Annotated in this window: 57 protein-coding genes, 1 tRNA gene and 1 pseudogene (2 of these 59 running past the window's edge); 27 read left to right on the plus strand and 32 right to left on the minus strand. The window is 58.9% G+C overall.

Annotated elements, in window-relative coordinates; translation table 11 throughout:
* The 6 genes and pseudogenes from ACM6I0_RS29625 to ACM6I0_RS29650 all read left to right on the plus strand — a co-directional run.
* A protein-coding gene (locus ACM6I0_RS29625) for a pseudouridine synthase (RefSeq protein WP_285430113.1) crosses the window boundary here: on the plus strand, window positions 1-104 show its 3' end. Its footprint begins 589 nt before the window's first position; the window shows 104 of its 693 coding nt (coding positions 590-693); the start codon falls outside the window, past its left edge; it ends in the stop codon at window positions 102-104.
* 311 nt (window positions 105-415) lie between these two features.
* The gene (locus ACM6I0_RS29630) at window positions 416-1300 is read left to right on the plus strand and encodes an alpha/beta fold hydrolase (protein WP_285430114.1); all 885 of its coding nucleotides are present in this window, start codon (window positions 416-418) and stop codon (window positions 1298-1300) included.
* 162 nt (window positions 1301-1462) lie between these two features.
* Window positions 1463-1536, plus strand: a tRNA-Gly gene (locus ACM6I0_RS29635).
* A 217-nt stretch (window positions 1537-1753) separates the two neighbouring features.
* Window positions 1754-1966 (plus strand): annotated as a pseudogene (locus tag ACM6I0_RS29640) (helix-turn-helix domain-containing protein); the annotation flags it as partial.
* 427 nt (window positions 1967-2393) lie between these two features.
* Window positions 2394-2657: a short-chain dehydrogenase gene (locus tag ACM6I0_RS29645; RefSeq protein ID WP_222590127.1), complete on the plus strand. Its 264-nt coding sequence runs from the start codon at window positions 2394-2396 to the stop codon at window positions 2655-2657.
* A gap of 246 nt (window positions 2658-2903) precedes the next feature.
* Window positions 2904-3458, plus strand: a complete 555-nt coding sequence (locus tag ACM6I0_RS29650) for a magnesium transporter (protein ID WP_222590126.1) — start codon at window positions 2904-2906, stop codon at window positions 3456-3458.
* 51 nt (window positions 3459-3509) lie between these two features.
* Here ACM6I0_RS29650 and ACM6I0_RS29655 read toward each other — a convergent pair whose 3' ends face one another.
* The 5 genes from ACM6I0_RS29655 to ACM6I0_RS29675 are packed head-to-tail and all read right to left on the minus strand — an operon-like array spanning window position 3510 to window position 8547.
* Window positions 3510-3827, minus strand: a complete 318-nt coding sequence (locus tag ACM6I0_RS29655; protein WP_414923930.1) for a cytochrome C oxidase subunit IV family protein — start codon at window positions 3825-3827, stop codon at window positions 3510-3512.
* 13 nt (window positions 3828-3840) lie between these two features.
* A complete protein-coding gene (locus ACM6I0_RS29660) occupies window positions 3841-4554 on the minus strand; it encodes a heme-copper oxidase subunit III family protein (protein ID WP_414923931.1) in 714 nt (237 codons plus the stop codon).
* Between the two features lie 6 nt (window positions 4555-4560).
* Window positions 4561-5253 carry a cytochrome c oxidase subunit 3 gene (locus ACM6I0_RS29665; RefSeq protein ID WP_414923932.1) on the minus strand — a complete coding sequence of 231 codons (693 nt, stop codon included), beginning with the start codon at window positions 5251-5253 and terminating at the stop codon, window positions 4561-4563.
* Window positions 5250-7025, minus strand: coding sequence for a cytochrome c oxidase subunit I (gene ctaD / locus ACM6I0_RS29670; RefSeq protein ID WP_414923981.1), 1776 nt, complete (start codon window positions 7023-7025; stop codon window positions 5250-5252). The genes ACM6I0_RS29665 and ctaD overlap by 4 nt, the downstream gene beginning before the upstream one ends.
* A 43-nt stretch (window positions 7026-7068) precedes the next feature.
* Window positions 7069-8547: a c-type cytochrome gene (locus ACM6I0_RS29675; protein ID WP_414923933.1), complete on the minus strand. Its 1479-nt coding sequence runs from the start codon at window positions 8545-8547 to the stop codon at window positions 7069-7071.
* A gap of 466 nt (window positions 8548-9013) precedes the next feature.
* On the opposite strand from ACM6I0_RS29675, the gene ACM6I0_RS29680 reads away from it, so the two are divergent.
* Window positions 9014-9352: a hypothetical protein gene (locus tag ACM6I0_RS29680; protein WP_222590121.1), complete on the plus strand. Its 339-nt coding sequence runs from the start codon at window positions 9014-9016 to the stop codon at window positions 9350-9352.
* Between the two features lie 70 nt (window positions 9353-9422).
* Here ACM6I0_RS29680 and tam read toward each other — a convergent pair whose 3' ends face one another.
* The gene (tam, locus tag ACM6I0_RS29685; protein WP_414923934.1) at window positions 9423-10193 is read right to left on the minus strand and encodes a trans-aconitate 2-methyltransferase; all 771 of its coding nucleotides are present in this window, start codon (window positions 10191-10193) and stop codon (window positions 9423-9425) included.
* Window positions 10194-10297: 104 nt separating this feature from the next.
* The gene (locus ACM6I0_RS29690) at window positions 10298-10627 is read right to left on the minus strand and encodes a YXWGXW repeat-containing protein (RefSeq protein ID WP_414923935.1); all 330 of its coding nucleotides are present in this window, start codon (window positions 10625-10627) and stop codon (window positions 10298-10300) included.
* A 443-nt stretch (window positions 10628-11070) separates the two neighbouring features.
* Between ACM6I0_RS29690 and ACM6I0_RS29695 the strand changes: the two genes are divergently transcribed.
* From ACM6I0_RS29695 to ACM6I0_RS29705, 3 genes are all read left to right on the plus strand, one after another.
* Window positions 11071-11574 carry an inclusion body family protein gene (locus ACM6I0_RS29695; protein WP_090181110.1) on the plus strand — a complete coding sequence of 168 codons (504 nt, stop codon included), beginning with the start codon at window positions 11071-11073 and terminating at the stop codon, window positions 11572-11574.
* 124 nt (window positions 11575-11698) lie between these two features.
* Window positions 11699-12238 carry an AidA/PixA family protein gene (locus tag ACM6I0_RS29700; RefSeq protein ID WP_414923982.1) on the plus strand — a complete coding sequence of 180 codons (540 nt, stop codon included), beginning with the start codon at window positions 11699-11701 and terminating at the stop codon, window positions 12236-12238.
* A gap of 128 nt (window positions 12239-12366) precedes the next feature.
* Window positions 12367-12777 carry a low affinity iron permease family protein gene (locus tag ACM6I0_RS29705; RefSeq protein ID WP_285430126.1) on the plus strand — a complete coding sequence of 137 codons (411 nt, stop codon included), beginning with the start codon at window positions 12367-12369 and terminating at the stop codon, window positions 12775-12777.
* 70 nt (window positions 12778-12847) lie between these two features.
* Here ACM6I0_RS29705 and ACM6I0_RS29710 read toward each other — a convergent pair whose 3' ends face one another.
* From ACM6I0_RS29710 to ACM6I0_RS29735, 6 genes are all read right to left on the minus strand, one after another.
* Window positions 12848-13351 carry a DUF4142 domain-containing protein gene (locus ACM6I0_RS29710; protein WP_285430128.1) on the minus strand — a complete coding sequence of 168 codons (504 nt, stop codon included), beginning with the start codon at window positions 13349-13351 and terminating at the stop codon, window positions 12848-12850.
* A gap of 76 nt (window positions 13352-13427) precedes the next feature.
* Window positions 13428-13586 (minus strand): KGG domain-containing protein, encoded by a 159-nt coding sequence (locus ACM6I0_RS29715; protein ID WP_285430130.1) that lies wholly within the window; start codon window positions 13584-13586, stop codon window positions 13428-13430.
* A 117-nt stretch (window positions 13587-13703) separates the two neighbouring features.
* The gene (locus ACM6I0_RS29720) at window positions 13704-15053 is read right to left on the minus strand and encodes a bifunctional diguanylate cyclase/phosphodiesterase (RefSeq protein WP_285430131.1); all 1350 of its coding nucleotides are present in this window, start codon (window positions 15051-15053) and stop codon (window positions 13704-13706) included.
* An 85-nt stretch (window positions 15054-15138) separates the two neighbouring features.
* The gene (locus tag ACM6I0_RS29725) at window positions 15139-15777 is read right to left on the minus strand and encodes a LysE family translocator (RefSeq protein ID WP_414923936.1); all 639 of its coding nucleotides are present in this window, start codon (window positions 15775-15777) and stop codon (window positions 15139-15141) included.
* A 53-nt stretch (window positions 15778-15830) separates the two neighbouring features.
* A complete protein-coding gene (fos, locus tag ACM6I0_RS29730; protein ID WP_414923937.1) occupies window positions 15831-16259 on the minus strand; it encodes a fosfomycin resistance glutathione transferase in 429 nt (142 codons plus the stop codon).
* A 61-nt stretch (window positions 16260-16320) separates the two neighbouring features.
* Entirely contained in the window at window positions 16321-17241 is a 921-nt protein-coding gene (locus tag ACM6I0_RS29735) for a LysR substrate-binding domain-containing protein (RefSeq protein WP_414923938.1), read from the minus strand.
* A 77-nt stretch (window positions 17242-17318) separates the two neighbouring features.
* On the opposite strand from ACM6I0_RS29735, the gene ACM6I0_RS29740 reads away from it, so the two are divergent.
* Complete coding sequence (locus ACM6I0_RS29740) at window positions 17319-17807, plus strand: DMT family transporter (RefSeq protein WP_414923939.1); 489 nt, start codon at window positions 17319-17321, stop codon at window positions 17805-17807.
* A 119-nt stretch (window positions 17808-17926) separates the two neighbouring features.
* Here the strand turns inward: ACM6I0_RS29740 and ACM6I0_RS29745 are convergent, their stop codons facing one another.
* From ACM6I0_RS29745 to yiaY, 5 genes are all read right to left on the minus strand, one after another.
* Complete coding sequence (locus ACM6I0_RS29745) at window positions 17927-19258, minus strand: MFS transporter (RefSeq protein WP_414923940.1); 1332 nt, start codon at window positions 19256-19258, stop codon at window positions 17927-17929.
* 179 nt (window positions 19259-19437) lie between these two features.
* Window positions 19438-20364 (minus strand): hydroxymethylglutaryl-CoA lyase, encoded by a 927-nt coding sequence (locus tag ACM6I0_RS29750; RefSeq protein WP_414923941.1) that lies wholly within the window; start codon window positions 20362-20364, stop codon window positions 19438-19440.
* Entirely contained in the window at window positions 20361-21554 is a 1194-nt protein-coding gene (locus ACM6I0_RS29755; RefSeq protein ID WP_414923942.1) for a CaiB/BaiF CoA transferase family protein, read from the minus strand. Before ACM6I0_RS29755 ends, ACM6I0_RS29750 begins: the two co-directional genes overlap by 4 nt.
* Window positions 21555-21790: 236 nt before the next feature.
* A complete protein-coding gene (locus ACM6I0_RS29760; RefSeq protein ID WP_285430142.1) occupies window positions 21791-22699 on the minus strand; it encodes a LysR substrate-binding domain-containing protein in 909 nt (302 codons plus the stop codon).
* Window positions 22700-22769: 70 nt separating this feature from the next.
* Window positions 22770-23918 (minus strand): L-threonine dehydrogenase, encoded by a 1149-nt coding sequence (yiaY, locus tag ACM6I0_RS29765; RefSeq protein WP_414923943.1) that lies wholly within the window; start codon window positions 23916-23918, stop codon window positions 22770-22772.
* 155 nt (window positions 23919-24073) lie between these two features.
* Between yiaY and ACM6I0_RS29770 the strand changes: the two genes are divergently transcribed.
* Entirely contained in the window at window positions 24074-25093 is a 1020-nt protein-coding gene (locus ACM6I0_RS29770) for a DUF4917 family protein (RefSeq protein ID WP_285430146.1), read from the plus strand.
* 45 nt (window positions 25094-25138) lie between these two features.
* Here ACM6I0_RS29770 and ACM6I0_RS29775 read toward each other — a convergent pair whose 3' ends face one another.
* The 3 genes from ACM6I0_RS29775 to ACM6I0_RS29785 all read right to left on the minus strand — a co-directional run bounded on the left by ACM6I0_RS29775 (window position 25139) and on the right by ACM6I0_RS29785 (window position 26558).
* Entirely contained in the window at window positions 25139-25483 is a 345-nt protein-coding gene (locus tag ACM6I0_RS29775) for a YegP family protein (protein ID WP_285430147.1), read from the minus strand.
* A gap of 173 nt (window positions 25484-25656) precedes the next feature.
* A complete protein-coding gene (locus ACM6I0_RS29780) occupies window positions 25657-25962 on the minus strand; it encodes a ribbon-helix-helix domain-containing protein (RefSeq protein WP_285430148.1) in 306 nt (101 codons plus the stop codon).
* 14 nt (window positions 25963-25976) lie between these two features.
* Window positions 25977-26558, minus strand: a complete 582-nt coding sequence (locus ACM6I0_RS29785) for a DJ-1/PfpI family protein (RefSeq protein WP_208671650.1) — start codon at window positions 26556-26558, stop codon at window positions 25977-25979.
* A 267-nt stretch (window positions 26559-26825) separates the two neighbouring features.
* Here ACM6I0_RS29785 and ACM6I0_RS29790 point away from each other — a divergent pair, with 267 nt between their 5' ends.
* Window positions 26826-27731, plus strand: a complete 906-nt coding sequence (locus ACM6I0_RS29790) for a DMT family transporter (protein ID WP_285430150.1) — start codon at window positions 26826-26828, stop codon at window positions 27729-27731.
* Between the two features lie 69 nt (window positions 27732-27800).
* Here the strand turns inward: ACM6I0_RS29790 and ACM6I0_RS29795 are convergent, their stop codons facing one another.
* The 4 genes from ACM6I0_RS29795 to ACM6I0_RS29810 form a co-directional block, all read right to left on the minus strand.
* On the minus strand, window positions 27801-29015 hold the full coding sequence (locus tag ACM6I0_RS29795; RefSeq protein ID WP_414923944.1) for a class I SAM-dependent methyltransferase: 1215 nt from the start codon (window positions 29013-29015) through the stop codon (window positions 27801-27803).
* A gap of 213 nt (window positions 29016-29228) precedes the next feature.
* Complete coding sequence (locus ACM6I0_RS29800; RefSeq protein WP_414923945.1) at window positions 29229-29846, minus strand: TPM domain-containing protein; 618 nt, start codon at window positions 29844-29846, stop codon at window positions 29229-29231.
* Window positions 29847-29877: 31 nt separating this feature from the next.
* Complete coding sequence (locus tag ACM6I0_RS29805; RefSeq protein ID WP_285430153.1) at window positions 29878-30633, minus strand: TPM domain-containing protein; 756 nt, start codon at window positions 30631-30633, stop codon at window positions 29878-29880.
* Between the two features lie 40 nt (window positions 30634-30673).
* On the minus strand, window positions 30674-31282 hold the full coding sequence (locus tag ACM6I0_RS29810; RefSeq protein ID WP_285430154.1) for a LemA family protein: 609 nt from the start codon (window positions 31280-31282) through the stop codon (window positions 30674-30676).
* Window positions 31283-31520: 238 nt separating this feature from the next.
* On the opposite strand from ACM6I0_RS29810, the gene bglX reads away from it, so the two are divergent.
* Window positions 31521-33812, plus strand: a complete 2292-nt coding sequence (gene bglX, locus ACM6I0_RS29815; RefSeq protein ID WP_414923946.1) for a beta-glucosidase BglX — start codon at window positions 31521-31523, stop codon at window positions 33810-33812.
* 121 nt (window positions 33813-33933) lie between these two features.
* On the opposite strand, the gene ACM6I0_RS29820 is transcribed toward bglX, so the two are convergent.
* From ACM6I0_RS29820 to ACM6I0_RS29840, 5 genes are all read right to left on the minus strand, one after another.
* The gene (locus tag ACM6I0_RS29820) at window positions 33934-35091 is read right to left on the minus strand and encodes a phospholipase D-like domain-containing protein (RefSeq protein WP_414923947.1); all 1158 of its coding nucleotides are present in this window, start codon (window positions 35089-35091) and stop codon (window positions 33934-33936) included.
* A 1-nt stretch (window position 35092) separates the two neighbouring features.
* Window positions 35093-35683 (minus strand): YceI family protein, encoded by a 591-nt coding sequence (locus ACM6I0_RS29825; protein WP_414923948.1) that lies wholly within the window; start codon window positions 35681-35683, stop codon window positions 35093-35095.
* 171 nt (window positions 35684-35854) lie between these two features.
* Window positions 35855-36178 carry an amidase gene (locus ACM6I0_RS29830; protein ID WP_222590098.1) on the minus strand — a complete coding sequence of 108 codons (324 nt, stop codon included), beginning with the start codon at window positions 36176-36178 and terminating at the stop codon, window positions 35855-35857.
* A complete protein-coding gene (locus tag ACM6I0_RS29835; protein ID WP_414923949.1) occupies window positions 36175-37269 on the minus strand; it encodes a serine hydrolase domain-containing protein in 1095 nt (364 codons plus the stop codon). Before ACM6I0_RS29835 ends, ACM6I0_RS29830 begins: the two co-directional genes overlap by 4 nt.
* Window positions 37270-37425: 156 nt before the next feature.
* Window positions 37426-38304: an acyl-CoA dehydrogenase gene (locus tag ACM6I0_RS29840; RefSeq protein ID WP_414923950.1), complete on the minus strand. Its 879-nt coding sequence runs from the start codon at window positions 38302-38304 to the stop codon at window positions 37426-37428.
* Between the two features lie 154 nt (window positions 38305-38458).
* On the opposite strand from ACM6I0_RS29840, the gene olsB reads away from it, so the two are divergent.
* Together olsB and ACM6I0_RS29850 are read left to right on the plus strand one after the other, a co-directional pair.
* Entirely contained in the window at window positions 38459-39214 is a 756-nt protein-coding gene (olsB, locus tag ACM6I0_RS29845; protein ID WP_414923951.1) for an L-ornithine N(alpha)-acyltransferase, read from the plus strand.
* Complete coding sequence (locus ACM6I0_RS29850; protein WP_285430164.1) at window positions 39214-40005, plus strand: lysophospholipid acyltransferase family protein; 792 nt, start codon at window positions 39214-39216, stop codon at window positions 40003-40005. Before olsB ends, ACM6I0_RS29850 begins: the two co-directional genes overlap by 1 nt.
* 109 nt (window positions 40006-40114) lie before the next feature.
* Here ACM6I0_RS29850 and ACM6I0_RS29855 read toward each other — a convergent pair whose 3' ends face one another.
* Window positions 40115-40693, minus strand: a complete 579-nt coding sequence (locus ACM6I0_RS29855; RefSeq protein WP_414923952.1) for an ACP phosphodiesterase — start codon at window positions 40691-40693, stop codon at window positions 40115-40117.
* A 170-nt stretch (window positions 40694-40863) separates the two neighbouring features.
* Here ACM6I0_RS29855 and ACM6I0_RS29860 point away from each other — a divergent pair, with 170 nt between their 5' ends.
* The 4 genes from ACM6I0_RS29860 (at window position 40864) to ACM6I0_RS29875 (ending at window position 44394) form a co-directional block, all read left to right on the plus strand.
* Entirely contained in the window at window positions 40864-41166 is a 303-nt protein-coding gene (locus ACM6I0_RS29860) for an ArsR/SmtB family transcription factor (RefSeq protein WP_285430166.1), read from the plus strand.
* A gap of 94 nt (window positions 41167-41260) precedes the next feature.
* Window positions 41261-42427, plus strand: a complete 1167-nt coding sequence (locus tag ACM6I0_RS29865) for an MFS transporter (protein ID WP_285430167.1) — start codon at window positions 41261-41263, stop codon at window positions 42425-42427.
* A 30-nt stretch (window positions 42428-42457) separates the two neighbouring features.
* Complete coding sequence (locus tag ACM6I0_RS29870; protein WP_285430168.1) at window positions 42458-43507, plus strand: alkene reductase; 1050 nt, start codon at window positions 42458-42460, stop codon at window positions 43505-43507.
* Window positions 43508-43734: 227 nt separating this feature from the next.
* On the plus strand, window positions 43735-44394 hold the full coding sequence (locus tag ACM6I0_RS29875) for a hypothetical protein (protein ID WP_414923953.1): 660 nt from the start codon (window positions 43735-43737) through the stop codon (window positions 44392-44394).
* Between the two features lie 259 nt (window positions 44395-44653).
* On the opposite strand, the gene emhR is transcribed toward ACM6I0_RS29875, so the two are convergent.
* Window positions 44654-45286, minus strand: a complete 633-nt coding sequence (gene emhR / locus ACM6I0_RS29880) for an efflux system transcriptional repressor EmhR (RefSeq protein ID WP_285430170.1) — start codon at window positions 45284-45286, stop codon at window positions 44654-44656.
* 265 nt (window positions 45287-45551) lie between these two features.
* Between emhR and ACM6I0_RS29885 the strand changes: the two genes are divergently transcribed.
* From ACM6I0_RS29885 to ACM6I0_RS29915, 7 genes are all read left to right on the plus strand, one after another.
* A complete protein-coding gene (locus tag ACM6I0_RS29885) occupies window positions 45552-46709 on the plus strand; it encodes an efflux RND transporter periplasmic adaptor subunit (RefSeq protein ID WP_222590088.1) in 1158 nt (385 codons plus the stop codon).
* A 3-nt stretch (window positions 46710-46712) separates the two neighbouring features.
* Window positions 46713-49877 (plus strand): efflux RND transporter permease subunit EmhB, encoded by a 3165-nt coding sequence (gene emhB / locus ACM6I0_RS29890; RefSeq protein ID WP_285430171.1) that lies wholly within the window; start codon window positions 46713-46715, stop codon window positions 49875-49877.
* Window positions 49874-51334, plus strand: coding sequence for an efflux RND transporter outer membrane subunit EmhC (emhC, locus tag ACM6I0_RS29895; RefSeq protein ID WP_222590086.1), 1461 nt, complete (start codon window positions 49874-49876; stop codon window positions 51332-51334). The genes emhB and emhC overlap by 4 nt, the downstream gene beginning before the upstream one ends.
* Before the next feature lie 434 nt (window positions 51335-51768).
* Window positions 51769-53028: an OprD family porin gene (locus tag ACM6I0_RS29900; RefSeq protein ID WP_414923954.1), complete on the plus strand. Its 1260-nt coding sequence runs from the start codon at window positions 51769-51771 to the stop codon at window positions 53026-53028.
* Between the two features lie 197 nt (window positions 53029-53225).
* Window positions 53226-54416 carry an FAD/NAD(P)-binding oxidoreductase gene (locus ACM6I0_RS29905; protein ID WP_414923955.1) on the plus strand — a complete coding sequence of 397 codons (1191 nt, stop codon included), beginning with the start codon at window positions 53226-53228 and terminating at the stop codon, window positions 54414-54416.
* Window positions 54417-54441: 25 nt separating this feature from the next.
* The gene (locus ACM6I0_RS29910; protein WP_414923983.1) at window positions 54442-54777 is read left to right on the plus strand and encodes a DUF1641 domain-containing protein; all 336 of its coding nucleotides are present in this window, start codon (window positions 54442-54444) and stop codon (window positions 54775-54777) included.
* Window positions 54778-54798: 21 nt separating this feature from the next.
* Window positions 54799-54863, plus strand: partial view of a methyltransferase domain-containing protein gene (locus ACM6I0_RS29915; protein ID WP_414923956.1) — the 5' portion only. It continues 754 nt past the right edge of the window; only the first 65 of its 819 coding nucleotides appear in the window; it begins with the start codon at window positions 54799-54801; its stop codon lies off the right edge, out of view.

Here is a 54863-nt window from a genome sequence, read left to right on the forward strand (position 1 = left end):
TGCTGCGCCTGCACCGTGAAAGCATGGGCCCGCTGGTGCTCGATAACGCGCTAAAACCGGGCGAGTACCGCGCCTTGCGCACCGAAGAGATCCAATTGATCTAAGCAGCCTACCGCTCAGCAGAAGTTGTCGAACAATTTACGAAAGGCACTTGCGTGATGCCGTCTCCCCTGCTTGAATCAGGTCGTCAGCCGAAATGTGACTGACGAGTCACAACATACTTCTAAGAAACTTTTTGCCGGTTAGAGAACCCTCAGGTTCCGCCTCAGACCGGCAGACTGCCCGCCAATAATAATACCCGTCGACCTGCAGTACGGATCGACATGGGCCTCCAAATTCCAGGCGTATGCCTACCTGTCACAAAGCTCGTGCAATCTTATTTGCGCGCATACCCGCTTGCCAGGAGTCTTATGACATGAGGCCAGAAATCGCTGTGCTGGATATACAGGGTCAGTATCGGGTTTACACGGAGTTCTATCGCGCAGACGCCGCAGAGAAGACCATTATCTTGGTCAACGGCTCGATGGCCACGACTGCGTCGTTTGCACAAACCGTGAAAAACCTTCACCCGCAGTTCAATGTGGTCTGCTACGACCAGCCCTACGCGGGCAAGTCAAAAGCCCACAACCTGCATGAAAAATTGCTGACCAAGGAAGTCGAAGGGCAGATCCTCCTGGAGCTGATCGACCACTTCGCCGCCGAACACGTGCTGTCGTTTTCCTGGGGCGGCGCCGCGACCCTGGTCGCCCTCGCCCACCAGCCACGACGCATCGAAAAAGCCGTGATCAGCTCGTTCTCTCCGGAGATCAACGCGCACATGCTCGACTACCTCGAGCGCGGCATCGACTACCTCGGCAGCCGGGACGGCGACCGGGTCGGCAACCTGGTCAACAGCACCATCGGCAAACACCTGCCGACGCTGTTCAAGCGTTTCAACTATCGCCACGTCAGCAGCCTGGCCGAACATGAATACGGGCAGATGCACTTCCACATCAGCGACCTGCTGCAAAGCGATCGCCAGTGCTTTCTCAAGGCTGCCGAGAAAATCAACGTGCCCGTGCTGTTCATGAACGGCGAATGGGACGAATACACCGCCGCCGATGGCGCCCGGTTATTCGCCAACCACGTGCAACACGCCACCTTCAGCACCTTGCAGGCCACCGGGCACTTTCTCGACATGGAACACAAAGCCGCCTGCCGAGACAGCCGCGAGGCACTGCTGGGCTTCCTGAAACCAGCGCAGCACGCCAGCCGACCGCGTTACCACTACGTCCAGGACCAACATGCATTGGCCATCTGAAACAGCGTCATCGCGAGCAAGCTTCGCCCCACAGTGTTCAATGCATTCCTGTAGGCACGAGGCTTGCCCGCGATAGACCGTTTCACCTGCACCAAAACGCATCGCGCGCAAAGAAAAACTTCATTTCCACGCGCACATCTGGTACAAAGTCAGCCGCTCTGAGCGGGTGTCGTATAATGGCATTACTCCAGCTTCCCAAGCTGATAACGAGGGTTCGATTCCCTTCACCCGCTCCAATCGAACTTAGGTCTCACGTTGTTTTTTGACGGGGGATGCAGGTAAAGAAAAAACCGGCCTTGATGGCCGGTTTTTTTGTGTCTGGGGTTTGTGTTTCAAGGCGGAAATTAGCGTTTTTCCACAAAAATGGTGTTTTGTTAGCGTTTTTCTTGCCCTGGTAACGGCTTTCTCTGCACCCTTTGCCCTGTACGAGCAGATCAACGCGGAGATCGTGGAATGAACCTTAAGCTAATTCTCAACCAAGAAGACTTGAACACTGCGTTTGCTCGAGTGGAGCAGCTGTGGGGGGCAGGCATTGGTTCGCCTGAAGGTGATGATCTGGAAACTCTGGCGCTGCTCATCGAAAAGTACGAAGACGAGCATTACCCGATGCCGCCGTCCGATCCGATTGAGGCTCTTAAATTCCGTATGGATCAGCAAGGCCTGACTCGTTGAGAACAGGATTCAGTGAACCGCTGATTTTTCATCCTGGATGATCAATCAATGCCCGTCATTAGCGTTCGAGACCCCACTCGCTAGTGGCACAAAAGTGGCCAATTTTCGAAAAGGCAAGGTCCTACACTACGGTGGGAATTGTCCGTAGACTTGCGCATTGCTGCACTGTTGTCACGAGGCCTATAGTCCGTTCCGCGCCCAAATGGCGTATTGGGTTTGGCGACTCGATGACAACGATTCAGAAGCACTTCGAGCTTTTTCTGACTGCACTTTGCTGCGCTTTTTTTGGTAGCTGTGCGTGGGAGACCTTCGGGTCTGCCGGTTTTACCGTTGTCCGGTTCGCCAACCTGCGTACAGCTGCCACCCCATTGTTTGGCGACGATTGAGTGGTAGGTCTTCCACCTACTAACGGTAATCACTCATGAACGAATACATGGCTTTAACCAGCAACGCCGACGACCTTCCCTCGCTCTACGTCAACACCACCCAACCGCTGCATTCGCTGCTCAGCACCGCCAGCTACAGAATTCGGGCTGTCACGCAGCTTCTTGAAAACCTCGCGATGCGGGGTGACATCACGTCTGACTCGGTGATCCTCAGCGACTTTGCGTTGCTCTGCTGCGTGCCCTTGCGCGACGGTTGCGACGTGCTGGATGTCATTGCTCGACGCATGGATGCGGAATAGTTGAATGGGGCGCCTTTCGGGGCGTCCTTTGCGTTTATAGCGCCAGCAACGGGTCTGGATTGGGCTGCTGTGAACCCGGACCACCTCCCCCCGCCCCCATGCCTGCGCACTATGCGGTGCTATACTTTTTAGGCCTGAATCAAGCGTTTCAACCGTTGCCCACGGGGGCTGATACCGACTGCAAATCTCGGCGGAAAGCTTCAAGACAGAGGGGGTCTTGGGCAAGCACGGGATAGGAGGTGTGGCATGAACCGTCACTATTACATCAGCAACAACCTCGACGATCTTGAAGCCGTTGAAAACGAACTGGAAGCCAGCGGCATCAACTCCGAACAAATCCATGTGCTCAGCGAACACATCGCCGAAGTCGAACAACATCACCTTCACGAGATCAACTCGTTAATGGAGCAGGATGTCGTCCATTCCGGGGAAATTGGTGCGTTGGTTGGAATACCGCTCGCGGCACTGGTTCTTGGCGCGGCCTATTGGTTGGGCTGGACCGAATCCGCTGCCGGCTGGATGCCTTTTGTATTTCTTGCCCTTGTTGTACTTGGCTTCTGCATCTGGGAAGGCGGCTTCTTTGGCATACAAGTGCCGAACGCTCACTTCCGCAGTTTTAAACAGGTCGTGGCCGAGGGAAAACATATCTTCTTCGTGGATGTCGAGCCGAATCAGGAGCCGGTATTGGACGGCGTTATTGAACATCATCCACTGCTGGAGATCGCCGGTACGGGAGCGGCAGCCCCTCACTGGACAGTCGCCTGGCTGCATCGGTGGCATCAGTTCAAGCGAACGATATAGAGGCATCCGTTATCAGTCAGTCCCTGGAGGCTAAAGGCGTCCGGGCGTTTTTTAATGTCCGAAGAAAACCACCCGGCTGAGAAAAACATAATCCGCCTCGGTGGCCATCAGTCCGACAAGCACCAGCAAACACAACGGTGGCACCAGGATCGCGTAGACCATGGCCAATCGTTCCCAGGCCATGTGCATGAAGATGGAGACAATCAAACCGGCCTTTAACAACATGAACGTGATGATCAGGAACCAGCGAAGGTAGCCGTGGAAGTGAAAGTAATCGACAAGATACGACAGGGTGCTGAGGACGAATAACAGCCCCCAGATTTTAAGGTACAAGCTGATTGGATGTTGTTGACCTTGAGCATGCGCCATCACCAGTGCTCCTCTACCATAAATAGAAGAAAGCAAAAATAAACACCCACACCAAGTCCACGAAGTGCCAGTAAAGTCCGGCTATCTCGACGTTCTGATAGTTGCCGGATTGCTCGTAATCGCCGCGCAATACTTTCCTCGCCACAATGCTGAGGTAGAGGGCGCCGATTGACACATGCAGCCCGTGAAACCCGGTAATCATGAAAAAGCAGGCACCAAATTGCGCCGCGCCCATGGGGTTCCCCCAGGGACGGACTCCTTCTCCGATGAGCTTGGTCCATTCAAATGCCTGCATGCTGACGAAGGTCACGCCCAGGGCGGCGGTCGCCAGCATCAGCGCTGTGGTTTTCGCCCGGTCACGGCGATAGGCATAGTTGACGGCCATGGCCATGGTGCCGCTGCTGCTGATCAGCACGAACGTCATGATGGCGATCAGAATCAGCGGGATTTCTCGACCGCCAATGGTTAACGCGAACACTTCACTGGGGTTTGGCCACGGCGTGGTGATGGTCATGCGTACCGACATGTAGCCGGTTAAAAAACAGGTAAAGATAAACGTGTCGCTGAGCAGGAATATCCACATCATTGCCTTGCCCCAGGGCACCTGCTTGAAGGCCTCCTTATCCGAGGCCCAGTCGCTGGCGATGCCTTGCCATCCGGGTGCCAGTGGCGATCCGAGGGGATTGGCTGAACTTGATTCGATGGGAGCTGGTGGGTGCGATGCCATGGCTGATCACCTCAAGCCGCAGAATCTGGCGAGGGCTTCGTAGGTTTGCGGCGTGCTGGTCAGCAGGGCGAATAGCACGAACCAAATCGCCAATAAGTAATGCCAATAAATGGCACAGAGTTCCACGCTGGTACTGAGTTGCGACAACGGCACGCGAGACAGGAATTTACCGACGGTTCTGCCCCAGGCAATCAACCCGCCCAGCAAGTGCAGCCCGTGCACACCGGTCAACAGGTAGAAGAAACTGTTGGCCGGGTTGCCGGCGACAAAATAGCCCCAGGCGACAAACTGTTGCCAGACCCGCAACTGCCCCGTCAAAAAGATAATTGCAAATACGCCTCCCAACAAAAAAGCCATGACAGTCGAGTTCAAGCGGCCTCGACGAGCGGCCATGCGCGCCCACTGCAATGTGATGCAACTCAACACCAGAAATGCCGAGTTCACCCACAGCTGCCATGGGTTGGCCAGCGGCGCCAGGGGATCTGTCAGGGGTAACCAGTCGGTCATCTGTGAACGGGCGATAAAGGCGAGCAAGAATAGAAAAAACAACGAGCTCACCACCGCGAGAAACAAGCGCAGACCTGTTTTGGCGATCTGTTCTCGATCGGCACCCTCACCCGCCTCAGCACCCTGCGGATCGCTATTCCAACTGCCGCCGGGGTCAGCGTCATCGGCGTTTTTTAATAGCAGCCTGCTCATGTTTTAACGTCCGCTATCCGGGTTCCAGCATCCCGTTGCCGCATCTGCTCCAGCTCCTCGGCGGAGACTGTTTGCGGAACGAAATCCTGCTCGATCCCCGGTACGCTGTAGTCATAGGCCCAGCGATGCACGACCGGCAATTTCGCGCCCCAATTGCCGTGTACGGGCGGGGTATTTGGTGTTTGCCATTCCAGACTGGCCGCGCCCCAAGGATTACTGCCTGCGGGTTTGCCTTTAAAGACACTCCAGGCCAGGTTGAACACAAACAGCAACTGGGAAACGCCAACGGTCAACGCGACCACCGTTATAAAGGCATTCAACTCGTGCGCCGATTGTGGGATGAACGCGTAGTTGTCATACGCGTAGTAACGGCGTGGCATGCCCTGGAAACCCAGGTAGTGCATGGGAAAGAAAATGGCGTAAGTGCCCAGGAAGGTAATCCAGAAATGCAACTTGCCCAGGGTGTCATTCAACATGCGCCCGGTGACTTTCGGGAACCAGTGATAAATCCCGCCGAATACCACGAGGACCGGTGCGACACCCATCACCATATGAAAATGGGCCACCACGAAATACGTGTCCGAGAGCGGAATATCCACGATCACATTACCGAGAAATAACCCGGTCAGGCCTCCGACCAGAAAGGTCACGATAAAGGCCAGGGCAAACAGCATCGGCACGGTCAGATGAATGTCGCCGTGCCACAGTGTCAGCACCCAGTTATAAACTTTCAGTGCCGTCGGCACCGCGATAATCAATGTGGTGACGGCGAAGAAAAAGCCAAAGTAAGGGTTCATTCCGCTGACATACATATGGTGCGCCCACACCACAAAACTGAGCACGCCAATCGCAATAATGGCCCACACCATCATCCGATAACCGAAGATATTCTTGCGCGCATGGGTGCTGATCAAATCGGAGACCAGGCCGAACGCCGGAAGCGCAACGATGTAGACCTCCGGGTGGCCGAAGAACCAGAACAGATGCTGGAACAAGATGGGGCTACCACCTTGATGATTGAGCTGCTGCCCCAAGGAGACGATCGCCGGCATAAAAAAGCTGGTGCCCAACAGTTTGTCGAACAGCATCATGATTGCACTGACGAACAACGCCGGAAACGCCAGCAAGGCCATGATCGAGGCCATGAAGATGCCCCAGACAGAGAGTGGCATGCGAAATAATGTCATGCCGTGCGTGCGCGCCTGCAGCACGGTGGTGACGTAGTTCAACCCGCCCATGGTGGCCGCGACGATAAAAATCGCCAATGATACGAGCATCAGGACGATGCCCCACTCGACCCCTGGTGTGCCCTGCGTAATGGACTGTGGCGGATAGAGCGTCCAGCCCGAACCCGTGGGGCCGCCGGGAACAAAGAAACCGGCGAGCAATACCACTACCGCCAACAAGTAGAACCAGTAACTCAGCATGTTGACGTAGGGAAAGACCATGTCGCGGGCGCCCACCATCAACGGGATCAGATAGTTACCGAAGCCCCCCAGAAACAACGCCGTCAGCAAATAAATGACCATGATCATGCCGTGCATGGTCATCGCCTGATAATAAGTACTGGCATCCATGAACGCCAAACTGCCGGGGAAACCTATCTGTATGCGCATCAAGCCGGACAGCACCAGGGCGATAAGCCCCACGAACAGCGCCGTCAGCGAATATTGAATGGCAATGACCTTGTGGTCCTGACTCCAGATATATTTGGTCAGGAAACTTTTAGGCTCGTGCAGTGCTTCTGTTTCGGCTTGCTCCGCATAGGCCATCACATCATCCTCCTGCCGAAGTTTCAGTGAGTGTCTGGCTGCTTTACGGCGACTTCCCTGGCTCAGCCTTGCTCGCATCAGCGTCAGCGTTCGCTTTGGATTTGATGAAAGCGATCAGGGCGCTCAGCTCCTTGTCGCTTGGCGTAAAGGGCGGCATGACGGGGGCATAGCCCTTGACGATTTTGGCACTTGGATTGAGAACCGATTCTTTCAAGTAGTTCTCGTCGACCTTGATGCTCGTACCGTCAGAAAGGGTTTCTGTCTTGCCATACAAACCCTGCCAACTGGGGCCAATGCCCTTGCTGCCATCGACGCTGTGACAGGCCAGACAACCGAGCGATTGCGCCAGCCGCTGGCCCTGTGCCGCGAGGTCCTCACCTGGGCCCGATGCTTCGCCGGAAGAAGGTTCTTCGGCGGGCTGCCCGGCACCCAGCGATTTGATCAGGGCAATGACAGCACCCAGTTCATCGTCATTGAGAGTATAGGCCACCATCACTGGCGGGTAGCCCTGCACCAGGCGGGCCTTTGGATCGAGGATCGACTCTTTCAGGTAGGCTTCATCGACCTGCACACGGGTGCCATCGGCGAGTTGTTCAGTGCGACCGTACAGGCCCTTCCATCCCGGGCCGAGGCTGGCACTGCCATCCTGGCTATGGCAGGCACGGCAGCCATAGTGCTCGACTAGTTGGCGGCCTTTTTCCAGCAGACTGTCTCTACTGGGCTTGGCCGCGGTCGCCAATGTCTGGGCAAACGTCGGCTGGCTGCTCAGCCATTGGTCAAAAGTGGCCTGGTCCTCCACGATCACATTGCCGCGCATATTGTAATGGCCGATACCACAGTACTCGGCGCACAGGATTTCATACTTCCCGATGACCGTCGGCGTAAACCAGAAGTACGACACCATCCCCGGCACCATGTCCATCTTGCTGCGCATTTGCGGTATGTAAAAATCGTGCAGAACATCTTTCGAACGCAATAAAACCTTTACCGGTTGATTGATAGGAAGACGAACTTCACTACTTCTGACGATTACATCGTCCTGGCCGACAGGATCCTTGGGATCAAGACCAAGTGGATTGGCCGAATCAACAAACTTGACGTCCGACTTCCCCAACTTTCCATCCTGACCCGCGAAGCGAAAAAACCATTGCCACTGCTGGGCGACAACCTCAAGTTCATAAGCATTTTTTGGCACACGGATAAAATCGTTATAAACAACCAGACCTGGCGCCAACATTCCCGCAATGCCGATGGACGTCACGACAATCAGCCAGAATTCCAACCGTTTGCTTTCGGGCTGGTAAGCAGCCCTGGAACCTTTTTTATGACGAAAACGTATGATAGCTATCGCCATGAAGACGACGATAGCAATGAAAAATATCCCGCTAATGACCAGGGTGATGAACAGTGTGGTGTCTATGGATGCCCAGTTGGACGCTGGCGGCGCCGCGTGCCAAGGCGCTAACAGGTGGAATAGCACGGAGGCAATAACGATTAGTACAAGAACAATTGCTATTGCCATTTTGCCTTTGTCCTATTCCTGTCACTCATTGCCATGCCTGAGCATCGCCACAGGATCTGACACCAAAACAGGCCAGTAAACGGCCACTTCTCTTAGTGGCAAACTCCGCAGGAAGTATAGTTCACGGACAGAACCAGCGCTTTTCACGAAGCCCTGCCAAAGGTTTGAATATTCCAACTTCCTCATCAACTTGCGCACTTAAAATCCAATCGCTATATATAACTGTAACTCCTGAGTAACACATCTAACTGGGGACTAACTGGTTATCCGGCCAGGTCACTAACGACCGAATATGCACACAGTCCGCTTGGGCAAGCGATGCCCGGCGGCCAGCTATAATTACAGTCTGATAACGGAGGGCAAAGATCAGCTAAAGCGCCCGCAAAGATCCTTGCCTATGCAGTGCGGTCAGACAAGTGACGGCGGAGCGTTATAGAGCCCAGCCGTCCACAACGGAGATTTCGTCATGAGTGCCTTGACGATCGAAGGCCGGTGCAAACTCAACGGTGCTGAAAAGTCGGAACCAATAGGTGAAATTCATTTTTACGTCGATGGCCCCCTCCGTCTGAGACTGGAGGAAGCTGAAGAACGTCTGCAGAAGACCCATGAACCTGAGGCCATGGTCGACGTCGACATGGACACATTGGATTTGATCTTGCCCGAGGGATACGGCCCGTTGTCCGACTGCCAGATGCGCGTCTATATACACTTCGAGCGCGGTCAGTTTCATTTGGTGGGGCATCGAGCAAGCGACGGCAGCTTGATCTACAGCAATGCGGTTTTGATTGATCAACAGATTGATTAGCTACAACGGGAAACTCGCCCACTCGTGCGCAAAAAGGGACAGACGAAACACAGCCTGTCCCCTAAACGCATCAACGCGTGGCAACGATAAACAAACGAGGGAACGGTAGCAGCACTGAACCATCGGCCAAGGCCGGATAAGCCCGCTCGATCGCCGTTTGGTACTGCTTGAGGTAGTGGGCTTTTTCCGCCTCATCGAGTGGATCGAGAAATGGCCGCAATCCGCTGCCCTTGAACCACTCGACCACCCCCGACGCGCCACCCGCGAGCGGGTGATGGTAGGTGGTACGCCACACATCGACTCGCGCACAGTGCGGTCGCAGCATCGAGTAGTAATCGCTGGCGCTCGCCATTTCCGTGCGTTGCCCGGCGGCGTCCGCCAACTTGCTGACCCAAGGGCCATCGGCAGCGACTTCGCGCATCAAACGGTGTGACGGTTCGTTGAGATTGTCGGGCATCTGAATCGCCAGGCTACCGCCCTGGGTCAGTCGGGAGGCCAGCGCAGGCAGTAGCGTGGCGTGATCCGGCAGCCACTGCAGCACCGCGTTGGCGAAAATCACATCGAACGGACCCGGTTCGTTCCAGGTATCGATATCAGCGGTGTCGAAGTGCACTTGAGGCAAGCGCTGGCGGGCGGCTTCGATCATATCGGCCGAACTGTCCAGGCCGCGCACCGTGGCATTGGCGAAGCGCTCGACCAGCAATTGAGTCGAATTGCCGGGGCCGCACCCGATGTCGATGGCCAAGCGCGCGTCCATGGGCGGGATCGCCGCGAGCAAGTCACGGGCCGGGCGTGTGCGTTCATCTTCAAAAGCGACGTATTGTCTGGCGGACCAACTCATTGCGTTCTCCTGTCGGTGTGTAGATGTGGCCGGAAGCGCACAACCGGATCGCTACGATACTCCGGTCCTTGCGCTCCGCCCTATCCAACCTATGGCGCAAGCAATCAGTTTACCCAACCTCCGCGTTGCCAATACCAGCCATCATTACGCCGCTCCCAGTGCGGATGCACATAACGATAGCCCGGTCGTTCCGCAACCCAGTGACCATGAACCGCGGCGTAGCGCCCACCGTCCCAACGCCAGTAACCCCGGGACCAAACGTACCCTGGACGCGCCATCGGCTCGACCTCGATCACGCGCTCGGGCGGTGCCTGCGGCGCAATGACTTCGACGTACTCACGCGGCACTGGACGCCGCTCATGAACAACCCGTTCCTGCACACAGCCGGAAGCCATGAACATCACCGCCATTAACGCCATATAACGTAACCACATGCTGCCTCCTCAGGCTTGACCGCCGCATCGAGTGAACCAGCAAAAAATCGCCCCCTTTTCCTGCCCTGCTCCTGCCTGGCTCACTGCTTTTGTAACAGGTCATATCTGTCTATTGCCTGAACTGGCCTCACTTGGCGCAGGCGGCACAAGGGAGTTTTGAATAAGCGTTTTCTTATCGCCAAATCATCGAAAGCCATCACTTTTTGACCGTTCGTCGAACGACAAGGCCAGCAATTTTGACAGCCTGTATTTCGCACCTATAGTCCTAATCGCGGCCCGTCGGAAGGAACCCGACCCGTTAGTTTTCACGCAAGGAGCCAGGCCAGCTCATGCCCGTGACAGGTGGGTTCCGCCCGTAGTGTTTGCGCAACGGCCGCAAGGCAAGCAAACGTTGTTGTGCCTGGAAAGAAGCCAGGCATTCACTATGAACAAGGAGCTTTACTATGTCTCGAGTCACGGATGTACTGGTTTCCATCGACACCGAAACCATTCTGAAAAACTACCCGAACATCAGCAAAAACCCTGCTTCGCCAACCCTCATCGATGTCAATCATGTGTACATGGTGACCAATCGGGACAACGTCATCAATGGCCAGGCCGGTGGCGAACTCAATTTGAAGGCCCAGGTGGGCGACCTGATTCGCTGGCGTGAAACCAGCCTGTCGCAGAGCTTCGAGACGGCCGTCATCTTCTACAAATTCATCGGCAACGTTGGCAACGAATTGATCTCCACACCCACGCCGCGCAAGGCTACCGCCTGTGTCGCCGTTCCCAACACCAGCAACCCGTCGGTGCCGAGCTGCCAGAAAGTCGATAACCATTACTGGTCCTCGGAAACCCTTTCGTGCGGCAGCGTGACCTACCACTTCCACTTCCTGATCGTGGATCGCGATTGCAAGATCGTCGGCTGCTGTTCGTGGGACCCGTTCATTACCATCCGTAATTGACCTGAGGCTGGCCCCTTGGCGACAAGGGGCTTGTCCAATACGTTGCCGCTTCGACAGGAACAGGATGTCTTGCATGAACCGAAGCGGTTGCCGTTTTACGCCAACATCATGAAAGGAATCCATGATGACTTCCGAACCGATCAAATCCCCCGTATCCAGCCTCGCGCCAGCCAACAATATGTTGCTGATCGTCGATGCCGAATCACTGCTGTCACGCTACCCGCAACCGAGCCTTGAACCGCAAAACCCGACCGTGATCGAGGATGGTTTCATCTTCACCATCAGCGGCACGCAAACTACAAAAAATGCAATAAGTGACAGTAACTTGAATCTCTTCGCCATAAACGGAAAGAACTTCCATCTGCGCGGCAGAACCGTCAGCTTGCTCGCCGAGCACAGCGTGGTGTTTTACGAGATGTCGGTAGACGATGCCGGCGTACTGTCGCCCCCTGAGCTGGTGGTCCACGGCAAGCTGACCGTGCCCGCACCCGACCCGGCAAACCCGACTCAACCGGGCAGCCACACAGCGGATGATCATTATTGGCATTTCACGCAATTGGCCGCAGGGGTTGAGGCGTGCGTACTGAATTTCATGCTGATCGATAAAAACTGCGAGGCGTTGGGGTATTTCAGTTGGGCGGTTGAGGTGAGGCTGACGGACTGAGCGATGGCTGCCTGTGTTCGGTAGGCGCGACAAAAATTGCTTCCCGGCCGAATGTCGAAACGTCAGTAGAATTTTCAATACGCCGTCGCTGTCTGAAAATCAGGCGCATCCCTTTAAGGAACACGGCAATGAAATTCGCAAAAATCTCGCAAAGACTCGCCTTGTGGGCCGGCAGTCCCAAGACCTTTTTGGGCGCGCTGATTCTGATCGCTCTGTGGGGGTTGAGTGGCCCGATTTTTCACTTCAATGACACCTGGCAGCTGATCATCAACACCTCGACCACGATTATCACGTTCCTGATGGTGTTCCTGATCCAGAACACGCAGAACCGCGATACCGACATCCTGCACTTGAAAATCGATGAGTTGCTGCGGGTGAACAAAGAGGCGCAGAACGCGATGCTGGGGTTGGAATCACTGGACCTCAAGCAACTGGAGGCGCTGCGCAGGCACTATCGCGCCATGGGCGAAAAGGATGTGCACGGCCTGGCGGGGTTGGCGACATCGAGCAAGCAAAAGCCCGATTTGAATAAATGTTGAGTGCAAACGAAAACGGCGCGTGATGTAAATCACGCGCCGTTTTATTTAACCTCTGATAACCAAACGCTGGTCAGCGACCCGCTTGCAGTGCCTTGGCCATTTGCAGATGTTTTTGCAGTATGGGCAGGGTTTCTTCAGCGAAGGCTTTGATCGCCGGCACATCGGTGGTCTGTGCCTCCTGCTGAAGTTGGTTGATGGCTTCCTGAGTGGTTTTCACCTGACTGGCGGCATAGGCCTGGTCGAAACTCTCGCCGTCCGGCACTTGCGGCATCAGGCCCTTGGCTTTGTCGACCACGTCCTCCCGAGGGGCCACCGGCAGGTCCAGTTGCTTGGCAATTTTCGCCAGATGCTGGTTGGCGGTGGTGCGATCGTTGATGACGACGATGGTGTAATCCTTGACCTCTTTGGATTCGGTTTTCTGGTGCGCCAGACGACTGGCTTCGATGTCGGCCATGCCTTTGGCCGATGCATCATTGATGAATTCAGCGGGCGACTGGGCGAACGCACAGTGGGTGAACAGGCCTAGCAACGTGGCAAAACCGGCAGTGCATAATCGGGTGGCCATCCGGCTCATGGTCGCGCCCTCCTTCTATAAAAATTAAAACGGGAGCTTTCGCCCCCGCCTCTCAATCAAAACTACTTTTCACCGACTACTTCGACTTCTGATCACTTTTGCGGCCCATTTCGGGTTTCGCAGAGTCTTTGTCGACCGTCGTGGTGGTAGTTTTCCCACCTTTGCGACCGGCTTCAGACGCCTTGGTTCGATCGTTGCCGAAGTTTCCCGAGTTCGAGTTTCTTGAATTAGGCATGATTCTCTACCTCTTGGTGATGATCGCGGCGAGCAGGAGCCCGCATAGAATCTGAATGGCGATCACCGCAAAGGTTTAGGGAAATTGAAATTCGCGCGACGAATGGCGGGGGATTTTTCAGACGCCGAGACGCTGGTGGTGCTGGCGCTTGGCCGTGTACATGGCCTCATCGGCATGCCGGAACAGCTGCTTCTCCTCGGTGCCATGTTCGGGGTAATGCGCAACGCCGATGCTCGGCTGGATGTTGACGTTGTGCCCGTCCAGGCGCAGTGGCTGAGCCAATACCTGACGGATTTTTCCTGCCACGTTGTCGGCATCTTCGGACGCATGGATGCTGTGCAACAACACCACAAACTCATCCCCACCGATGCGCGCCACCGTGTCGGTTTCCCGCACGCAGCCCTTGAGCCGGTTGGCGACTGCTTGCAACAGCATGTCGCCGACCGCATGGCCGTGGGTGTCGTTGACTTCCTTGAAACGGTCGAGGTCGACATACAGCAACGCCATCCGCCCGCAATCGGCCCGGGCCAGCATCAGCGAGGCTTTGAGTCGCTCGCGCAGCAACTCCCGGTTGGGCAGTTGCGTTAATGGGTCGTACTGCGCCATGCGCTGCAGTCGGGCGTGCAATTGTTTGCGCTCAATCGCGGTCGCGACTTGGGCGCAAACGAATTGCAGCAGTTCCTTGTCTTGCTCGGTGTAGCGCTCGCCGCCCGGTATGCTTTTGACGATCAGCGCGCCGATGGTGCCGTTTTGCGAGTTCAACGGCACACCCAGCCAGCACGGCGATTCCTTGCCTGCGACCAGCCATTCAAATCCTTCAAGCGGACTGTCCTGGTCCGGGGTCAGCAGAATCGGCTGGCCACTGCGAATCACTTCATCGCACAAACGCCCGGTCATGGTCCCGGGTTGTTCGGGTTGCAGTTCATGGTCGTCGACGTGATAGGGGAAATTGAGCTGCGCGCAATGTTCGTCATACAACGCGACGGAGAAATTCAAAGCAGGCAGCCATTCGCCGATGATCAAGTGGACCCGTTTGAACAGCGCCAGCAAATCTTCCGCTGCGTGGGCCGCTTCGGAGATCGCGTACAACGCCGCTTGCCGGGACTCGGCCTGCTTGCGCTCGGTGATGTCCCGAGCCACGGCAATGCGCAACTGGTCGACTTCAGACCAGCGCGCCGACCACAGGATATGCACCACACCACCGTCTTTGCGCAGGTAGCGGTTTTCGAAGTTGAGCTTGGGCTCGCCGCCCATGATTTCGCGCGCAGCGTCGAGGGTGCGCTGCCGATCGGCGGGATGCACCATGTCAATCATCTGCTGGCCGATCAGCTCGTCTGGGGTGTAGCCAAAAATACGCTCGCAGGCCGCGCTGACAAATACGAAGCGACCTTGTTTATCCACCGCACAGACGGCATCCAGCAAGAGATCGATGTAGCTCGCCAACGGCGCGGAATTTCTGGTTGCCATGGTGCGATGTGCGAGTCCTGACAATGCAGCAAAAAAGAACCATCCCTGACTAATCAGTAAAACCGGCGCATCCGGGCGGCCAGTTTCAAGCCTTGTTCGACACCAATCCCGGCAGCGCATGAGCGAGGGCATTGATGGCAAAACCGATAAACATCACCCCGCACAACCGAGTGATCGCCAATTCATGGCGTTGATACACGGTGCGAACCTGTCGCGCACCGACGATGCCAATGAGGATAGCGTAGGCCATCAGGCCACCGACGAAGCTCAGAACGATCAACCAGGGCAACATTGACCAATGCAGCAACTCCGCACGGCTGGACAACAGCGCGGTAAAGGTCGCCACCGCCACGGGATAAGCCTTGGGATTGGTCAGCCCGAACAGGATACCGTGCCAAAAAGGCTGGCGAGCCGGGCCTTGAGGGGCCTCGCTATGGCTGCGCTTCGCCCGTACAGCGCGCAAGCCGAGCCAGAACAGGTACAGACCACTGAGCAGCCCCAGCACATCAAATGCGGTGCTGCCGATTTCTCGCGCACCGACAATCGCGATCAGCGCGGTGCTGCACCAGACTACGTCCCCCAACAAATGCCCGCACAAAAAACCCGCCCCTGCCCGCCTGCCATGCGCGGCACCGATGCCAAACACCGCCAACACACCCGGTCCCGGCGTTATGCCGTAGATAAAGCCCGAGGCAAGAACGGCCATGAGCAGCGATGGGGTCATCGGAAATCCTTTTGAACTATTTGGTGAATGGGCGCAAGTCTATATCAGGTCACTCAAATATCGGCTGACTGATCGTCGAAGAACTTCATTCCCGCGTAAGGCCGCTCACGGCAGGCGGCCAGCCGTGACGCCAGGTCGCCGACATGGGCTTCAAGCTTATGGCCGTCCGGGTCGAGGAAATAGAAGGAAGCGCCCTCGCTACGGTTGTCACGCCATTCCTGCACATGAGCGGATCGCAGACGTTCGACGAACACCGCGAAATCAGCGGCGTCAATATTGAACGCGTAGTGGGTGTAGTCGGCGGCAGCTTCGGATTGACGCAGAGGCTCGAGGGAAAGGCACAGCCACAGGCCGGGCAGCGAGAGGTAGGCGCCATTGTCCCACGTGGCTTCTAGGCGGATTTGTAGCAGATGTTGATAGAACGCCACGCTGCGGTTCAGGTCGGTGACGGCAAGGGTCAGGTGGTTGAGGCCGGTGAGCATGAGGATCGATTATCCGGGCAGTTCAAAGACAAGATCAAAAGATCGCAGCCTTCGGCAGCGCCTACAAGTCGTTCCCGGTCGACACGCCCTGTTCAATCCGCCCATTCAGCCAATTCAACGCCTGATCCCCACCCCGCCGCTTGTGCCAAGCCAATACAAACGTGAATGACGGAATATGAAATGGCGGCGCAACAACAGCCAATACCTGTTCATCGATATCGCGCAAGCCACGCGAGGCCACGGTCAGGATCAGGTCCGTGCCGCTGATGAACTGCGGCGCGACACTCCAGTGCGGCAGGCTGATCGCGACGCGACGGCGTTCGCGCAATGTGGTCAGGGCCCGTTCGATTTCCGGGGTGCCGCTGCCGCGCATTTCCAGCAGGACATGCGGGCGGGCCAGGTAAGTCGGCAGGTCGAGGATGCCCTCGACGGGCAAGCTGTTTCGGTCGACCAGGCAGGCGTAGTGCTCTTCGAACAACGGCGTGCAGCGTATTTCATTCGGTAGCTCAGGAAAAACTCCGGCCGCAACGTCGATGTCGCCGTTTAGGATGCCGTCGAGCATGCCTTCGCGGCTGGCGTGGCTGATTTGCAGGTCGATGCCCGGTGCTTCCCGGCGCAAGGTACGAATCAAACCCGGCAGGACAATGGCGGCGCCATAGTCGGACATCGCCAGGCGAAACGTGCGCTTGGCGGTGGCCGGGTCGAAAGCGTTGGGCGCCAGCAGCGATTGCACCTGGGCCAGGGCTTCGCCCAAGGGCGCGATCAATTCCTGGGCACGTGCAGTGGGCACGAGCGTGGCGCCTGCGCGCACCAGCAAAGGATCGCCGAGCAGATCGCGCAGTCGCGCCAAGGCATGGCTGACCGCCGGCTGACTCAAGTGCAAACGCTGCGCCGCACGGGTGACGTGTTGTTCGCTGAGCAAGGCGTCGAGGATCACCAGCAAATTGAGGTCGATACGCCGAAGATCATTCATCTGGTGCATGTTCTGGATAGCAATATGGAATTTAAATCTGCGCGACGAATACTCTAGAGTCCAGCAAAACCTGTTGGAGAATGATCATGAGTACATTGCATTGGGCCGGCCTGTTGCTGCTGGCCTTGGTTGCCGGGGCGGTGGTGCCGTTTCAGAGCGCGATCAATGCCAATCTGGGGCGAGGACTGGGCCATCCGTTGTGGGCGACGCTTGCGTCATTGCTGGTGAGTATTTTGGTGTTGTTGCCGATCCTGTTGGCCCTGCGTTTGCCGTTGCCGCCGCTGCAGTTCGTTAGCAAGGCGCCACTGTGGATGTGGGCCGGTGGGGCGTTTGGGGTGTGTTTTATTTCGTTGGCGCTGGTGTTGCTGCCCAAGCTCGGGGCGTCAGGTTTTTTAGCCTTGGCGCTGGCGGGGCAAGTGCTGGCGTCTCTGGCGCTGGATCACTATGGGCTGTTTGGGTTGGTGGAGCGGCAGATGACCATGTCGCGGGCGTTCGGGGCCTTGTTGCTGATGGCAGGAGTGGCGTTGATTCAGTTCAGTGCTGTGCCGGCTAAGGGTTTGGTGACGCCAGGTTGAGGTTGACTGTCACCCGCCATCGCGAGCAGGCTCGCTCCCACAGTTGATCGGCGGCGTGGTGCAGATCGAGTGTGGGAGCGAGCCTGCTCGCGATGGCGGCCTGAACAGCACCGCTGGTTTCAGAACTTGTCGAGCGTGCGCAGCTTCTGCGGCAACCCCCACAACAGCAACGCAACCGCGATCAATGCGCAGACACCAATGACGTACAACGCCGGCGTGGTGCTGCCCGTCAGGTCCTTTATCCGCCCGACCATGACCGGGCTGACGATGCCGCCGAACTGCCCGAGTGTGTTGATCACCGCAATCCCGCCAGCGGCCCCGGCACCCGCACCGGCCAGCAGTTTGGGTGGCAGAGTCCAGAAGCTTGGGATGGATGCGATGATCCCTGCACCGAGCAAGCCCAGCGCGACAATCAGGAAAGTCGTGTGGTTGGCGAAGATCCCCGCACAGAAGAACCCGACCGCCCCCACCGCAACCAGGCCAGCGACAAATTTGCGGCGTTCACCGGTCGAGTCGGACAACCGCCCGATCACCACCATGCTGATGGCACCACAAATGTAGGGGATGGCCGTCAGCAAGCCGATCATCACCGGGCTCTCGGTGCCAGCGCTGCGGATCAGTTGCGGTGCCCAGAAATTCAAGCCGTAGGACGCCACCTGAATCAGAAAGTAGATCAGCCCCAGCGTCAGGAACCCGGGAATCCGCAGTGCGGCGAGCAACGAACCGCCGCTCTTGTGCGGTTCATGGTTCGCGATACGGCTGGCCAGCAACGTCTTCTCCGACGGCGTCAGCCAATGGGCGTCTTCGATGCGATCCTTGAGCAAGGTCAGCACCAACAGGCCGAGGCCGATGCACGGCACGCCACCGAGCAGAAACAGCCAATGCCAGCCGCGCATGTCGAGGAAGCCGTCGAGGTGCTGCAGCACCAGCCCGGAGAACGGTGCGCCGACCAGTCCGGCAAATGCCGACGACAGAAACAGCATCGAGGTGATGCGTCCACGATAGTGCTGCGGGAACCACAGCGTCAGGTAATACAGGACGCCGGGGGCGAAACCGGCTTCCATAGCGCCGATAACGAAGCGCAAGGCGTAGAACTGCCATTCGCTGTTGACGAAGACCATGGCCGCCGTCGCGAGGCCCCAGGACATCATGATCCGGGCGATCCAGCGCCGGGCGCCGACCTTGTACAGCATCATGTTGCTCGGCACTTCGAAGATCACGTAACCGACCACGAACAGCCCGGCGCCGAGGCCATAGGCGGTGTCGCTCAGGCTCAGGTCGGTTTGCAACTGGAACTTGGCGAAGCTGATGTTGATGCGGTCGAAAAAAGCGAACAGGTAGCAGACCATGATCAGCGGCATCAAGCGCCAGGCGACTTTGCTGACCAGGGCTTTTTCTTCGTCGTGGCTAACGGACGGGCTCGCGCCCGCCTCCAGTACATTGAGGCTCATGATGGATCTCCAGGCGGACTTCCCGTGGGTGTCCGATTGTTTTTGTTGTCTGGTTGAATGGAACGATTTGGATCTGTGGGAGTGAGCCTGCTCGCGATATCGGTGGGTCAGTCGACATCATTTTCGGATGTGACTCAGTCATCGCGAGCAGGCTCACTCCCACAAGGGATTCGGTGTGATCAGGACGGCATTGGATGCAAATCGCAATTGCGCCCGGCCTTGGCCAACTGACCGGGCACTTCATGGCCCAGCAGCGCCGGCAACCCTCGGGACAGTTTCAGCAACAGCGGCAAGTCGATGCCGGTGTGAATGCCGATTTCATCGCACAAGTTGACCAGATCTTCAGTGCAGATATTGCCCGAGGCACCCGGCGCGAACGGACAACCGCCGAGTCCACCAAGGGCCGCATCGAAGCGCCGCGCGCCAGCCTCGTAGGCCGCCAGCACGTTGCACAACCCAAGCCCGCGAGTGTTGTGGAAATGCAGGGTCAGATCCGCCGGTGAAACCCGCTGCAACACCCGCCGCACCAGACGATCAACCTGGCGCGGATTGGCCATGCCGGTGGTGTCGGCCAGGGTGATGCCCTGAATCCCGAGTTCCTGATAGGCCTCGACGATTTGCAAGACGCGATCCTCGTCGATCTTGCCTTCGAACGGGCAACCGAAAGTGGTGGCGATGCTGCCGTTGAGCCGCACTTGCGTGCCGCCCACGTAGTTCACGATTTCGCCGAACGCGGCCAGCGAGTCTTCGCAACGCATGCGCATATTGGCCAGGTTGTGCGTCTGGCTGGCGGACATCACCAGGTTCAGCTCATCGGCGCTACACGCCAGCGCCCGTTGTGCGCCCTTGAGGTTGGGGATCAACGCCACGTAGATCACGCCCGGTTGCCGGGCAATGCCCTGGAACACCAGCTCGCCATCGCGCAACGCTGGAATGGCTTTGGGCGAAACGAACGAACCGGCTTCGATGCGAGTGAAACCAGCCTGTGACAGCTGATCGATCAAGGCAATCTTGTCGACGGTTTCGACCCAGGTCGGCTCGATCTGCAAGCCGTCGCGGGGTGAAACTTCCTGAACGATCAGGGTTTCTGAAAAATCAGTGATCATTGCACCACCCCTGCAGTTTTCAGGCGTTCGATGTCGGATGCCGTCAGGCCTAATTCCGCGAGAATACCGTCGGTGTGTTGGCCCAGACTTGGCCCGGACCAGTTCACGCCACCAGGGGTTTCAGACATTTTCGGCACGATGCCAGGCATTTTCACCGTGGCGCCGCCGGGCAAGTCGGCGCTGAGCAGCATGTCCCGCGCCTGATAGTGCGGATCGGCGACGATATCGGCCACCGAGTAGATGCGCCCGGCCGGCACTTCGGCGGCTTCCAGCGCGGCCAATACTTCATCGATTGGCAAGCTGCTGGTCCAGTGCGTGATCGCCGCATCGAGCACATTGCTCTTCAATGCACGACCGTCGTTATGGGCAAATTCTGCTGCGTCGGCCAGATCACGGCGACCGACCACTGCCATCAGGCGCTTGTAAATCGGGTCGCTGTTGCCGGCGATCACCACGTAGGCGCCATCGGCCGTCAGGTAAGTATTGGACGGCGCGATGCCTGGCAAGGCGCCGCCGCTGCGCTCACGAACATGGCCGAGCATGTCGTATTCCGGCACCAGGCTTTCCATCACGTTGAACACGCTTTCGGCCAGGGACACATCGACCACTTGCCCGCCGCCCTGCCCGGTCTTGACCCGCAGCAACGACATCAACGCACCGATCACCGCGTGCAACGACGCCAGGGAATCGCCGAGGCTGACGCCGACCCGCGCCGGTGGAGAACCGGGGGTGCCGGTGGTGTAGCGAATCCCGCCCATGGCCTCGCCGATGGCGCCGAACCCCGGGCGGTCGCGATACGGGCCGGTCTGGCCGTAACCGGAAATGCGCACCAGCGTCAGGTTGGGATTGAGGGCGTGCAACACGTCCCAGCCCAGACCGAGTTTCTCCAGGGCGCCGGGGCGCAGGTTTTCGATCAACACGTCGGCGCTGGTCGCCAGTTGCTTGACCAGTTCAATGCCTTCGGGGGATTTCAGGTTCAACGCCAGGGACTTCTTGTTTCGCGATTGCAGGTACCACCACAGCGACGTGCCTTCGTGCAGCTTGCGCCATTTGCGCAGCGGGTCGCCCTGGCCCATGGCTTCGATCTTGATCACTTCGGCGCCGAACTCGGCGAGCATGCGCGCGGCGAACGGCGCGGCAATCAGCGTGCCGATCTCGATCACTTTGATTGCACTTAACGGGGCAGTCATCGCGGGTACCTCATGTTGTTCTTGGAATATGCGCCAAGGCTAGAGGACCCGCGGGCGATGAATCCAACCCTCAATCGGCAACCTTCGTTCGCGAAACGCGAACGCTCTGACATTTGCGCGACCTTAGGTCAGTCATCGCGAGCAGGCTCGCTCCCACAAGGAATTTATGAACGTCACAAATCCACTGTGGGAGCGAGCCTGCTCGCGAAGAGCCCGGCCCAGTCAGTAAAGAACCGTCAGACCGGCCCGCGCAAATGCTCAAACAACATCCGGCTCACCGGCGACAACGCCGCTTCATCACGCACGACCAGGATGAGCGCCCGATCCGACCAGTCATCCGTCAGCGGCACCGCATGCAAACCCAGCGCCCGGCCAAACAGTTCATAGGCTTTTTGCGGCAGGATGCCGATACCCATGTTGGCCTGGACCATGCGACACATCGCATCGAACCCCGGCACATGAATCCTCAGGCGCAGCACCTTGCCTGCCTTGCGTGCGGCGGCGTGGGTGCGCATGTTGATCGAACTGGCGGCGTGCAGGCCGACGTAATCGCTGTCCAGCGTGTCGGTGAAGGCCAGGCTGGAACGACTGGCCAACGGATGATCGGACGGCATCAGCACCACCAATTTGTCCTGGCGATAAAGGACGCTGTGCAGACCTTTGACGTCGCTGTCACTGGAGCAGATCCCAAGATCAGCCACGCCATCAAGTACCCCTTGAATCACACCGCTGCTGGGGCGTTCTTCGAGGTCGGTCTTGACCTGGGAATGACGCGCGGAAAAATCGCGCAGGTCTTCGGGCAGAAACTGAATGATCGCCGACAGGTTGGCGAGCATCCGCACATAACCACGAATACCGTGGCTGTGCTCGCCCAGTTCCAGGCCCATTTTTTCGACGTTGAACAACATCTGCCGGGCATGATGCAGCAGGGTTTCACCGGCCGCCGTCAGGGTCATGCCTTTGGCCTGGCGCACGAACAGACTGATCCCGAACGCTTCCTCCAACTCCATCAGCCGCTTGCTGGCCGCCGACACCGCAATCGCTTCGCGCGTCGCGGCACGGGTCAACGTGCCTTCCTCATGGACGGCGACGAACAGCTGGAGAGTGATCAGGTCGAGGCGGCGGATCAGGCTTTTTTGCAGCATCAGGGACTCGGCAATGTCGGCTCGGGCGAGGTCGCAGCATAGCGTCCTTTACGCCCGAACCGTGCCGCCGTTAAAACGCGCTGCGGAAAATCTCCTCGATCTGGCGCTGATCCGCCGCTCGAGGATTGGTCAGGCCGCAGGCGTCTTTTAGTGCATTGGTGGCGAGCATCGGGATGTCGTTGAGCTTGGCGCCAAGTTCACGCAAACCGGCGGGAATGTCCACGTCCCCGGCCAGGCTGCGGATGGCCGAGATGGCCGCTTGAGCGCCTTCTTCCGGGCTGAGACCACGGACATCGGCCCCCATTGCGTGAGCAACGTCGGTCAGACGCGGCGCGCAGACCAGCGCGTTGAAACTTTGTACATGGGGCAACAGCACCGCGTTGCACACACCGTGCGGCAAGTCGTAGAACCCGCCCAACTGGTGAGCCATCGCGTGGACATAACCCAAGGAGGCGTTGTTGAACGCCATGCCGGCAAGGAACTGCGCGTAGGCCATGTTTTCCCGCGCATTCATATCGCTGCCATCGCGGACGGCCAGGCGCAGGTTGTAGCTGATCAAGGTGATGGCTTTCAGTGCGCAGGCATCGGTGATCGGGTTTGCAGCCGTGGAGACGTACGCTTCGATGGCGTGGGTCAAGGCGTCCATACCGGTGGCGGCCGTCAGGCCTTTGGGCATGGCGACCATCAGTGCCGGATCGTTGACCGACAGCAGCGGCGTGACGTTACGGTCGACGATGGCCATTTTCACGTGACGCGACTCGTCGGTGATGATGCAAAAACGGGTCATTTCACTGGCGGTGCCGGCGGTGGTGTTGATGGCAATCAACGGCAGTTGCGGCTTTTGAGATTGATCGACGCCTTCGTAATCACGGATCTGCCCGCCATTGGTCGCACACAACGCGATGCCTTTGGCGCAGTCATGCGGCGAACCACCACCGAGCGAGACCACAAAGTCGCAGCGACTTTCCTTGAGCAGGCCCAGGCCGCGTTCGACGTTGGCAATACTCGGGTTCGGTTTGGCACCATCGAAAATCACCGAATCGATGTCCAAAATCGCCAGTTTTTCGGCAATCATTTTTGCCACGCCGGCCTTGGCCAGCCCGGCGTCAGTGACGATCAGGGCCTTGCGAAAGCAGTACTTGCCGATGGCGACCATGGCTTCGTCCAGGCAACCAGTGCCCATGATGTTCACGGCGGGGGTGAAAAACGTACTGCTCATGAGCGACTCTCCAGGCTGGGCCGAATCGGTGGCGCCGATCCAGCGGATGCCCACAGGATCGGCCCATCGCTCACGCAGTAACTTGATCTGGCTCAAGGGTTGGTCGTGATAAAGTCGCCGCCCATCTGACCTTTTGCCTTGAGACTTTGACCGCAATGACCGATTTCCAGGATGTTGATGCCCAACTTGAAGACTGGAACGCCTTGCGCACCACCGCCTCGATCAGCGGCTTGCTGGTGGGCAACGGCGCCAGCCGCGCGGTGTGGGACGACTTCGGCTACGACTCGCTGTTCGAAAACGCCCGCACCGTCGAAGAAAAACCCCTGAGTCAGTCCGAGCTAAGCGTGTTCGACGCCCTGCAGACGCGCAGTTTCGAACAGGTGCTGAGCGCGCTGAAAACCACCAGCCGGGTCAATAAGGCGCTGGCCGTCAGCTCCGCCGCACCGCGCAATCGCTACTACGCGATCAAGGAAGCGCTGATCAACACCGTTCACGCGGTGCACATCCCGTGGCGGTTGGTGGTGCCTTCGACGCTGGCGGCGATCAGTCTGGAACTGGGCACCTACCGGACGGTGTTCACCACCAACTACGACCTGCTCAACTACTGGGCGATCCAGCATCAGCCTGGGGCGATCACTGATTTGTTCCAGGGCGCCGAACCGGGTTTTGATTTGAGCGCCAAAGCCACCGACCAGACCCGCTTGCTGTACCTGCACGGTGGCCTGCACCTGGTGCGCAATCAGGACGGCACGGCACGCAAATTGATGTCGACCGAAGGCACGTTGCTCGGCAGTTTTGCGATCAACAACACGATCAAGACCCTGGACGATGTGCCGTTGTTCGTGAATGAAGGGCCGGCGCAGGACAAGCTAAAGACCATTCGCAGCTCGGACTATTTGTCGTTTTGCTACGACCAGTTACTGGGCCATGGTGAGGGGTTGTGTCTGTTTGGTCATGCGTTGGGTGAGCAGGACAGTCATATCATCCATGCGCTGCGCCAAGCGAAACCCAAGGTCGTTGCGATCTCGATTTACCCGCGCAGCAAGGCGTTCATCCAGCATCAGAAGCGCCATTACGCGAAGGTGTTTGAGGGGACCGGGAGTGAGTTGCGGTTTTTTGATTCGAAGACCCATGCGTTGGGCAGCCCAAAGCTTACGGTTCCCGTCGAGGTCTGAAGATCGTTCCCACGCTCTGCGTGGGAACGATCTCAAGCGGGGGATTCAGAGTACCGGCAAGGTTTTGTCCTTGATCACGGTGGTCGGCCCGTTGGCCTTGACGCTGGCGATGCCTTTATCCAGCGCGGCGGCTGATGAGTAAGCCTCGCTGCTGCCGATGATCTCGTGGTTGGAAGCCCGCAGATTGAAGTAAGGATGGCCATCCTTGGTGGCTTTCTTTTCGTAGCGCGCATCCAGTGGGCTGTTGGCCTGAACCGAGGCAATCCCTTTGTCGGCGGCGCTGCGGGTGGTGTACAGCTCGCTGGTCAGAATGGTTTCGGCGTTGGCCGCTTTCAGCACAAACCTGAACTGACCATTGCTGCTTTTGCTCACTTCGTACCATCCGGACATGCTCGTTCTCCTTGGCGATTGAGAGGCTTTGCGCTTCAGAGTAAAGACCACGCCGCTACATCTGTCGCCTGTACCGGCCGCATCGCGAGCAAGCTCGCTCCCACAGGTGAGCGCGTTCTACTGTGGGAGCGAGCTTGCTCGCGATGAGGCCAGTAAGGACAGGGTAAACAGCCCTACTTCACGCCCGCGCGCACCACCGACAACTCCGGCGCCTGCACCCGCCGCTGACTCAGATACCGAGTGCAGCTCACCCGCAAAAACGAGGCAAAATTCACCACCTCGCCGCGGTAGTCCATCACCTCTTCATACAGCTTGGCGATCAACTGGTTGGTGGTCATGCCGTCGACCTCGGCGATTTCGCTGAGGATGTCCCAGAACTGATTTTCCAGGCGCAGGGTGGTGACCACCCCGCAGATGCGCAGCGAGCGGGAGCGCGATTCGTAGAGAATCGGATCGGCTTTGACGTAGAGCTCGCACATGCAAATGTCCCTCGTTACAGCGTGATTTTGGTGCCCAGCAACCCGAGGAAACCAGCGAGCCAGCTCGGGTGTGCCGGCCAGGCAGGAGCAGTGGCCAGATTGCCTTGAACGTGACCTTCCGTCACCGGGATATCGATGAACGTGCCGCCGGCCAGGCGGACTTCCGGAGCACAGGCTGGATAGGCGCTGCATTCACGACCTTCTAGAACACCGGCCGCCGCCAGCAGTTGCGCACCGTGGCACACGGCGGCGATCGGTTTGCCGGCCTTGTCGAATGCGCGAACCAGCTCCAGGACTTTTTCGTTCAGGCGCAGGTATTCCGGCGCCCGACCGCCGGGGATCAGCAGCGCGTCGTAATCGGCTTCGGCGACCTTGGCGAAATCGAAGTTCAGGGCGAACAGGTGGCCGGGCTTTTCGCTGTAGGTCTGGTCGCCTTCGAAGTCATGGATGGCCGTGCGTACAGTCTGGCCGGCGGATTTGTCCGGGCAAACGGCGTGCACCGTGTGGCCGACCATCAACAGCGCCTGGAAAGGCACCATCACTTCGTAGTCTTCGACGTAATCGCCGACCAGCATCAGGATTTTCTTGGCAGCCATGGGGAGAGCTCCTCTGGGGAAATGCTTAGGAGTATTCAAGGTAGTCCTTATCCGGGAGGTCGGGTAATAACCAGCTACTACCGAGTTATCGTTCATCGCGAGCAGGCTCACTCCTACAGGGGAACGCATTTCAATGTGGGAGCGGGCTTGCCCGCGATGACGGCTTCAAACTGTACGGATAACTCTACGCCTAGCTGTAACAGCGCTGCGCCCACGGTTTATGGCTATATGGAGGCTCTTCCCGTCACCAATATTCTGGTCCCCATCATGTCCTCGCGCGAAAACACCGGCATGGCCCTCGGCCTGCTCGGCGTTGTGATCTTCAGCCTCACCCTGCCCTTCACTCGGATCGTCGTGCAGGAACTCCATCCGCTGCTCAATGGCCTGGGCAGGGCGCTGTTCGCGGCGGTGCCGGCGGCGATGTTGCTGCTGTGGCGCCGGGAAAAATGGCCGACCTGGAAACAGGTCAAAGGCCTGACGCTGGTGATCGCTGGCGTCATTCTCGGCTTCCCGGTGTTGTCAGCCTGGGCGATGCAAACCTTGCCGGCCTCCCACGGTGCACTGGTCAACGGTTTGCAGCCGTTGTGCGTAGCGCTGTACGCCGCGTGGTTGTCCCACGAACGACCGTCGAAAGCTTTCTGGGCGTGCGCCGCGCTGGGCAGCGCGTTGGTGCTCGGTTATGCGTTGATCAGCGGGGCCGGCAGTATTCAGGCCGGTGATTTACTGATGCTTGGGGCGATTGCCGTGGGCGGCCTGGGTTACGCCGAGGGTGGCCGGTTGGCCAAGGAAATGGGCGGCTGGCAGGTGATCTGCTGGGCGCTGGTGTTGTCGACGCCGTTGTTGATCGGACCGGTGGTGTATTTGGCGCTGCAACATCAAGGCGCGATTTCGGCCAAGACCTGGTGGGCGTTCGGTTACGTCTCGCTGTTTTCGCAGTTCATCGGGTTCTTTGCCTGGTACGCCGGGCTGGCGATGGGCGGCATCGCCAGGGTCAGTCAGATCCAGTTGCTGCAGATTTTCTTCACCATCGCGTTTTCGGCGTTGTTCTTCGGTGAACACATTGAGCCGATCACCTGGCTGTTTGCCGCCGGGGTGATCGTCACGGTGATGCTGGGGCGCAAGACCGCAGTGAAGCCCCATGTGGGAGCGAGCTTGCTCGCGAAGGGGCCCTAACATTCAACATTTATGCTGAATGTAGAGCCGCCATCGCTAGCAAGCTAGCTCCCACAGGATCGCAGGGGATCAGAGGTAGCCGTCAGCCCGCAGCAAGGTTTCCAGGCAATGCTCGCTGATGTGGTAGAAATCCTTCAGGTCCTGAATCTTCACCAACAGCTGGGCCGGGTCCACCGGCTCGGCGCGTTTGACCGCCAGGATCATCTTGTTCTTGTTGGTGTGGTCCAGTGAAATGAACTCGAACACCTTGGTTTCGTAACCACAGGCTTCCAGGAACAGCGCGCGCAAACTGTCGGTGACCATTTCAGCCTGCTGGCCCAGATGCAGACCGTATTGAAGCATCGGCTTGAGCAGCGCCGGGCTCTGGATTTGCAGGCGGATCTGTTTGTGGCAGCACGGCGAGCACATGATGATCGAAGCGCCGGAGCGGATGCCGGTGTGAATCGCATAGTCGGTGGCGATGTCGCAGGCGTGCAGCGCGATCATCACGTCCAGCTCGCTCGGCGCCACGCTGCGCACGTCGCCGCACTTGAACACCAGCCCCGGGTGCTCAAGCTTTGCCGCGGCGGCGTTGCACAGGTTGACCATTTCCTCGCGCAACTCGACGCCGGTCACCACGGCTTCGGCATTCAAGGTGTTGCGCAGGTAGTCGTGAATCGCGAACGTCAGGTAACCCTTGCCCGAACCGAAATCCGCCACCTGCACCGGCTTGTCCAACGCCAGCGGTGAAGTGGTCAGCGCATGGCTGAAGACTTCGATGAACTTGTTGATCTGCTTCCACTTGCGCGACATCGCCGGGATCAGCTCGTGCTTGCTGTTCGTCACGCCCAGGTCGGCGAGGAACGGACGGTTCAGGTCCAGATAGCGGTTTTTCTCGCGGTTGTGCTCGGCGGACGGCACTTCACGCAATTGCTGAGGTTTGCTCTTGAACAGTGAAGACTTGCCCTTTTTGCTGTATTCGAGCTGAGCTTCATCGGTTAACGAGAGTAAATGCGCATTTTTGAACGAGGCCGGCAGCAGCGCGGCGAGGGTCGCCACGCCCTCGGCAATCGGCAGGTTCTTGGTGATGTCGCGCGTTTTGTAGCGGTAGACGAAGGACAGGCACGGCTGATCCTTGACGGTGAGCTGCTTGATGATCAACCGCTGCAAATCGGCTTCGGTGCCGACGTACTTGGCCAGGACCAGTTTGATGAAGGCGTTCTGGTCGAGGCTGGTTTGCAACAAGTCGATGAACTGGGCGTGGTGATCCGGCGCGAGGCTGGCGGGAGTGGCGGTGACAGACATGTAAAAACGGCCTCGGACGGTGCGGATCAGGGAATGGCGGGTATTTTAGGGGGGATGGCCGTCCGGGACACGCAGTTATTTACGAACGGCTTCCTGGTTTCGGCGCAGAGCTCTGTGGGAGCGGGCTTGCCCGCGATAACGGTGGGCCAGTCGGCATCCATGCTGAAGTCAGATCGCAATCGCGGGCAAGCCCGCTCCCACATGGGATCAGCGTCAGCCTAAAACCACCAACCGGTTCGGCAATTCATTGCGCACCTGGGTCACCGGCACATGCACTTTCAGCAACTCGCCACAGGCTTCCACACATGTCACAAACCCCTGCAAGGTCTGCCCCTGCTTAACCTGCTCGGTAAATGCCGCGACAATCGTGTCCCAGTGCTTGTTGTCCAGTCGCTTGGAAATCCCTTCATCCACCAGGATCTCCACATAACGCTCGGCTTCACAAACAAAGATCAGCATCCCCGTGCTGCCGACGGTGTGATGCAGGTTTTGCTCCAGGAACTGTCGGCGCGCCAGGTTGGACGCCCGCCAATGCCGAACCGAACGCGGGACCAGGTGCGTGGTGACGCGGGGAAGGCGAAACACCAGGCACAGCACGATAAAGGCGATCCACTGGACCAGCAGCAAACTGTGCAAGGTCAGCCAGCCGGTGAGGTAATGCACGATGCCCGGCACCATCAGCGCCAGCAGGCTGGCCCACAGCAGCGGGATGTACGCATAGTCATCGGCGCGGGCTGCGAGCACGGTCACCAGTTCCGCGTCGGTGTCGCGCTCGACCCGGGCAATCGCCTCGGCGACTTTGCGTTGTTCGTGTTCAGTCAGTAATGCCATGTTTATGAATGCCCGCTCGCTATTGTTTTTATCACCAGCCGCCCGACGAACCGCCGCCCCCGAAACTGCCCCCGCCGCCGCTGAAGCCCCCGCCTCCACCGCCGCCGCCAAATCCTCCGCCGCCGAAACCGCCTCCCGAACTGCCTCGGCCGCCACCACCACTGGGCAGGATGCCAAGCATCTGGCAAACGAAAATCGTCAGGATAAACAGCATCACCAGAAACACGAATACGCCGGGGTGACGCGACACGAAGTCGCTGCTCTCGTCACCTCGCGGTTCATAGACCGTCGACGGCTCATCCAGTGGATTGCCGCCCAGCACCACCAGCATCGCCGCGACCCCGTCGCTGATGCCCTTGCTGAAGTTGCCGGTCTTGAACGCGGGCGTGATCACCTGATTGATGATCACCGAACTCTGCGCATCGGTCAGCCGGTCTTCCAGGCCATAACCGACTTCGATCCGCAACTTGCGTTCATCGCGCGCAACGATCAGCAATGCGCCGTTGTTCTTGTCCTTCTGGCCGATGCCCCAGGCTCGACCGAGTTGATAACCGAAGTCGGCAATGTCGGTGCCCTGCAGGTTCGGCAACGTGACCACCACCAACTGCTCGCCGGTGGCTTTTTCGTGGGCCTGGAGCTGTTGCGTCAGTTGCTCGCGCACCGCCGGCTCGATCATCTGGGCGTTATCGACCACCCGCCCGGTCAACTCCGGAAACTTCAATTCAGCCTGGGCCGTCAGGGCAAACACCCAGAGCAACAGCACCAGGCCCACTTTCAACACGCGCATTGGCAACCTCATCCGTGGTGACGCTTGGCCCTTTTGCCGATCAGAACTTCACTTCAGGCGCTTTTTCGGCACCGGGGCTGGTGGCTTCGAAGGTTTCGCGGATCGGCAAATCGCTGTACAGCACGGTGTGCCAGAGGCGACCCGGAAAGGTGCGGATTTCGGTGTTGTACTTCTGCACCGCAAGGATGAAGTCGCGACGCGCCACGGCGATGCGGTTCTCGGTGCCTTCAAGCTGCGACTGCAACGCCAGGAAGTTCTGGTTGGCCTTGAGGTCCGGGTAACGCTCGGACACCACCATCAAACGGCTCAGGGCACCGGTCAGTTGATCCTGCGCCTGCTGGAATTGCTTGAGTTTTTCTGGATTGTCCAGTGTGTTGGCGTCCACCTGGATCGAGGTGGCCTTGGCCCGGGCTTCGATCACCGCAGTCAGGGTCTCTTCCTCGTGCTTGGCGTAGCCCTTGACGGTCTCCACCAGGTTGGGGATCAGGTCGGCGCGGCGCTGATACTGGTTCTGTACCTGGCCCCAGGCTGCCTTGGCCTGTTCATCCAGGGTCGGAATAGTGTTGATGCCGCAACCGGCCAACAGCGTGGTCAGCAACATCAAGACTGCCACCTGCAGGCTCGACCGATAGTGGTGTCGTACATTCATCTGGTTGACGCTCCCTTGCACATTCCGTTGATAAGCAACCTGCAACCCTCTGACCGGACTCTTGGGGCATAATCTGCCGCCGCCACTGGATTGCATCGAGCCAATGGGCTAAAAGATGCCCCAGCGCTAAAAACACGACAGAAGTGTGCTGCATTTACCTGAACAACAATAGTCGCTCCCTAAATTTTGGCTGACCGGCGCGTATTCACTGCCGTTTAGGCCTTTGAGAAAACAATTCATGAAGAAGCTGTGTTTGCTGGGCCTGTTCGTCAGTCTGGCCAGTCATACCGTATTGGCCGCCACGACGCCCGCACCTCTAGAGAACAAGGACGCTTTCATCAGCAACCTGATGAAGCAAATGACCCTTGATGAAAAGATCGGCCAGTTGCGCCTGATCAGCATCGGCCCGGAAATGCCTCGGGAGTTGATCCGCAAGGAGATCGCCGCCGGTAACATCGGCGGCACGTTCAACTCGATTACCCGCCCGGAAAACCGTCCGATGCAGGACGCGGCCATGCGCAGTCGGTTGAAGATCCCGATGTTCTTCGCCTATGACGTGATACACGGTCACAGAACCATTTTCCCGATCCCGCTGGCCCTGGCTTCGAGCTGGGACATGGACGCCATTGGCCTGTCCGGGCGCATCGCCGCCAAGGAAGCAGCGGCTGACAGCCTCGACATCACCTTCGCGCCGATGGTCGACATCTCCCGCGATCCGCGATGGGGCCGCACCTCCGAAGGCTTTGGCGAAGACACTTACCTGGTCTCGCGCATTGCCGGCGTCATGGTCCGGGCCTTCCAGGGCACGGGCGCGAACGCGGCCGACAGCATCATGGCCAGCGTCAAGCACTTTGCCTTGTACGGCGCGGTCGAGGGCGGTCGCGACTACAACGTCGTCGACATGAGCCCGGTCAAGATGTACCAGGATTACCTGCCGCCGTACCGCGCCGCCATCGACGCCGGTGCCGGTGGGGTGATGGTTGCGTTGAACTCGATCAACGGCGTGCCGGCCACGGCCAACACCTGGCTGATGAACGACCTGTTGCGCAAGGAATGGGGCTTCAAAGGCCTGGCAGTCAGTGACCACGGGGCGATTTTCGAGCTGATCAAGCATGGCGTGGCCCGCGACGGTCGCGAAGCCGCGAAACTGGCGATCAAGGCCGGCATCGACATGAGCATGAACGACACTCTGTACGGCAAAGAGCTGCCGGGGCTGTTGAAGGCTGGCGAGATCGAACAGAAAGACATCGATAACGCCGTGCGTGAAGTGCTCGCCGCCAAGTACGACATGGGCCTGTTCAAGGACCCGTACCTGCGCATCGGCAAGGCTGAGGATGATCCGGCCGACACCTACGCCGAAAGCCGCCTGCACCGCGCCGAGGCCCGTGACGTTGCGCGCCGCAGCATGGTGTTGCTGAAGAACCAGGGCGAAACCCTGCCGCTGAAGAAAACCGCGAAAATCGCGCTGGTCGGTCCGTTGGCCAAGGCGCCAATCGACATGATGGGCAGCTGGGCCGCCGCCGGTAAACCCGCGCAATCGGTGACGCTGTTTGATGGCATGAACGCCGCCGTGGCCGACAAGGCGACGCTGATCTATGCCCGTGGCGCCAACATCACCAGCGACAAGAAAGTGCTCGATTACCTCAACTTCCTCAACTTCGATGCCCCGGAAGTGGTGGACGATCCGCGCCCGGCACAAGTGCTGATCGACGAAGCGGTGAAAGCCGCCAAGGATGCCGATGTGGTGGTGGCAGCGGTCGGTGAGTCCCGTGGCATGTCCCACGAATCGTCGAGCCGCACCGATATCAACATTCCGGCCAACCAGCGCGAGCTGATCAAGGCCTTGAAAGCCACCGGCAAACCGCTGGTGCTGGTGTTGATGAACGGCCGTCCACTGACGATTCTCGAAGAGAAAGACCAGGCCGACGCGATTCTGGAAACCTGGTTCAGCGGCACCGAAGGCGGCAACGCCATCGCGGATGTGTTGTTCGGCGACTACAACCCGTCGGGCAAACTGCCGATTACCTTTCCGCGTTCGGTAGGTCAGATTCCGACCTACTACAACCACCTGAGCATTGGCCGGCCGTTCACGCCGGGCAAACCGGGCAACTACACCTCGCAGTATTTCGATGACACCACTGGCCCGCTGTTCCCGTTCGGTTTCGGCTTGAGCTACACCGATTTCAGCCTGAGCGACATGGCGCTATCGTCGACCACGCTGAACAAGACCGGCAAGCTGGACGCCAGCGTCATGGTGAAAAATACCGGCAAGCGTGACGGCGAAACCGTGGTGCAGTTGTACATCCAGGACGTAACCGGCTCGATGATCCGGCCGCTGAAGGAATTGAAGAACTTCCAGAAAGTGATGTTGAAAGCCGGCGAGCAGAAAGTCGTGCACTTCACCATCACTGAAGACGACCTGAAGTTCTTCAACAACCAACTCAAGTACGCGGCGGAGCCTGGCAAGTTCAACGTGCAGATCGGCCTGGATTCCGAGAGCGTGACGCAGCAGAGCTTCGAATTGCTGTAATCCCCGCGGACTGATCGTTCCCACGCTCCGCGTGGGAATGCCTCAAGGGACGCTCCGCGTCCAGTGACGCGGAGCGTCACGGGCTGCATTCCCACGCAGAGCATGGGAACGATCAGGCTGACTATCCCCGTCGATCCAGCAGATTCACCACCAACCGATCCACCCATCCCCAAATCCTTTGCTTCACCCGCCGCCACAGTGGCCGACGTTGCCATGACTCAAGGCTGACTTCCTGGCTCTGCATGAAATCCTTCTCGAAACTCGCCACCACCGCTTGCGTCAATGCGGGGTCCAGCGCTTCAAGGTTGGCTTCCAGGTTGAAGCGCAGATTCCAGTGATCGAAATTGCACGAGCCAATGCTCACCCAATCATCGATCAGGACCATTTTCAGGTGCAGGAAACACGGCTGGTATTCGAAAATCTGCACCCCGGACTTGAGCAGTCGCGGGTAGTAGCGGTGCCCGGCGTAGCGCACCGACGGATGATCGGTGCGCGGCCCGGTCAGCAGCAGGCGCACATCGACGCCTCGCCCCGCCGCCCGGCGCAACGAACGGCGGACTTTCCAGGTGGGCAGGAAATACGGCGTGGCCAGCCAGATCCGCTGCTGCCCGCTGTTCAGCGCACGGACCAGTGATTGCAGAATATCGCGGTGTTGACGGGCGTCGGCATACGCCACACGACCCATGCCCTCGCCCGTTGACGGTACACGCGGCAGGCGCGGCAAGCCGAAGTGCGAGGCCGGCTTCCAGGCGCGGCGATGACGGTTGGCAATCCACTGGCGGTCAAACAGCAACTGCCAGTCGATCACCAGCGGACCGGTGATCTCCACCATCACTTCGTGCCATTCGCTGGTGTCTTCGCCCGGCGTCCAGAACTCATCGGTGACCCCGGTGCCGCCGACCACCGCCAGGCTTTGATCGACCAGCAGCAGTTTGCGGTGATCGCGATAGAAATTGCCGACCCAGCGGCGCCAACTCAGGCGATTGTAGAAACGCAGCTCCACGCCCGCCGCCATCAGGCGCTGACGCAAAGTCAGGGTGAAGGCGAGGCTTCCGTAATCATCGAACAGGCAACGCACCCGCACGCCGCGTTCGGCGGCCAGGACCAACGCCTGAACCATCGCCTCGGCACAGGCACCCGCCTCCACCAGGTACAGCTCCAGTTCAACCTGCTCCTGGGCACGGGCAATCGCGACCAGCATGCGTGGAAAAAACTGCGGCCCATCGATCAGCAGCTCAAAGTGGTTGCCTTCACGCCACGGGAAAATTGCGCCGGCCATGTCAGCGCGCCGTGAAAATCAGTACCGCACCCACCGGCACTGACAGACTGATGGCCGACAGGCCGGCGAGCTTGCGCAAATTTTCCAGCCCGGGGGCCAGGTCGAAGTCTTCAGCGTTGATCACCAACGGCTCCAGGGTCACCACCTGAAAGCGCCGGTCATCAAGACGGGTCGCCAGCAGTTCGGCGTTGTAGGGATGTTGTTTGCCATGCAGATTGACGGTCACCGGTAACCGCAACTCCAGTTGTGCGCCGGGAGCGAGGTCGTTGATCGGGCGCAGATCGATCTGCGCGGTGATCAGCGCCTCGGGGAAGGTCTTGATCTCGAACAGGTCCTTGCGCATCCGTTCATCACGCAACGGGATGCCGCTGTTCACCGAGTCCATCTCGATTTCCACCTCGGCCACGCCTTTGGAATCGACCTTGCCGTGCAGTACCAGAAAGCGCTGCACTTCGGAGATGTTGGCGTTTTTGGTGCTGATGAACGACAGCCGCGAGGACTCGCCGTCCAGATACCAATCAGCCTGGGCCGACAGCGAAGCGCCGGCCAGCAGCGCGAAGGCGAGGGTTTTGCAGAAGGAGCGGTTGAACATAGAGACTCGTGTGCCGATAAACCTGCACGAACCTTAACCGCACGTGGGCCAATTGCAAGGCTTCGTGTTGCCGTGCACCGCGCCGGCGCTGAGTAATTCGTCGCGCTCGGCATCAGATAACTGCGCTTGGCGTGAGAACAATCGAATGGGCTTCGACTGTGTGAAACCTGTTCAGGGATTCAGGCGACAGCCCTGGTGTTCGCCAACCCAAACGGCGCTATTGCTGCGGCCCATGCCGCTGACCGTCACGCGTTTGCCGGCGGGGTCATCGGTAAAGCCGCTGGTCGGCAACCATTGCTTCACGTAGCCATGGCAATACTCGGCGGCGTTATTCATCACGTACCGGCACGAGCAATATTCCTTCGCGGTGTAGGCGCTGATGATGTCGGGAAACGCCGACAACGCCACTCGCTCGTGCCAGCCCCAGCCGAACACGGCGATTAGCAGCACCAGCAACAACGTGCTGAACGGTCGGCGGCGAACAACACGGTTCATGGCTGCACCTTCCCGGCAAAGGCCTTGAGCGCGAGCTTGAGCAATTCGTTGTGTCGGTAACTGTCGTCGCGATCATCGCCGTAGCGCACGATCACCAGGTGTTCGCTGGGAATCACGTACATCGCCTGGCCCCAATGGCCCAGTGCGGCGAAGGTATCGTCGGGGGCATCGGGCCAGGGCCTGGGCGCGCCATCCGCTGCGCGATTGAGCCACCACTGCCCACCGGGCACCGTGTCATCCTGATGGGCACGATAGTGTGCGAACGGTTCACGGTTGAAGGCGACCCAGTCTTTGGGCAGCAGTTGTCGGTCGCGCCAGCGACCGTCGCGCGCCATCAACCAACCGATTCGCGCCAGGTCGCGGGCGGTGAGGTAGGCGTAGGACGAGGCGACGAAAGTGCCCGTAGCGTCGGTTTCCCAGACGGCCTTGCGGATCCCCAGCGGCTCAAACAGTGCGGTCCACGGATAGTCCGCATAACGTGCCGGGCCGACGATGTTTTTCAGTGCGGCGGCCAGCAGGTTGCTGTCACCGCTGGAGTAACGAAATGTCTGCCCGGGCAGCGCGTATGCCTCGTGGCCAGCGGCAAACGCAGCCATGTCCTGATGACCCCGGGTGTAGAGCATGGCCACCACCGATGACTTCAACGGGGCGTATTCATAGGCTTCCTGCCAGTCCAGGCCCGACGCCCAATGGAGCAGGTCGGCCATGGTGATTGCCGGGTGTTTTTGCAGTGGTGGATAAAATTTCAGCACCGGGTCCTGGAGCTTGAACAGACCCTCGCCATAAGCGACACCGAGCACCGTGGCCATCAGGCTTTTGCTGATCGACCAGGTCAGGTGCGGCGTTTGGGCCGTGGTCGGCCCGGCGTAGCGTTCGTAAATCAATTGGCCGTCGCGGATTACCAGCAAGGCATCGGTGCGGATGCCCTTTCGAGTGGCGTCATCGCGAGGTGGGAAGGCGTAGGTTTCCAGGGATTGAAGTGCCGGTCCGGAGATCGCCGGAGCGGTCGACCATTGCTCGGCGGGCCAATACTCGGCGTGGGCGGTCACGCTGAGCAGAAGCAGGAAAAACAGGGACAAGCCTTTGGACATGGCTGGGGCTCGGCGGGGTTGTCCTGCTGAGCCTAGCTGAGGTTGATGACAGTTCGAGAATTTGTGTCGCTCTTGCGGCCGCCATCGCGGGCAAGCCCGCTCCCACAGGGGAATGCATTTCAAATGTGGGAGCGAGCTTGCTCGCGATGACGTCCGTCAATTCTCCGCAAGCGCCTTGGCCAACCGCTTCCCGCGCACACCCGCCGCCAGATCCATCACCGCCTGGTCCCGTTGCCACATCGCCGCCCAGTGTGGCGGACCCTCGGCCAGCGCCTGATTGACCTCGGCCTTGAGCCCGTCGAACTGCGCAAACAATCCCCCCAGCAAGATATGCCCCACCGGATTGTTCGGCGCTTGCCGACTGACTTCAGCGCACCCGGCCAGCAGCGCCAGCAAACGCAATTGCAAGGCCTGCGACCAGTCGCTGTCGTGACCGACGCCATACAGCCACGCCGTCATTGCGCTCAGCACATAGATGTCTTCCAGCGTGCGGAACGGTTTGACATAGGCATCCCAGCCATCCCCCGCCAGCAATTCGCACAATGCGTTGTCCAGAAACAAGCGACCGTGACTGATGTCCGGCATCAACGGGATCGCCGGCAGTTTTTCCACACGCACGCCCGGTTCACCGGGATAGACCACCGCCAGACTCAGGTGCGCAGTTTCACCGGATTCTTCGCTGCGGGCAGCAACCAGCAGCCAGTCCGCCGCATCACCGGCGGTGACGAAATCCTTGCGTCCACTGACGCGCAAACCGCTCAGGCGCGTTTGCATGTCAGCGACTCGCAGGCTGCGCTGTTCGGTCGCGCACATCGCACCCAGGCTCTGCGGTGCGCTTGGCCAAAGCATGCGCAACGCCGCCTGATAGCCGACCAGAAACGCCAACCCCGGCGTTGCCATCAATCGCCCGCCCATCGTCGCCAGCTCGAACGGCGTGACCGTGCCCAACTGATGCAACAACGTTGCGAAGCCCTCCGTCAGGTCCGGATTTGCGGGGATTCGGTCGCGGCGCTCGAGCAGGTTTTGCCAGGGCATAAGAGGCTCCTTGGGGACTGTCATACAAGCATCACCAAAGCTTCATGGCGATGACACCGGGGCTACATAGCCTGACTTTGCACAACACGGCTGCATAAAGAAAGTCGATTGGCTCTAACCCAAGACGGGTGACCAGCCCGCACGGAGATTCGCAATGACTCAGATCGCCCGCATCAGCGACACCGGCAATGAACGCCGTCTGCAAGCCGAACGCCTGGTGGGCGCCGAGGCCTTGCAGGAAGCCCAGGCCTTGCGCTTCAACGTGTTCAGCGGCGAATTCAACGCCAAGCTGAAAGGCGCCGAGCTGGGGCTGGACATGGATGATTATGATGTTCACTGCGCCCACATCGGCGTGCGTGACTTGAACACCGGCCGACTGGTGGCGACCACCCGCTTGCTCGACCACACGGCGGCCTGCAGCCTGGGCAAGTTCTACAGCGAAGAAGAATTCAGCCTGCATGGCCTGGTTCATCTGAAGGGCCCAATCCTGGAAATCGGCCGTACCTGCGTCGACCCGGCGTATCGCAACGGCGGCACCATCGCCGTGCTCTGGGGTGAACTGGCCGAAGTCCTCAACCAGGGCGGCTACAGCTATCTGATGGGTTGCGCGAGCATCCCGATGCAGGACGGCGGCATCCAGGCCCACGCGATCATGCAGCGCCTGCGCGAACGTTACCTGTGCACCGAACACCTGCGGGCCGAGCCGAAAAAACCACTGCCGGTTCTGGATATTCCTTCCAACGTCATCGCCGAAATGCCGCCGCTGCTCAAGGCTTACATGCGTCTGGGCGCGAAGATCTGCGGCGAGCCGTGCTGGGACGAAGATTTCCAGGTCGCCGACGTGTTCATCCTGCTCAAGCGCGACGAACTCTGCCCGCGGTACGCCAAGCACTTCAAGGCGGCCATGTGATGAGCCGCTTACGGGTGTACGCGCGAATTGCGCGAGTGCTGTTGGTGGTCGCGTTGGGGTTGAGCATGGCCGGTGTTTTCGGCTTGTTCGAGCGGCTGGGGATTGCTCATTCGATGGTGCGTCGCCAGCGCTGGTCGCGATTTTTCATGGCACGCCTGAGCAACGCCCTGCCCTTTCGAGTGACCGTCCACGGTGAGCTGCCGAAGGCGCCGATGCTCTGGGTTAGCAACCACGTGTCCTGGACTGACATTCCGCTGCTGGGCATGCTCACGCCGCTGTCGTTTCTGTCCAAGGCCGAAGTTCGCACCTGGCCGGTCGCCGGCTGGTTGGCAGCCAAGGCGGGAAGTTTGTTCATCCGTCGTGGGTCGGGTGACAGCCAGTTGATTCGCAAGCAGATGACCCGTCATCTGGAGCAAGCACATCCGCTGCTGATGTTCCCGGAAGGCACCACCACCGATGGCCGCTCACTGCGCACCTTCCACGGTCGCTTGCTGTCCGCGGCAATCGACTCCGAAGTGGCACTGCAGCCCGTGGCCATTCGTTATCTGCGCAACGGTGAGCTCGATTCGCTGGCGCCGTTCATTGGCGATGATGATTTGCTCTCGCACCTGATGCGCCTGTTCGCCAATGATCGGGGTGAGGTGGAAATTCATCTGCTCAAGCCGATCGCCTGCGAAGGCCGCGAGCGTGCGGCGCTGGCGTTCGAGGCGCAACAGGCGGTGCAAAAGGCGTTGTTTGGGGCCATTCCGGAAACCCAACAAGCCCCGATGCGCCCCGCCATCGCAGCCTGAACACACATTCCCCTGTGGGAGCGAGCTTGCTCGCGATGGCAGCTTCACGTTCAACAAAAATGTTGAATGACCCACCGCCATCGCGAGCAAGCTCGCTCCCACAAGAGATTCACGATGCTGGATAGTTTCGGGCGAAATCCTGAAGCTGTGGATAGAACAACCGAAAGTCCTCGCTCAACGGCTCATACAGCACTCGCAATTCCTGCATCGCTGCCGCCAGTTCCTCAGGCCTGGTCAGCCGCCGCGAAATCCCGCGCAATACCTGCTCCAACACCTCGAACTCCCGGTAAGAACCCAACCAGTCATTGGCCATCATGTGCGGTGCGATCCGCGCCAGCCGTTCCGGTAACTGCGGCTCGGCCGACAGCACCCGGTACACACCCGACGTGAATAACTCCAACGGCTGATCGGCATAAAGCGCCCAGTCCCGCGCCAGGCAATGGTCGAAAAACACATCGAGCACGATCCCGGCATAACGCCGGCGCGTAATGGAAAATCGCGACAACGCGGCGTCCACCAACGGATGGCGGTCGGTAAAGACATCAATGCTGCGATGCAACTGGATGGCCGCCTCGATTTCCGGATCGAACTGCCCTTGCAGCCGTCCTTTGACGAAGTCGCCATACAGGCTGCCAAGCAGTTGACCGGGGCGCTGGCCGCCGAGGTGCAGATGAGCGAGATAGTTCATGGGCGCAGCTTAGCATTGCCTCCTTGTACTTTTACACGCAGCGTATCGATATAACCCGATATACCGAATTACGATCAGGTCAGAGCTAAATCGTATTTGTATATCGCGAAATACCGATTTAAAGTTCGCCCCATCGCGATATAGCGTTTTACTCATCACGAGCCCACACCATGACTATCAATCTCGACGAAATAATAAAAGCCCTGGCACACCCGGTACGGCGAGAAATCCTGCACTGGCTAAAAGACCCGGACGTCGAATTTCCCGACCAGACCCACAGCAACGAGCACGGCGTCTGTGCCGGGCAGATCGATCAACGTTGCGGTTTGTCGCAGTCCACGGTGTCTGCCCACCTGGCGACCCTGCAACGCGCCGGCCTGATCAGCAGCCGCAAAGTCGGCCAATGGCACTTTTTCAAACGCAATGAGGAAACCATCCAGGAATTCCTCCGCACTTTCAGCAAAGAGCTCTGACCCTGTGGGGGCGTTCTGAATTGGTTTTCACGCAGCACTGGAAAAACCAATCGAGAACGCCCCCCGACGTCAGTCAGCCGACAAGGAATCGACAATGCCCCTCTCGCTACTCATCCTGGCCTTGAGTGCCTTCGCCATCGGCACCACCGAGTTCGTCATCATGGGCCTGTTGCCCGACGTGGCGGCCGACCTCGGTGTGTCGATCCCCGGCGCCGGCTGGCTGGTGACCGGTTACGCCCTGGGCGTGGCCATCGGTGCGCCGTTCATGGCACTGGCTACCTCCAGACTGCCGCGCAAGGCCGCACTGGTCGCGTTGATGGGCATCTTCATCATTGGCAACTTGCTCTGTGCCTTGGCCACTGACTACAACGTGCTGATGTTTGCCCGTGTGGTCACCGCCCTTTGCCACGGTGCGTTCTTCGGCATCGGTTCGGTGGTGGCGGCAGGCCTGGTGCCCGCCAACAAACGTGCTTCGGCCGTGGCGTTGATGTTCACCGGCCTGACCCTGGCCAACGTCCTCGGCGTGCCGCTGGGCACCGCGCTCGGTCAGCAAGCCGGCTGGCGCTCGACCTTCTGGGCAGTGACCGTGATTGGCGTGATCGCGTTGATCGGCCTGATCCGCTTCCTGCCGGCCAAGCGCGATGAAGAGAAACTCGACATGCGCGCCGAATTGCGCGCCCTCAAAGGCGCCGGCATCTGGTTGTCGTTGAGCATGACCGCGTTGTTTGCAGCATCGGTGTTCACGCTGTTCACCTACGTTGCGCCGCTACTGGGCGAAGTCACCGGTGTCTCGCCACGCGGCGTGACCTGGACCCTGATGCTCATCGGCCTGGGCCTGACGGTTGGCAACATCATCGGCGGAAAACTGGCCGATAAAGGCATGGCCGCGACGCTGATCGGCGTCTTCATCTCGATGGCCGTGATCTCCACCGTACTGACCTGGACCAGCATCGCGCTGATCCCGACCGAAATCACCCTGTTCCTCTGGGCTACCGCCTGCTTCGCCGCCGTCCCCGCCCTGCAAGTGAACGTGGTGACCTATGGCAAGGCCGCGCCGAACCTGGTGTCGACCCTGAACATCGGCGCTTTCAACATCGGCAACGCACTCGGAGCCTGGGTCGGCGGCAGCGTCATCGCCCACGGCTATGGCTTGACCAGCGTGCCACTCGCGGCCGCCGCACTGGCGGTGCTTGCCCTGCTGGTGACCCTGATTACTTTCCGCCAGAACGGCGATCCCGAACTGGCCCCTGCTACCCACTAAATAACCATTACCTCACGAGGGTTGTACTTCATGACGACTATTTTCGATCCAATCAAACTCGGTGATATCGAGCTGGCCAACCGCATCATCATGGCGCCGCTGACCCGCTGCCGCGCCGACGAAGGCCGTGTGCCTAACGCGCTGATGGCCGAGTACTACGTACAACGTGCCTCGGCTGGCCTGATCCTCAGCGAAGCCACATCGGTCACGCCAATGGGCGTCGGCTACCCGGACACCCCGGGCATCTGGTCCAACGACCAGGTGCGTGGCTGGTCCAACGTGACCAAGGCGATCCACGGCGCGGGCGGCAAGATTTTCCTGCAACTGTGGCACGTTGGCCGGGTGTCCCACGAGTCGTACCTGAACGGTGAAGCCCCTGTCGCACCGAGCGCCATCCAGCCCAAAGGCCATGTCAGCCTGGTGCGCCCATTGGCCGACTACCCAACGCCGCGGGCTCTGGAAACCGCTGAAATCGCCGACATCGTCGACGCGTATCGCACCGGTGCCGAGAACGCCAAGGCCGCCGGCTTCGACGGCGTGGAAATCCACGGCGCCAACGGTTACCTGCTCGACCAGTTCCTGCAGAGCAGCACCAACAAGCGCACCGACCACTACGGCGGTTCCCTGGAAAACCGCGCTCGCCTGCTGCTGGAAGTGACCGACGCCGCCATCGAAGTATGGGGCGCCGGCCGCGTCGGTGTGCACCTGGCACCCCGCGCCGACTCCCACGACATGGGCGACGACAACCTGGCCGAGACGTTCACCTACGTCGCTCGCGAACTGGGTAAGCGCGGCATCGCGTTCATTTGTTCACGCGAGAAAGAAGGCGCCGACAGCCTGGGTCCACAACTCAAAGAAGCCTTTGGCGGCCCTTACATCGCCAACGAACGCTTCACCAAGGACAGCGCCAACGCCTGGCTGGCGAGCGGCAAGGCCGATGCGGTCGCCTTCGGTGTGCCATTCATTGCCAACCCGGACTTGCCGGCGCGCTTGAAGGCCGATGCGCCGCTGAATGAAGCGCGTCCTGAGTTGTTCTATGCCAAGGGGCCGGTCGGTTATATCGACTACCCAACGTTGTAAGTTCCGCCCTCTGAAATACAAAAGCCCCGACTCTCGCGAGCCGGGGCTTTTTTAGTTAATTGAGCTACAGCAACTTACTGATCAACTCATCTATCAAACTACCATTCAATAAAACACATTAAGACACCATCCATCTCTTTCGATATTCAGCACTAACCCAGATACTTGCCCCTCAACAAGCAACAACAACCTGCTGCTCTACACCACTTCTATCGAAAGGAATCGACATGACCAATATTGAAAACATCAACAACGAAACCCCCGACGCTTACAGCGATATATTCTCGTTCTTCAGCGCTACCTCGATCGGCATTCTTTATCAGCTTTCACCGTTCCTGCTCAGCAAGGAAAACCAGGCGTTGCTGGATGAGCTGGTGGGTAAGGCCAAGGTCGAACTGATTGGCTTTCTGGACCGGACGGAGTCGAGGCTCGCTCTGGAACAACAGATCGAGCACTGGCGAAATCAGAAGGCAGATCCGAAACAAACCCGGGTCATTATCAAAATCATCAACAACACTCTCCACACATTCAAGATGGCGCAAACCAGTTTGCCATTGCGCCAATCAGAGCGTGAGTCGTTCCAACTTATGCCGCAAGAAGAAACGGCGTTCAAATCGGAGTTCGCCTACACTTACGCGTACCCTTGGCCGAAAAACAAAATCATGTTCAATCAATTTATCGACTTCGGCGACAAGACTATCGGGGTGCGTTTTGATCTGGGCATGATTATGAACACTTCCTTCGGTGTGATAACGCCAACTCATAAACCTAGCGTAAAAAACACCGTCACTTCGATTGGTACATCCCGGGTCAACTGCTCGACCAAAATCACCCACATGAGTGATGAGGAGCCCTTCAACTTCGAGGTGGAAATCACCTTAGGCTGATGGTTGCGAACAACCCGTCCGGTTAACACTGACTCAGCCAGGAGGTGCAGCGAGCGCTGACCTCCTGCGACTGAGTCGGTGACACGGTTCAGCCGATTCAAACCCACGTCACAAAATCACTACAAATTACGTAGCTCGCTACCTTTCAACCTGGCGAGTGTGCGTATATAAAAGCACCCCATTGCAATGACGCTGGCACTGACGGGGGTCAGGCCTGCCTTATTGGTTGACAGGACCGGATCCAATTACGCACTTTGTTTCATTTGCGCAGGCTGCTGCTCAAGCGCAGCATGTCCAACCCTGCATCGACCCAACGTTCGGCGTCGGTGTGCAATAGAAAACTGTCCGGCGCCAACAGCCACTGATACAGCATGCCATCGATGTAGGCGTGCAGGCTGACCGCCGCGCGGGCCGTGTCGAGGTCCTCGGGCATTTGCCCGCGATTCACCGCATTACTCAAGGCCAGGGCGATTCGCACGTTGCAATCGAGGCTGACCGTTCGGCGCTGCTGACGCAGGTCGCACATTTCATCGGTGAATTCGCACTTATGATACAAAATCTCATTAATGCGTCGGGTTTTCGGGTCCAGTGCAACTTGATGAAACAAATGAATCAGCAGCTTGCGCATGCAGCCAAGAGGATCGAGCTCATCTTGGCTTTCGCTGGCCCGCGCCATCTCATCCAGCGGCTCTTGCAAGGTGTCCAGCATCGCTTGCACCAGATCGGCCTTGTTACTGAAATGCCAGTAGATGGCGCCGCGGGTCACGCCGGCCAGGGTCGCGATGTCCGCCAGCGTCGTGCGCGCCACGCCCCTTTCAAAAAAGGCTTTTTCTGCCGCTTCGAGTATCTGGCTACGGGTTTCTTGAGCTTCCTCTTTGGTACGACGGACCATGGCAGTAAAACCTCAATCAGGATGCTTCGGCGATGACCGGATATCCGCTGAATAAAAGTGGGGCGAGCGCTCTTGGGCATCGTCCCCTACATACAATTCCAACCTTTGAACGGCTTTTGTAACGGAGTGGGTACGCAGCCAAGGTATTTACAAACAACCATGAACGTAAGTATATTCCTTAGCAAGCTACTTATCCACCCGGTACCGATTTTTTACCCTTTCACATTTCTAGTGCGTTTCTAGCGCGCCTGACCCGAGGATCTTCATGCAATTCAAGCCAGCTGTTACCGCTCTGGTCACTGCCCTCGCCTTGGCATCGCTGCTTAGCGGCTGCAAAAAGGAAGAGACAGCACAAGCCGCCCCACCCCCTCAGGTCGGCGTTGTCACCCTGCAACCTCAAGCGTTCACCCTGACGTCCGAGCTTCCAGGGCGCACCAGCGCGTTCCGCATTGCCGAAGTCCGCCCTCAGGTCAACGGCATCATTCTCAAGCGTCTGTTCAAGGAAGGCGGCGACGTCAAGGCCGGCCAGCAGCTGTATCAGATCGATCCAGCCGTTTATGAAGCCACCCTGAAAAGCGCCGAAGCCAACCTGCAACAGACCAAGTCGATCTCCGATCGCTACAAGCAGTTGGTCAACGAGCAAGCCGTCAGCCGTCAGGAATACGACACGGCCGTCGCCAACCGCCTGCAGTCGGAAGCCGCATTGCAAAACGCGCAGATCAATGTGCGCTACACCAAGGTCTACGCACCGATCTCCGGCCGCATCGGCCGCTCGAATGTGACCGAAGGCGCGCTGGTCACCAGCGGCCAGGCCGATCCGATGGCCGTGATCCAGCAACTGGACCCGATCTACGTCGACGTCACCCAGTCGTCCGTCGAGCTGCTTGAGCTGCGCCGTGAGCTGGAAAGCGGTCGTCTGCAAAAGGCCGGCGACACCGCTGCCGCCGTCAAGCTGACCCTCGAAGATGGCAGCCTGTACAAGCTGGAAGGCAAGCTCGAGTTCTCCGAAGTCTCGGTTGACCAGACCACGGGTTCGGTCACGCTGCGTGCCGTGTTCCCCAACCCTGACCACACCTTGCTGCCGGGTATGTTTGTTCACGCCCAGTTGCAATCCGGTGTGAACAGCGCCGCAATCCTGGCCCCGCAACAAGGCGTAACGCGTGACCTCAAAGGCATGCCGACGGCGCTGGTCGTCGGTGCGGACAACAAGGTCGAATTGCGTCAGCTCAAGGCCAGCCGCACCGTCGGCAACCAATGGCTGATCGAGGATGGCCTGAAAGCCGGCGATCGCCTGATCACCGAAGGATTGCAATACGTCAAACCTGGCGTCGAAGTCAAAGCCAGTGAGGCGACTAACGTTGGCGCAAAGAACCCGGCCCCCGCACAGGCAGCTGATAAGGCTTCCAGCGGCAAAGGGGAGTAAACCATGTCCAAATTTTTTATCGACCGTCCGATTTTCGCCTGGGTAATCGCCCTGGTGATCATGCTGGTCGGGGCACTATCGATCCTCAAACTGCCGATCAACCAATACCCGAGCATTGCGCCTCCGGCGATTGCCATCTCCGTGGCCTACCCGGGCGCTTCCGCACAAACCGTGCAGGACACCGTGGTTCAGGTCATCGAACAGCAGCTCAACGGTATCGACAACCTGCGTTATGTCTCTTCGGAAAGTAACTCCGACGGCACCATGACGATCACCGCGACCTTCGAGCAAGGCACCAACTCCGACACCGCGCAGGTTCAGGTCCAGAACAAACTGAACCTGGCCACCCCGCTGCTGCCGCAAGAAGTGCAGCAGCAAGGTATCCGTGTCACCAAGGCGGTGAAGAACTTCCTGCTGGTGATCGGCGTGGTTTCGCGTGACGGCAGCATGACCAAGGACGACCTGTCCAACTACATCGTGTCCAACATGCAGGACCCGATTTCGCGGACAGCCGGCGTGGGCGACTTCCAGGTGTTTGGCTCGCAATACGCCATGCGTATCTGGCTCGACCCGGCCAAGCTGAACAACTTCAGCCTGACTCCGATAGACGTCAAGACTGCCATTGCCGCACAAAACGTGCAGATCTCGTCCGGCCAGCTCGGTGGCCTGCCGGCCATGCCCGACACACAGCTGAACGCGACGATCATCGGCAAGACCCGTCTGCAGACCGCTGAGCAATTCAACAAAATCCTGCTCAAGGTCAACAAGGACGGCTCCCAGGTTCGTTTGAAAGATGTCGCCGACGTCGGTCTGGGTGGCGAGAACTACAGCATCAACGCCCAGTTCAACGGCGCCCCGGCTTCCGGTCTCGCGGTGAAACTGGCCAACGGTGCCAACGCCCTCGACACCGCAAAAGCCCTGCGCAAGACCATCGACAGCCTCAAGCCGTTCTTCCCGCAAGGGATGGAAGTGGTGTTCCCGTACGACACCACGCCCGTGGTGACCGAGTCGATCAAGGGTGTGGTTGAAACCCTGGTCGAAGCGATCGTGCTGGTGTTCCTGGTGATGTTCCTGTTCCTGCAAAACTTCCGCGCCACGGTCATCACCACGATGACAGTGCCGGTGGTATTGCTTGGTACGTTCGGGATCCTCGCGGCGTTCGGTTTCAGCATCAACACCCTGACCATGTTCGGCATGGTGTTGGCCATCGGCTTGCTGGTGGACGATGCCATCGTCGTGGTGGAAAACGTCGAACGGGTCATGAGCGAAGAAGGCCTGTCACCCAAGGAGGCCACCAAGAAATCCATGGGGCAGATCCAGGGTGCACTGGTCGGTATCGCCCTGGTGCTGTCGGCGGTACTGCTGCCGATGGCGTTCTTCAGCGGTTCCACTGGCGTGATCTACAAGCAGTTCTCGATCACCATCGTTTCGGCCATGGCGCTGTCTGTGATGGTCGCGTTGATCTTCACCCCGGCACTTTGCGCCACCATGCTCAAGGCCATTCCGAAAGGTGAACACGGCGTACCGAAACGCGGCTTTTTCGGCTGGTTCAACCGCAACTTCGACCGAAGCGTACGCAGCTACGAACGCGGCGTGGGCAACATGCTTGCGAACAAGATTCCGTACCTGCTGGCGTACCTTCTGATCCTGGTCGGCATGATCTGGCTGTTCACCCGTATTCCAACGGCGTTCCTGCCGGAAGAAGACCAGGGCGTACTGTTCGCTCAAGTGCAGACCCCGGCCGGTTCGACTTCTCAGCGCACCCAGGTGGTCGTGGACCAGATGCGTGAATTCCTGCTGCGTCCAAGCAAGGATGGCGGTGAAGGCGATGCGGTGAACTCGGTGTTTACCGTGACCGGCTTCAACTTTGCCGGCCGTGGCCAGAGTTCGGGCATGGCGTTCATCATGATGCGGCCGTGGGACGAGCGTAACGCCGACAACAACGTGTTCAAGGTTGCGGCCCGCGCCCAGCAGCACTTCTTTACCTTCCGCGACGCCATGGTGTTCGCATTTGCGCCACCGGCGGTTCTGGAACTGGGTAACGCCACCGGTTTCGACGTGTTCCTGCAAGACCGTGCCGGTATCGGTCACGAAAAACTGATGGCGGCCCGCAACCAGTTCCTCGGCATGGCGGCACAGAGCAAAGTGCTGTCGCAAGTGCGCCCGAACGGTCTGAACGACGAGCCGCAATACCAGTTGGAAATCGACGACGAGAAGGCCAGTGCACTGGGCATTACCATCGCCGACATCAACAACACCCTGTCGATTGCCCTGGGCAGTAGCTATGTGAACGACTTCATCGACCGTGGTCGGGTGAAGAAGGTTTACGTGCAAGGCCAGCCCGGTGCGCGCATGAGCCCTGAAGACCTGAAAAAGTGGTACGTGCGCAATCGCGACGGCGCGATGGTGCCGTTCACCGCCTTCGCCAAGGGTGAATGGATCTACGGTTCGCCGAAACTGGCCCGTTACAACGGTGTAGAGGCGATGGAAATCCTCGGTGCCCCGGCGCCTGGCTACTCCACCGGTGAAGCGATGGCCGAAGTCGAAGCCATCGCCCAGAAACTGCCGGCCGGTGTCGGTATTTCCTGGACGGGTCTGTCGTACGAGGAACGCCTGTCTGGTTCGCAAGCGCCAGCGTTGTATGCGCTATCGCTGCTGATGGTGTTCCTGTGTCTGGCGGCGCTGTATGAAAGCTGGTCGATTCCGATCGCAGTAATGTTGGTCGTGCCGCTGGGGATCATCGGTGCGCTGATGGCCACCAGCCTGCGAGGTCTGTCCAACGACGTGTACTTCCAGGTGGGCCTGTTGACGACTATCGGTCTGGCGGCGAAAAACGCCATTCTGATTGTCGAATTTGCAAAGGAGTTGCATGAACAGGGGCGCAGCCTGCGCGATGCGGCGATCGAAGCCTGCCGCATGCGTTTGCGACCGATCGTCATGACCTCGCTCGCGTTCGTTCTTGGTGTGGTGCCCCTGGCAATTTCCACAGGCGCAGGTTCGGGTAGCCAACATGCGATCGGTACCGGGGTAATTGGCGGTATGCTCACCGCCACGATTCTGGCGATCTTCTGGGTCCCGTTGTTCTTCGTCACCGTGTCGTCCATGGGCCAGCGCAAAATCGCCGACCAGGATGACGCTATTGAACCTTCTAAAGAGGCTGGCCAATGAGCAAGTCGCTACTCTCCCTAGCCGTCGCTGCCTTCGTACTCGGTGGCTGCTCGCTGATTCCTGACTATCAGCAGCCCGCAGCACCGGTGGCAGCGCAATACCCGCAAGGTCCGGCGTATTCGCCGGCCCAGGCGCCTGCCCAGGCTGCCGCCGAACAAGGCTGGAAGCAGTTTTTCCATGACCCGGCGCTGCAACAGCTGATCCAGGTTGCGCTGGAAAACAACCGTGACCTGCGCGTCGCGGCCCTGAACATCGATGCGTTCGCGGCCCAATACCGCATCCAGCGCGCCGACCTGTACCCGGCCGTGTCGGCCAATGGCACCGGCAGTCGTCAGCGCGTTCCGGCAAGGGCCTCGCAGACTGGCGAAGCGGGCATCAGCAGTTCCTACTCGGCCACCGTGGGTATCAGCGCGTATGAACTCGACATGTTCGGTCGGGTTCGCAGCCTCAGCGAAGAAGCGCTGCAGAAGTACTTCGCGACCGAAGAAGGTCGGCGCAGTACGCAGATCAGCCTGGTGGCCAGCGTGGCCAACGCTTACCTTGCCTGGCAAGCCGACAAGGAATTGCTGAAAGTGACCCAAGACACCCTCGCTGCGTTCGAGGAGAGCTACAAGCTCACCGCGCGCAGCAACGAGGTCGGCGTGGCTTCGGCGCTGGACCTGGCCCAGTCGCGCACCTCGGTGGAAACCGCCCGGGTTCAACTGGCGAAGTACACCCGCCAGGTTGCCCAGGATGAAAACAGCCTGGTGCTGCTGCTCGGAACCGGCCTTCCGGCCAACCTGCAAGCCGCCAAACCGCTGTCTGAAGATTTGCTGAGTGACGTGCCCGCCGGTCTGCCATCGGACTTGCTGCAACGTCGTCCGGACATCCTCCAGGCCGAATACAACCTGAAAGCTGCCAACGCCAACATCGGTGCGGCACGGGCTGCGTTCTTCCCGAGCATCAGCCTGACGGCCAACGCCGGCACCCTGAGCCCGGACTTGTCCGGTCTGTTCAAGGGCGGTTCGGGCACCTGGCTGTTTTCGCCGCAGATCAACCTGCCGATCTTCAACGCCGGCAGCCTGAGCGCCAGCCTGGATTACTCGAAAATCCAGAAAGACATCGGCGTGGCAAACTACGAGAAATCCATTCAAACGGCCTTCCAGGAAGTCGCCGATGGCCTGGCTGCCCGCCTGACCTACACCGACCAGTTGCAGGCGCAGCGTGACAACGTCACCGCCAACCAGGAGTACTACCGCCTGGCCGAGCGTCGTTACCGCATTGGTGTCGACAGCAACCTGACCTTCCTCGACGCCCAGCGTCAGCTGTTCAACGCGCAACAAGTGTTGATCACTGATCGCCTGGCGCAGTTGGTCAGTGCGGTCAATCTGTACAAGGCCTTGGGCGGTGGCTGGAATGAGCAGACGGCGAAAGTCGAACCGCTGAAAGAAGACGCGCCGAAGATGAAATTGTTCTGATCGCGCTGTAAACAAGAAGCCCACCTTTTGGTGGGCTTTTTGTTGTCTGCGGGAGATATTGTGTTGTCAGCGCTGGCCTCATCGCGAGCAGGCTCGCTCCCACAGTGTCCGTGTCGAACTCGAAACTTGTGACCCCCTCTGAACCTGTGGGAGCGAGCCTGCTCGCGATGGGGCCCGTGCATACATCACAAAAACCCACGCAAACATATGTTCGATAATCGCCCAAAACCCGCTTTTGCCAATTGAACCATTTGGTTCATTCCCCGCACCATCAGCCCCCACAAGACCAATAACATCAGGTTCGACACCATGCCTCCGCGCCCTGCCCTGTCCGGCTGATCCGTTCCGATTTTCACAACTTCGAACTCTTTGTCTGCAACCCCGACGTTGCGGCAGCGCCCTGTTTCATCCCTAACAATTAGAGAGACCGCCCCATGACGCCTTCCACCGCGCAGTATTATTTTCCCGGCCTGATCGCCATCGCCCTGGCCAGCGCAGCCCTGCCTGTGATGGCCGAGGAATCGGGGTTTGTCGACGGCGCCAAGGTCAACCTGAACCTGCGCAACTTCTACATCAACCGCAATTTCACCAACCCGACCAAGGCTCAAGGCAAGGCTGAAGAGTGGACACAAAGCTTCATTCTCGACGCCAAGTCCGGGTTCACCCAAGGCACCGTCGGGTTCGGCATGGATGTGCTGGGCTTGTACTCGGTGAAACTCGACGGCGGTAAAGGCACGGGGGGCACGCAGTTGCTGCCGCTGGACCACGATGGTCGCCCGGCCGACAACTTCGGTCGCACCAACGTGGCGTTCAAGGCCAAGCTGTCGCAGACCGAAGTGAAAGTCGGTGAATGGATGCCGGTGCTGCCGATCCTGCGCTCGGACGACGGCCGATCTCTCCCGCAAACCTTCCGTGGCGGCCAGATCACCTCGAAGGAAATCACCGGCCTGACTCTTTACGGCGGCCAGTTCCGCGCCAACAGTCCGCGCGATGACAGCAGCATGAACGACATGTCGATGACCGGAAAACCCGCCTTCACCTCTGACCGCTTCAACTTCCAGGGCGGCGAATACGTGTTCAACGACAAGCGCACGCAGATCGGTCTGTGGAACGCCGAACTCAAGGACATCTACAGCCAGCAGTTCGTGAACCTGATTCACAGCCAGCCACTGGGCGACTGGACCCTGGGCGCCAACCTCGGTTTCTTCTATGGCAAGGACGACGGCAGCGCCCGGGCCGGCGACCTCGACAACAAAACCTTTTATGGCCTGTTCTCGGCCAAGTACGGCGGCAACACCTTTTACGTCGGCCTGCAAAAGCTCACTGGCGACAGCGCCTGGATGCGCGTCAACGGCACCAGCGGCGGCACCCTGGCCAACGACAGCTACAACTCCAGTTATGACAACGCCCGGGAAAAATCCTGGCAGTTGCGCCACGACTACAACTTCGTCGCCCTCGGTGTTCCCGGCCTGACCCTGATGAACCGCTACATCAGCGGCGACAACGTGCACACCGGCAACATCACCGACGGCAAGGAATGGGGCCGCGAAAGTGAATTGGGCTACACCGTGCAGAGCGGCGCGCTCAAGGACCTCAACGTCAAATGGCGCAACTCGACCATGCGCCGCGACTACAGCAATAACGAGTTCGATGAGAATCGGTTGATCGTCAGCTATCCGATCAGCCTCTTGTAACGAGGCTCAGGCAGCGACCGCATGCGATAAGCGGTCGCTTGCTTCTCACCACTTGTCGGTACGCACTGGCGATTTGCACGCTGGCAGATACAGTCAACTTGCGTGTTTAATTCTCCAGCCCTGATGTAGGAGCCCCTGTTTCCTTCCGTTATCTCCGGATGCTGTACGCGAAGCTGCCATGACCTCGGAGGTCAGGTATGAGCAAGCGAATAGTTATCGTCGGTGGCGGCGTCGGTGGAACCCTGTTGGCCAATCAATTGGCCAGCAAGCTGTATCCAGAAATCCTGCGCGGCGAAGTCTCGATTGCACTGCTGTCCAATTCCCCCGATCACTTCTATAAACCTGCCTTCATGTATGTGGCGTTCAACCTGTTTTTTCAGGAAGAACTCAAGCGTCCGGAACGCTCACTGCTGCGTCCGGAAATCGAGTTTCACGTTGAGGAAGTCACTCGTTTCGATTTCAACCGCCAACATCTGTACACCCGCAGCGGCAAGCAATACGGCTATGATTTTTTAGTCATTGCCACCGGTTGCGTACCGGCGCCGGAACGCATCGAAGGTTTGAAGGAAGCGGGTGACCATTTCTATCAGTACAAGCCCGCCCGGCAACTGGCGCAACGCCTGAGCACGATCCAGAAAGGTCGTATCTTTATCACGGTGTCGTTCCCGCAAACGCCGAATGTCCCGCATCAATGCGGAATCGCCCCCGTTGAAACCACCTTGATGCTGGATGACTACTTGCGACGCAGGGGCGTGCGCAATCATGTAGAGATCGTCTACACCTACCCGACAACCGCGCAATTAATGCGCAACTGTCTGTTCCTGCAACGGCCGACCGGAGAAATTCTGCCAGGCATTTTTGAGCAGAAAAACATCCGTTTCAAACGCGGCTTCACCCTGAAGCGGGTCGATCCCGACAAGAAAATGGCCTACTCCGAAGAAGGTGAGGAACAACCGTTCGACATCCTCATGGCGACCCCACCGATCCGGGCCGTGGACGCCGTGCTGGAGTGTGGCGCATCACACGCTCCCAACAACGAAGGCTGGTTGCCGACCCACCATGAAACGTTGCAGGTCTATGGCCTGGAAAACGTCTATGTCATCGGTGACACCGTCGACCTGCCTGTGAGTAAAGCCGGCGGCGCCTGCCATAACCAGGCACCTGTGATTGCCAACAATATCGCCGGCGAAATTCGACTGGGCTCCCCCATTGCCGTGTACGACGGACGAGTTCAGGCCGTGGCACAAATGGGCCTGAATGCGGGAATGCCGCTTTGGTATGACTACTGCCACGATGTTCTGCCGACACCTCCCACCAAACTCGGCGGTTTACTCAGAAACGGATTCAATCGCGGTCTGTACTGGGCGGTCGCCCGTGGAATGCTTTGACCCTGCACAGGGAGGAGTGAATGTGATGGAAGTAGCCAATGAGTCCGCACTGATGGCGAAGCTCAAACCACTGATTGACAGTGGTCGGGTAGACAACCTGATAGACCTGCTGTCGCTGGTCAGCGACATCGTCGATTTGCTGGACGCCCCGATGGTGGAAAAACTGGCTCAGCTTTTCGAGAACGCCACAGCGGCCACCTGGACTGTCAGCAACGCCGTGCGTGCGGCAAAAGCCGACAGTGCAGAAAACGAGCAGCCCCCCGGCTTTTATCAACTGCTGAAACTGTTGCGCGAGCCCGATACGCGAAGAGGTGTGGGGTTTTTACTTAAAACCCTCAACGTCATTGGAAGACAACTTTGAATCGCCAGAGAGGACAACCTCATGAGCACCGACCTGCAGCCAACATGCAATGCCAAAACCGACTGGGACGCCAAGGCCTACCAGCA

Origin of the sequence: Pseudomonas sp. IT-P294 (genome assembly GCF_949767865.1) — a bacterium.
In the GTDB taxonomy this organism is placed as follows: domain Bacteria; phylum Pseudomonadota; class Gammaproteobacteria; order Pseudomonadales; family Pseudomonadaceae; genus Aquipseudomonas.

Excerpts from the sequence above, each read along its gene's own strand:
- ACM6I0_RS29720 (WP_285430131.1), bottom strand. The coding sequence starts at position 15,053 with ATGGCAACCAGAAATTCCGCGCCGTTGGCGAGCTACATCGATCTCTTG.
- ACM6I0_RS29690 (WP_414923935.1), bottom strand. The coding sequence starts at position 10,627 with ATGTGGTTACGTTATATGGCGTTAATGGCGGTGATGTTCATGGCTTCC.
- ACM6I0_RS29865 (WP_285430167.1), top strand. The coding sequence starts at position 41,261 with ATGCCCCTCTCGCTACTCATCCTGGCCTTGAGTGCCTTCGCCATCGGC.
- ACM6I0_RS29755 (WP_414923942.1), bottom strand. The coding sequence starts at position 21,554 with ATGACTGCCCCGTTAAGTGCAATCAAAGTGATCGAGATCGGCACGCTG.
- ACM6I0_RS29910 (WP_414923983.1), top strand. The coding sequence starts at position 54,442 with ATGGAAGTAGCCAATGAGTCCGCACTGATGGCGAAGCTCAAACCACTG.
- ACM6I0_RS29655 (WP_414923930.1), bottom strand. The coding sequence starts at position 3,827 with ATGGCGCATGCTCAAGGTCAACAACATCCAATCAGCTTGTACCTTAAA.
- ACM6I0_RS29835 (WP_414923949.1), bottom strand. The coding sequence starts at position 37,269 with ATGTCCAAAGGCTTGTCCCTGTTTTTCCTGCTTCTGCTCAGCGTGACC.
- ACM6I0_RS29660 (WP_414923931.1), bottom strand. The coding sequence starts at position 4,554 with ATGGCATCGCACCCACCAGCTCCCATCGAATCAAGTTCAGCCAATCCC.
- emhR (WP_285430170.1), bottom strand. The coding sequence starts at position 45,286 with ATGGTCCGTCGTACCAAAGAGGAAGCTCAAGAAACCCGTAGCCAGATA.
- ACM6I0_RS29665 (WP_414923932.1), bottom strand. The coding sequence starts at position 5,253 with ATGAGCAGGCTGCTATTAAAAAACGCCGATGACGCTGACCCCGGCGGC.
- ACM6I0_RS29705 (WP_285430126.1), top strand. The coding sequence starts at position 12,367 with ATGAAATTCGCAAAAATCTCGCAAAGACTCGCCTTGTGGGCCGGCAGT.
- ACM6I0_RS29795 (WP_414923944.1), bottom strand. The coding sequence starts at position 29,015 with ATGTCTGTCACCGCCACTCCCGCCAGCCTCGCGCCGGATCACCACGCC.
- ACM6I0_RS29710 (WP_285430128.1), bottom strand. The coding sequence starts at position 13,351 with ATGAGCCGGATGGCCACCCGATTATGCACTGCCGGTTTTGCCACGTTG.
- ACM6I0_RS29870 (WP_285430168.1), top strand. The coding sequence starts at position 42,458 with ATGACGACTATTTTCGATCCAATCAAACTCGGTGATATCGAGCTGGCC.
- ACM6I0_RS29805 (WP_285430153.1), bottom strand. The coding sequence starts at position 30,633 with ATGCGCGTGTTGAAAGTGGGCCTGGTGCTGTTGCTCTGGGTGTTTGCC.
- olsB (WP_414923951.1), top strand. The coding sequence starts at position 38,459 with ATGACTCAGATCGCCCGCATCAGCGACACCGGCAATGAACGCCGTCTG.
- ACM6I0_RS29780 (WP_285430148.1), bottom strand. The coding sequence starts at position 25,962 with ATGTGCGAGCTCTACGTCAAAGCCGATCCGATTCTCTACGAATCGCGC.
- ACM6I0_RS29700 (WP_414923982.1), top strand. The coding sequence starts at position 11,699 with ATGACTTCCGAACCGATCAAATCCCCCGTATCCAGCCTCGCGCCAGCC.
- ACM6I0_RS29810 (WP_285430154.1), bottom strand. The coding sequence starts at position 31,282 with ATGAATGTACGACACCACTATCGGTCGAGCCTGCAGGTGGCAGTCTTG.
- ACM6I0_RS29645 (WP_222590127.1), top strand. The coding sequence starts at position 2,394 with ATGAACGAATACATGGCTTTAACCAGCAACGCCGACGACCTTCCCTCG.
- bglX (WP_414923946.1), top strand. The coding sequence starts at position 31,521 with ATGAAGAAGCTGTGTTTGCTGGGCCTGTTCGTCAGTCTGGCCAGTCAT.
- ACM6I0_RS29745 (WP_414923940.1), bottom strand. The coding sequence starts at position 19,258 with ATGAGCCTCAATGTACTGGAGGCGGGCGCGAGCCCGTCCGTTAGCCAC.
- ACM6I0_RS29860 (WP_285430166.1), top strand. The coding sequence starts at position 40,864 with ATGACTATCAATCTCGACGAAATAATAAAAGCCCTGGCACACCCGGTA.
- ACM6I0_RS29820 (WP_414923947.1), bottom strand. The coding sequence starts at position 35,091 with ATGGCCGGCGCAATTTTCCCGTGGCGTGAAGGCAACCACTTTGAGCTG.
- ACM6I0_RS29900 (WP_414923954.1), top strand. The coding sequence starts at position 51,769 with ATGACGCCTTCCACCGCGCAGTATTATTTTCCCGGCCTGATCGCCATC.
- fos (WP_414923937.1), bottom strand. The coding sequence starts at position 16,259 with ATGCTCACCGGCCTCAACCACCTGACCCTTGCCGTCACCGACCTGAAC.
- ACM6I0_RS29740 (WP_414923939.1), top strand. The coding sequence starts at position 17,319 with ATGAGTACATTGCATTGGGCCGGCCTGTTGCTGCTGGCCTTGGTTGCC.
- ACM6I0_RS29790 (WP_285430150.1), top strand. The coding sequence starts at position 26,826 with ATGTCCTCGCGCGAAAACACCGGCATGGCCCTCGGCCTGCTCGGCGTT.
- tam (WP_414923934.1), bottom strand. The coding sequence starts at position 10,193 with ATGAGTTGGTCCGCCAGACAATACGTCGCTTTTGAAGATGAACGCACA.
- ACM6I0_RS29675 (WP_414923933.1), bottom strand. The coding sequence starts at position 8,547 with ATGGCAATAGCAATTGTTCTTGTACTAATCGTTATTGCCTCCGTGCTA.
- ACM6I0_RS29680 (WP_222590121.1), top strand. The coding sequence starts at position 9,014 with ATGAGTGCCTTGACGATCGAAGGCCGGTGCAAACTCAACGGTGCTGAA.
- ACM6I0_RS29825 (WP_414923948.1), bottom strand. The coding sequence starts at position 35,683 with ATGTTCAACCGCTCCTTCTGCAAAACCCTCGCCTTCGCGCTGCTGGCC.
- ctaD (WP_414923981.1), bottom strand. The coding sequence starts at position 7,025 with ATGGCCTATGCGGAGCAAGCCGAAACAGAAGCACTGCACGAGCCTAAA.
- ACM6I0_RS29800 (WP_414923945.1), bottom strand. The coding sequence starts at position 29,846 with ATGGCATTACTGACTGAACACGAACAACGCAAAGTCGCCGAGGCGATT.
- ACM6I0_RS29830 (WP_222590098.1), bottom strand. The coding sequence starts at position 36,178 with ATGAACCGTGTTGTTCGCCGCCGACCGTTCAGCACGTTGTTGCTGGTG.
- ACM6I0_RS29840 (WP_414923950.1), bottom strand. The coding sequence starts at position 38,304 with ATGCCCTGGCAAAACCTGCTCGAGCGCCGCGACCGAATCCCCGCAAAT.
- ACM6I0_RS29715 (WP_285430130.1), bottom strand. The coding sequence starts at position 13,586 with ATGCCTAATTCAAGAAACTCGAACTCGGGAAACTTCGGCAACGATCGA.
- ACM6I0_RS29750 (WP_414923941.1), bottom strand. The coding sequence starts at position 20,364 with ATGATCACTGATTTTTCAGAAACCCTGATCGTTCAGGAAGTTTCACCC.
- ACM6I0_RS29850 (WP_285430164.1), top strand. The coding sequence starts at position 39,214 with ATGAGCCGCTTACGGGTGTACGCGCGAATTGCGCGAGTGCTGTTGGTG.
- ACM6I0_RS29770 (WP_285430146.1), top strand. The coding sequence starts at position 24,074 with ATGACCGATTTCCAGGATGTTGATGCCCAACTTGAAGACTGGAACGCC.
- ACM6I0_RS29650 (WP_222590126.1), top strand. The coding sequence starts at position 2,904 with ATGAACCGTCACTATTACATCAGCAACAACCTCGACGATCTTGAAGCC.
- ACM6I0_RS29855 (WP_414923952.1), bottom strand. The coding sequence starts at position 40,693 with ATGAACTATCTCGCTCATCTGCACCTCGGCGGCCAGCGCCCCGGTCAA.
- ACM6I0_RS29885 (WP_222590088.1), top strand. The coding sequence starts at position 45,552 with ATGCAATTCAAGCCAGCTGTTACCGCTCTGGTCACTGCCCTCGCCTTG.
- ACM6I0_RS29760 (WP_285430142.1), bottom strand. The coding sequence starts at position 22,699 with ATGCTGCAAAAAAGCCTGATCCGCCGCCTCGACCTGATCACTCTCCAG.
- ACM6I0_RS29905 (WP_414923955.1), top strand. The coding sequence starts at position 53,226 with ATGAGCAAGCGAATAGTTATCGTCGGTGGCGGCGTCGGTGGAACCCTG.
- ACM6I0_RS29785 (WP_208671650.1), bottom strand. The coding sequence starts at position 26,558 with ATGGCTGCCAAGAAAATCCTGATGCTGGTCGGCGATTACGTCGAAGAC.
- ACM6I0_RS29695 (WP_090181110.1), top strand. The coding sequence starts at position 11,071 with ATGTCTCGAGTCACGGATGTACTGGTTTCCATCGACACCGAAACCATT.
- ACM6I0_RS29735 (WP_414923938.1), bottom strand. The coding sequence starts at position 17,241 with ATGCACCAGATGAATGATCTTCGGCGTATCGACCTCAATTTGCTGGTG.
- ACM6I0_RS29875 (WP_414923953.1), top strand. The coding sequence starts at position 43,735 with ATGACCAATATTGAAAACATCAACAACGAAACCCCCGACGCTTACAGC.
- emhC (WP_222590086.1), top strand. The coding sequence starts at position 49,874 with ATGAGCAAGTCGCTACTCTCCCTAGCCGTCGCTGCCTTCGTACTCGGT.
- ACM6I0_RS29775 (WP_285430147.1), bottom strand. The coding sequence starts at position 25,483 with ATGTCCGGATGGTACGAAGTGAGCAAAAGCAGCAATGGTCAGTTCAGG.
- ACM6I0_RS29630 (WP_285430114.1), top strand. The coding sequence starts at position 416 with ATGAGGCCAGAAATCGCTGTGCTGGATATACAGGGTCAGTATCGGGTT.
- yiaY (WP_414923943.1), bottom strand. The coding sequence starts at position 23,918 with ATGAGCAGTACGTTTTTCACCCCCGCCGTGAACATCATGGGCACTGGT.
- emhB (WP_285430171.1), top strand. The coding sequence starts at position 46,713 with ATGTCCAAATTTTTTATCGACCGTCCGATTTTCGCCTGGGTAATCGCC.
- ACM6I0_RS29725 (WP_414923936.1), bottom strand. The coding sequence starts at position 15,777 with ATGACCCCATCGCTGCTCATGGCCGTTCTTGCCTCGGGCTTTATCTAC.